Annotated in this window: 53 protein-coding genes (2 of these 53 only partly in view); 21 read left to right on the top strand and 32 right to left on the bottom strand. The window is 64.4% G+C overall.

The features are described from left to right. A protein-coding gene (locus CAF78_RS05995; protein WP_085676776.1) for a YgiQ family radical SAM protein crosses the window boundary here: on the top strand, positions 1–1,021 show its final stretch. 1,283 nt of this gene lie to the left of the window's left edge; 1,021 of the gene's 2,304 nt are visible here — the last part of the coding sequence; its start codon lies beyond the left edge, outside the window; the stop codon is at positions 1,019–1,021. Positions 1,022–1,170: 149 nt separating this feature from the next. Here the strand turns inward: CAF78_RS05995 and CAF78_RS05990 are convergent, their stop codons facing one another. Then, a complete protein-coding gene (locus tag CAF78_RS05990) occupies positions 1,171–1,758 on the bottom strand; it encodes a TIGR00730 family Rossman fold protein (protein WP_085676777.1) in 588 nt (195 codons plus the stop codon). A 348-nt stretch (positions 1,759–2,106) separates the two neighbouring features. On the opposite strand from CAF78_RS05990, the gene azu reads away from it, so the two are divergent. Beyond that, entirely contained in the window at positions 2,107–2,556 is a 450-nt protein-coding gene (azu, locus tag CAF78_RS05985) for an azurin (RefSeq protein WP_085676778.1), read from the top strand. A gap of 115 nt (positions 2,557–2,671) precedes the next feature. On the opposite strand, the gene nadE is transcribed toward azu, so the two are convergent. Beyond that, on the bottom strand, positions 2,672–3,499 hold the full coding sequence (gene nadE / locus CAF78_RS05980; RefSeq protein ID WP_085676779.1) for an ammonia-dependent NAD(+) synthetase: 828 nt from the start codon (positions 3,497–3,499) through the stop codon (positions 2,672–2,674). Between the two features lie 3 nt (positions 3,500–3,502). Continuing rightward, on the bottom strand, positions 3,503–4,708 hold the full coding sequence (gene pncB / locus CAF78_RS05975) for a nicotinate phosphoribosyltransferase (RefSeq protein WP_085676780.1): 1,206 nt from the start codon (positions 4,706–4,708) through the stop codon (positions 3,503–3,505). Positions 4,709–5,178: 470 nt separating this feature from the next. Between pncB and CAF78_RS05965 the strand changes: the two genes are divergently transcribed. The 6 genes from CAF78_RS05965 to CAF78_RS05940 all read left to right on the top strand — a co-directional run bounded on the left by CAF78_RS05965 (position 5,179) and on the right by CAF78_RS05940 (position 11,636). After that, on the top strand, positions 5,179–6,315 hold the full coding sequence (locus tag CAF78_RS05965; RefSeq protein WP_085676782.1) for a branched-chain amino acid ABC transporter substrate-binding protein: 1,137 nt from the start codon (positions 5,179–5,181) through the stop codon (positions 6,313–6,315). Positions 6,316–6,469: 154 nt separating this feature from the next. Further along, complete coding sequence (locus CAF78_RS05960; protein ID WP_054887845.1) at positions 6,470–7,384, top strand: branched-chain amino acid ABC transporter permease; 915 nt, start codon at positions 6,470–6,472, stop codon at positions 7,382–7,384. A 2-nt stretch (positions 7,385–7,386) separates the two neighbouring features. Further along, positions 7,387–8,688, top strand: a complete 1,302-nt coding sequence (gene livM / locus CAF78_RS05955) for a high-affinity branched-chain amino acid ABC transporter permease LivM (protein ID WP_085676783.1) — start codon at positions 7,387–7,389, stop codon at positions 8,686–8,688. After that, on the top strand, positions 8,685–9,560 hold the full coding sequence (locus CAF78_RS05950) for an ATP-binding cassette domain-containing protein (RefSeq protein ID WP_085676784.1): 876 nt from the start codon (positions 8,685–8,687) through the stop codon (positions 9,558–9,560). Before livM ends, CAF78_RS05950 begins: the two co-directional genes overlap by 4 nt. Continuing rightward, positions 9,557–10,273 carry an ABC transporter ATP-binding protein gene (locus CAF78_RS05945; RefSeq protein WP_085676785.1) on the top strand — a complete coding sequence of 239 codons (717 nt, stop codon included), beginning with the start codon at positions 9,557–9,559 and terminating at the stop codon, positions 10,271–10,273. Before CAF78_RS05950 ends, CAF78_RS05945 begins: the two co-directional genes overlap by 4 nt. 595 nt (positions 10,274–10,868) lie before the next feature. Then, positions 10,869–11,636 (top strand): SDR family oxidoreductase, encoded by a 768-nt coding sequence (locus CAF78_RS05940; protein WP_085676786.1) that lies wholly within the window; start codon positions 10,869–10,871, stop codon positions 11,634–11,636. Between the two features lie 80 nt (positions 11,637–11,716). On the opposite strand, the gene CAF78_RS05935 is transcribed toward CAF78_RS05940, so the two are convergent. The 3 genes from CAF78_RS05935 to CAF78_RS05925 form a co-directional block, all read right to left on the bottom strand. Then, on the bottom strand, positions 11,717–12,814 hold the full coding sequence (locus tag CAF78_RS05935; protein ID WP_085676787.1) for an AGE family epimerase/isomerase: 1,098 nt from the start codon (positions 12,812–12,814) through the stop codon (positions 11,717–11,719). A gap of 177 nt (positions 12,815–12,991) precedes the next feature. Then, positions 12,992–13,624: a TetR family transcriptional regulator gene (locus tag CAF78_RS05930; RefSeq protein WP_085676788.1), complete on the bottom strand. Its 633-nt coding sequence runs from the start codon at positions 13,622–13,624 to the stop codon at positions 12,992–12,994. A gap of 122 nt (positions 13,625–13,746) precedes the next feature. Further along, entirely contained in the window at positions 13,747–14,244 is a 498-nt protein-coding gene (locus tag CAF78_RS05925; RefSeq protein ID WP_060486109.1) for a hypothetical protein, read from the bottom strand. Between the two features lie 340 nt (positions 14,245–14,584). Between CAF78_RS05925 and CAF78_RS05920 the strand changes: the two genes are divergently transcribed. Continuing rightward, entirely contained in the window at positions 14,585–16,651 is a 2,067-nt protein-coding gene (locus CAF78_RS05920; protein WP_085676789.1) for an AsmA family protein, read from the top strand. Between the two features lie 27 nt (positions 16,652–16,678). Here CAF78_RS05920 and CAF78_RS05915 read toward each other — a convergent pair whose 3' ends face one another. Then, positions 16,679–17,209 carry a bacterioferritin gene (locus CAF78_RS05915; RefSeq protein WP_085676790.1) on the bottom strand — a complete coding sequence of 177 codons (531 nt, stop codon included), beginning with the start codon at positions 17,207–17,209 and terminating at the stop codon, positions 16,679–16,681. A gap of 48 nt (positions 17,210–17,257) precedes the next feature. Continuing rightward, positions 17,258–17,599, bottom strand: a complete 342-nt coding sequence (osmE, locus tag CAF78_RS05910; RefSeq protein ID WP_085676791.1) for an osmotically-inducible lipoprotein OsmE — start codon at positions 17,597–17,599, stop codon at positions 17,258–17,260. A gap of 124 nt (positions 17,600–17,723) precedes the next feature. Here osmE and CAF78_RS05905 point away from each other — a divergent pair, with 124 nt between their 5' ends. Next, positions 17,724–18,614 carry a triacylglycerol lipase gene (locus CAF78_RS05905; RefSeq protein ID WP_085676867.1) on the top strand — a complete coding sequence of 297 codons (891 nt, stop codon included), beginning with the start codon at positions 17,724–17,726 and terminating at the stop codon, positions 18,612–18,614. Here the strand turns inward: CAF78_RS05905 and CAF78_RS05900 are convergent. Then, positions 18,611–19,483 carry a DMT family transporter gene (locus CAF78_RS05900; protein WP_085676792.1) on the bottom strand — a complete coding sequence of 291 codons (873 nt, stop codon included), beginning with the start codon at positions 19,481–19,483 and terminating at the stop codon, positions 18,611–18,613. The two genes, CAF78_RS05905 and CAF78_RS05900, sit on opposite strands and share 4 nt — an antisense overlap. Positions 19,484–19,623: 140 nt before the next feature. On the opposite strand from CAF78_RS05900, the gene CAF78_RS05895 reads away from it, so the two are divergent. Together CAF78_RS05895 and CAF78_RS05890 are read left to right on the top strand one after the other, a co-directional pair. After that, complete coding sequence (locus CAF78_RS05895; RefSeq protein WP_085676793.1) at positions 19,624–19,911, top strand: PsiF family protein; 288 nt, start codon at positions 19,624–19,626, stop codon at positions 19,909–19,911. A 70-nt stretch (positions 19,912–19,981) separates the two neighbouring features. Then, positions 19,982–20,989, top strand: coding sequence for an AI-2E family transporter (locus tag CAF78_RS05890; protein WP_054887833.1), 1,008 nt, complete (start codon positions 19,982–19,984; stop codon positions 20,987–20,989). Positions 20,990–21,107: 118 nt separating this feature from the next. Here CAF78_RS05890 and CAF78_RS05885 read toward each other — a convergent pair whose 3' ends face one another. Further along, on the bottom strand, positions 21,108–22,379 hold the full coding sequence (locus CAF78_RS05885) for an Hsp70 family protein (protein WP_085676794.1): 1,272 nt from the start codon (positions 22,377–22,379) through the stop codon (positions 21,108–21,110). A 163-nt stretch (positions 22,380–22,542) separates the two neighbouring features. On the opposite strand from CAF78_RS05885, the gene cbpA reads away from it, so the two are divergent. Both cbpA and CAF78_RS05875 read left to right on the top strand, forming a co-directional pair. Further along, positions 22,543–23,511 carry a curved DNA-binding protein gene (cbpA, locus tag CAF78_RS05880; RefSeq protein WP_085676795.1) on the top strand — a complete coding sequence of 323 codons (969 nt, stop codon included), beginning with the start codon at positions 22,543–22,545 and terminating at the stop codon, positions 23,509–23,511. 2 nt (positions 23,512–23,513) lie between these two features. Next, positions 23,514–23,819, top strand: a complete 306-nt coding sequence (locus CAF78_RS05875; RefSeq protein WP_054887830.1) for a chaperone modulator CbpM — start codon at positions 23,514–23,516, stop codon at positions 23,817–23,819. Between the two features lie 126 nt (positions 23,820–23,945). On the opposite strand, the gene CAF78_RS05870 is transcribed toward CAF78_RS05875, so the two are convergent. The 15 genes from CAF78_RS05870 to cbiE all read right to left on the bottom strand — a co-directional run bounded on the left by CAF78_RS05870 (position 23,946) and on the right by cbiE (position 40,136). Further along, on the bottom strand, positions 23,946–24,461 hold the full coding sequence (locus CAF78_RS05870; protein WP_085676796.1) for a GNAT family N-acetyltransferase: 516 nt from the start codon (positions 24,459–24,461) through the stop codon (positions 23,946–23,948). Between the two features lie 31 nt (positions 24,462–24,492). Beyond that, the gene (gene urtE / locus CAF78_RS05865) at positions 24,493–25,191 is read right to left on the bottom strand and encodes an urea ABC transporter ATP-binding subunit UrtE (protein WP_085676797.1); all 699 of its coding nucleotides are present in this window, start codon (positions 25,189–25,191) and stop codon (positions 24,493–24,495) included. A 146-nt stretch (positions 25,192–25,337) separates the two neighbouring features. Continuing rightward, positions 25,338–26,195 carry an urea ABC transporter ATP-binding protein UrtD gene (gene urtD / locus CAF78_RS05860; protein ID WP_177408501.1) on the bottom strand — a complete coding sequence of 286 codons (858 nt, stop codon included), beginning with the start codon at positions 26,193–26,195 and terminating at the stop codon, positions 25,338–25,340. Further along, positions 26,192–27,271, bottom strand: coding sequence for an urea ABC transporter permease subunit UrtC (gene urtC / locus CAF78_RS05855; RefSeq protein WP_085676798.1), 1,080 nt, complete (start codon positions 27,269–27,271; stop codon positions 26,192–26,194). Before urtC ends, urtD begins: the two co-directional genes overlap by 4 nt. Continuing rightward, positions 27,271–28,758, bottom strand: coding sequence for an urea ABC transporter permease subunit UrtB (gene urtB / locus CAF78_RS05850; protein WP_085676799.1), 1,488 nt, complete (start codon positions 28,756–28,758; stop codon positions 27,271–27,273). The genes urtC and urtB overlap by 1 nt, the downstream gene beginning before the upstream one ends. A 140-nt stretch (positions 28,759–28,898) precedes the next feature. Next, the gene (gene urtA / locus CAF78_RS05845; RefSeq protein WP_085676800.1) at positions 28,899–30,164 is read right to left on the bottom strand and encodes an urea ABC transporter substrate-binding protein; all 1,266 of its coding nucleotides are present in this window, start codon (positions 30,162–30,164) and stop codon (positions 28,899–28,901) included. 187 nt (positions 30,165–30,351) lie between these two features. Further along, complete coding sequence (gene cycA / locus CAF78_RS05840; protein WP_085676801.1) at positions 30,352–31,758, bottom strand: D-serine/D-alanine/glycine transporter; 1,407 nt, start codon at positions 31,756–31,758, stop codon at positions 30,352–30,354. A 230-nt stretch (positions 31,759–31,988) separates the two neighbouring features. Continuing rightward, entirely contained in the window at positions 31,989–33,356 is a 1,368-nt protein-coding gene (locus CAF78_RS05835) for a PepSY domain-containing protein (RefSeq protein ID WP_085676802.1), read from the bottom strand. A 58-nt stretch (positions 33,357–33,414) separates the two neighbouring features. Continuing rightward, on the bottom strand, positions 33,415–35,472 hold the full coding sequence (locus CAF78_RS05830; RefSeq protein ID WP_085676803.1) for a TonB-dependent copper receptor: 2,058 nt from the start codon (positions 35,470–35,472) through the stop codon (positions 33,415–33,417). Positions 35,473–35,538: 66 nt separating this feature from the next. Next, the gene (locus CAF78_RS05825) at positions 35,539–35,976 is read right to left on the bottom strand and encodes a DUF2946 domain-containing protein (protein WP_085676804.1); all 438 of its coding nucleotides are present in this window, start codon (positions 35,974–35,976) and stop codon (positions 35,539–35,541) included. A gap of 25 nt (positions 35,977–36,001) precedes the next feature. Next, entirely contained in the window at positions 36,002–36,487 is a 486-nt protein-coding gene (locus CAF78_RS05820; protein WP_085676805.1) for a copper chaperone PCu(A)C, read from the bottom strand. A gap of 45 nt (positions 36,488–36,532) precedes the next feature. Further along, positions 36,533–36,922, bottom strand: a complete 390-nt coding sequence (locus CAF78_RS05815) for a DUF2946 domain-containing protein (RefSeq protein WP_085676806.1) — start codon at positions 36,920–36,922, stop codon at positions 36,533–36,535. Positions 36,923–37,106: 184 nt separating this feature from the next. Then, the gene (locus CAF78_RS05810) at positions 37,107–37,841 is read right to left on the bottom strand and encodes a cobalt-precorrin-6A reductase (RefSeq protein ID WP_085676807.1); all 735 of its coding nucleotides are present in this window, start codon (positions 37,839–37,841) and stop codon (positions 37,107–37,109) included. Beyond that, positions 37,838–38,932, bottom strand: a complete 1,095-nt coding sequence (locus CAF78_RS05805) for a cobalt-precorrin-5B (C(1))-methyltransferase (protein ID WP_085676808.1) — start codon at positions 38,930–38,932, stop codon at positions 37,838–37,840. The genes CAF78_RS05810 and CAF78_RS05805 overlap by 4 nt, the downstream gene beginning before the upstream one ends. Further along, on the bottom strand, positions 38,925–40,136 hold the full coding sequence (cbiE, locus tag CAF78_RS05800; RefSeq protein WP_085676809.1) for a precorrin-6y C5,15-methyltransferase (decarboxylating) subunit CbiE: 1,212 nt from the start codon (positions 40,134–40,136) through the stop codon (positions 38,925–38,927). The genes CAF78_RS05805 and cbiE overlap by 8 nt, the downstream gene beginning before the upstream one ends. 244 nt (positions 40,137–40,380) lie before the next feature. On the opposite strand from cbiE, the gene cobG reads away from it, so the two are divergent. The 7 genes from cobG to CAF78_RS05765 all read left to right on the top strand — a co-directional run bounded on the left by cobG (position 40,381) and on the right by CAF78_RS05765 (position 46,853). Next, positions 40,381–41,712 carry a precorrin-3B synthase gene (gene cobG, locus CAF78_RS05795; protein WP_085676810.1) on the top strand — a complete coding sequence of 444 codons (1,332 nt, stop codon included), beginning with the start codon at positions 40,381–40,383 and terminating at the stop codon, positions 41,710–41,712. Further along, complete coding sequence (locus CAF78_RS05790) at positions 41,705–42,331, top strand: precorrin-8X methylmutase (RefSeq protein WP_085676811.1); 627 nt, start codon at positions 41,705–41,707, stop codon at positions 42,329–42,331. The genes cobG and CAF78_RS05790 overlap by 8 nt, the downstream gene beginning before the upstream one ends. After that, positions 42,331–43,059 carry a precorrin-2 C(20)-methyltransferase gene (locus CAF78_RS05785; protein WP_085676812.1) on the top strand — a complete coding sequence of 243 codons (729 nt, stop codon included), beginning with the start codon at positions 42,331–42,333 and terminating at the stop codon, positions 43,057–43,059. Before CAF78_RS05790 ends, CAF78_RS05785 begins: the two co-directional genes overlap by 1 nt. Then, positions 43,047–44,753: a precorrin-3B C(17)-methyltransferase gene (gene cobJ / locus CAF78_RS05780; RefSeq protein WP_085676813.1), complete on the top strand. Its 1,707-nt coding sequence runs from the start codon at positions 43,047–43,049 to the stop codon at positions 44,751–44,753. Before CAF78_RS05785 ends, cobJ begins: the two co-directional genes overlap by 13 nt. A gap of 171 nt (positions 44,754–44,924) precedes the next feature. Beyond that, positions 44,925–45,539 carry a hypothetical protein gene (locus tag CAF78_RS05775; protein ID WP_256573875.1) on the top strand — a complete coding sequence of 205 codons (615 nt, stop codon included), beginning with the start codon at positions 44,925–44,927 and terminating at the stop codon, positions 45,537–45,539. Positions 45,540–45,601: 62 nt separating this feature from the next. Then, positions 45,602–46,243, top strand: a complete 642-nt coding sequence (locus CAF78_RS05770; protein ID WP_085676815.1) for a hypothetical protein — start codon at positions 45,602–45,604, stop codon at positions 46,241–46,243. Then, positions 46,230–46,853, top strand: a complete 624-nt coding sequence (locus CAF78_RS05765) for a hypothetical protein (protein WP_085676816.1) — start codon at positions 46,230–46,232, stop codon at positions 46,851–46,853. The genes CAF78_RS05770 and CAF78_RS05765 overlap by 14 nt, the downstream gene beginning before the upstream one ends. On the opposite strand, the gene CAF78_RS05760 is transcribed toward CAF78_RS05765, so the two are convergent. The 7 genes from CAF78_RS05760 to CAF78_RS05730 form a co-directional block, all read right to left on the bottom strand. After that, positions 46,850–47,446: a MarC family protein gene (locus tag CAF78_RS05760; protein ID WP_085676817.1), complete on the bottom strand. Its 597-nt coding sequence runs from the start codon at positions 47,444–47,446 to the stop codon at positions 46,850–46,852. The genes CAF78_RS05765 and CAF78_RS05760 overlap by 4 nt on opposite strands. A gap of 49 nt (positions 47,447–47,495) precedes the next feature. Further along, positions 47,496–50,267, bottom strand: a complete 2,772-nt coding sequence (locus CAF78_RS05755; RefSeq protein WP_085676818.1) for a hybrid sensor histidine kinase/response regulator — start codon at positions 50,265–50,267, stop codon at positions 47,496–47,498. A 144-nt stretch (positions 50,268–50,411) separates the two neighbouring features. After that, positions 50,412–51,707, bottom strand: coding sequence for a phosphoribosylamine--glycine ligase (gene purD, locus CAF78_RS05750; RefSeq protein ID WP_085676819.1), 1,296 nt, complete (start codon positions 51,705–51,707; stop codon positions 50,412–50,414). A gap of 145 nt (positions 51,708–51,852) precedes the next feature. Then, positions 51,853–53,460 (bottom strand): bifunctional phosphoribosylaminoimidazolecarboxamide formyltransferase/IMP cyclohydrolase, encoded by a 1,608-nt coding sequence (gene purH, locus CAF78_RS05745; protein WP_085676820.1) that lies wholly within the window; start codon positions 53,458–53,460, stop codon positions 51,853–51,855. A gap of 80 nt (positions 53,461–53,540) precedes the next feature. Then, on the bottom strand, positions 53,541–53,861 hold the full coding sequence (gene fis, locus CAF78_RS05740; protein WP_008093076.1) for a DNA-binding transcriptional regulator Fis: 321 nt from the start codon (positions 53,859–53,861) through the stop codon (positions 53,541–53,543). Beyond that, positions 53,858–54,871: a tRNA dihydrouridine synthase DusB gene (dusB, locus tag CAF78_RS05735; protein ID WP_085676821.1), complete on the bottom strand. Its 1,014-nt coding sequence runs from the start codon at positions 54,869–54,871 to the stop codon at positions 53,858–53,860. Before dusB ends, fis begins: the two co-directional genes overlap by 4 nt. A 176-nt stretch (positions 54,872–55,047) precedes the next feature. Then, positions 55,048–55,839, bottom strand: the 3' portion of a protein-coding gene (locus tag CAF78_RS05730; RefSeq protein WP_085676822.1) for a DUF3426 domain-containing protein. Its footprint extends 528 nt past the window's final position; only the last 792 of its 1,320 coding nucleotides appear in the window; the start codon falls outside the window, past its right edge; the stop codon is at positions 55,048–55,050.

The raw sequence follows: 55,839 nt of genomic DNA, 5'->3' as shown, positions 1-55,839 counted from the left end.
CTCCGACCTTGGCGGGCCGACCGCCAACATGTACCGCATCGCCTGCAAGAGCCACGACATCGAGAAGCATTGCCGCAAACCGTCGTGCGTGTTCCCGGGCATCTGCGAGAACCTCAACACCGACCACAGCTCGTTGATCGAGCTTTACCGCAAGGCCCGTGCCCTGCCAGGTGTGAAGAAGATCCTGATCGCCTCGGGCCTGCGTTACGACCTGGCGGTGGAATCGCCAGAGTATGTGAAGGAACTGGTCACCCACCACGTTGGTGGTTACCTGAAGATTGCCCCGGAGCACACCGAGCGTGGCCCGCTGGACAAAATGATGAAGCCGGGTATCGGCACCTATGACCGCTTCAAGCGCATGTTCGAGAAGTTCTCGAAAGAGGCGGGCAAGGAGCAGTACCTGATCCCGTACTTCATCGCCGCGCACCCGGGCACCACCGACGAAGACATGATGAACCTGGCCCTGTGGCTCAAGGGCAACGGCTTCCGCGCCGACCAGGTGCAGGCGTTCTACCCATCGCCGATGGCGTCGGCCACGGCCATGTACCACTCGGGCAAGAACCCGCTGCGCAAGGTCACGTACAAGAGCGAAGGGGTGGAGATCGTCAAGAGCGACGAGCAGCGCCGTCTGCACAAGGCGTTCCTGCGCTATCACGATCCGAAAGGCTGGCCGATGCTGCGTGAGGCGCTGCAGCGCATGGGCCGTGCCGACCTGATCGGGCCGGGCAAGCACCAGCTGATCCCACTGCACCAGCCGCAGACCGACACGTACCAGAGTGCGCGCCGCAAGAACTCGACCCCGGCTGGCAGCCACAAGGTGGGCAAGGATCAGAAGATCCTTACCCAGCACACTGGCCTACCACCGCGTGGCAGTGATGGCAGCAAACCGTGGGACAAGCGCGAGAAGGCCAAGGCCGAGGCATTTGCCCGCAACCAGCAGGCGGCCAAGGAGCGCAAGGAAGCGGCCAAGGGCGGCGGCGGCAAGGGCAAGAAGCCGCGCCAGCCGGTCATCCCGCGCTGACCTTGAAAGCTACATAGAACCCTGTGGGAGCGGCGGTGCGGCGACCCGACGTGCCCGCGAATGCGATGGTGTCACTGCCGCATTCGCGGGCACGTCGGGTCGCCGCACCGCCGCTCCCACAGATTAGGTGTTCGGCCTACTGATCGAGATCAGTCAGGCTGCTTGTCGACCCACTTCGGCAGCACTGGCGACTCGAAGCGCTCCATCCCGTCCAGCAGCTCATCCGCCTGCTGCGCCAGCAGCAACATGGCCCGATGCTGCGGCCGCACGAAGCCCTCTTCGACAATGTGGTCGAGGAACCCGCCGAGCTTCTCGTAAAAGCCATTCACATCGAGCAGCCCCAGCGGCTTGGCGTGATAGCCCAGCTGCCCCCAGGTCCACACCTCGAACAACTCCTCCAGCGTGCCCAGGCCACCCGGCAGGGCGATGAAAGCGTCGCTCAGCTCGGCCATGCGTGCCTTGCGCGCGTGCATGCCGTCGACCACCTCCAGACGGCTCAGGCCCTTGTGGCCGATTTCGGCATTCATCAGGCTTTGCGGAATGATCCCGATTACTTCGCCACCGGCTGCCATGGCCGCGTCGGCGACAGTGCCCATCAGGCCAACCGCGCCACCGCCGTAGACCAGCGTCAGGCCGCGGCGGGCAATGGCCTGGCCAAGCGCAACGGCCGCTTCACGGTAGGCAGGGTTGGCGCCTATGCTGGCGCCACAGAACACACAAACGGAACGTACAGACATCGTGCTTCTCCAGTCATATCGCTGACAGGGTAAAGCGAATTGTCTGACGTCTCCAATGCCGGTTTCACTCTGGGCGGGCGAATTCACAGCTGGCGCCGGTGGCCCCGTGAGCGTAGGCGGCGAGCAGGCTGTTCATGAAACTTGAAAGGGACATTACGATTGCTCCTAAATGAGAGGTTGTCCCATCGTCTATTAAAAGGGCATGATGTGCCCTTAGATTGGTTGTATACAATCCATTGAACAATTCTACTGGCTGGCCACTTGACACCCCCTTGACCCATATCAGCAGGGGGCTGAACGGTTTCAGGCAGTCTCGCAATTGATAAAACCCTGCCAAGGAGATTCATGATGTTTGCGAAAGCTGTAGCGGTATCCCTGCTGACCCTCGCCAGCGCCTCTGTCTTCGCCGCCGAGTGCTCGGTGACCGTCGAGTCGACCGACCAGATGTCCTTCACCAGCAAGGAATTCACCGTCGACAAGAGCTGCAAGGAATTCACCGTCAAACTGACCCATTCCGGCAACCTGCCGAAGAATGTCATGGGCCACAACCTGGTGATCAGCAAGACTGCAGACATGCAGGGCATTGCCACCGAAGGCATGAGCAAGGGCCTGGAAAACGACTATATCAACGCCGCCAACGCCGGCATCATCGCCCACACCAAGATGATCGGCGCGCCGGAGAAAGAAACCGAAGTGAAGTTCGACACTTCCAAGCTGGAAGCCGGTGGTGACTACAGCTTCTTCTGCACCTTCCCGGGCCACATCTCGATGATGAAAGGCAAGGTCGTCGTCAAGTAATGACAGCTGTATAGGCTTCTAGGGCCTATTCGCGGGCAAGCCCGCTCCCACAGGTTAAACACTGCCCTTGAGCGTAGTGCTTATCCTGTGGGAGCGGGCTTGCCCGCGAAGCTTTTTATGGGGCGAACGGCAGTTCGCGCTTGTGCTGGGTCTTGCGGTAGGTGGCGACGATGATGTCGAACGCCGCCTGGTCCACCGGCAGCCCATGCAGGAAGGCATCGATCTGCTGGTAGGTCACGCCGTGGGATGCCTCGTCCGGCTTGCCCGGCTCCAGGTCTTCAAGGTCCGCGGTCGGCACCTTCTCCACCAGCGACTCCGGCGCGCCAAAGCTGCGCGCGATCGCCCGCACCTGGTTCTTCACCAGCCCGCTCAGCGGCGCCAGGTCGCAGGCACCATCACCGAACTTGGTAAAGAAACCCATCACCGCCTCGGCGGCGTGGTCGGTGCCGATCACCAGGCCCGCGCGGGCGCCGGCGATGGTGTACTGGGCAACCATGCGGGTCCGCGCCTTGACGTTGCCGACGACGAAGTCCACCAGGGTCGGTGAACCGTTCTTCAATTCCACCACTTCTGCTGCCAGCGCTTTCACCGCCGGGGCGATGTCGACGGTGTGCACTTCATCGGCCTTGATCACCTCCAGGCAGGCCTGGGCGTCGTGCTCGTCATGCTGCACGTGGTAGGGCAGGCGCACGGCAATGAAGGTGTAGGCCTTGTCGCCGGTTTCGGCGCGCAGCTCGTTGACGGCGCGCTGGGCGAGCAGGGCGGCGGTCAGCGAATCGACGCCGCCGCTGATGCCCAGCACCAGGGTCTTGAGCCGGGCATGGGCCAGGCAGTCCTTGATGAACGCCACGCGCCGGGCGACTTCGGCCTCGAGCGCAGCGGCGTCGGCGAACGGCGGCTGTACCTTCAGCGCCTGGGCAATCTCTTGCTGAACCGCTTGCATGGGTTACTCCTTGCTGGGGACTTTGAATACGTGACGCATGTAGGCGACGAAGTTCTCGTCGCGGCACTGGGTCTTGGCGGCTTCGTCGGAGATCTTCGCCACCGGCGAGCCGTTGCAGTCGGTCATTTTAAGCACGATGTTCATCGGCGCCACACCGGGGATGTCACAGGTGAGGTTGGTGCCGATGCCGAAACTGACGTTGATGCGCCCGCGCAGGGCACGAAAGATGTCCAGCGAGCGGGTCAGGTTGAGGCCGTCGGAGAACACCAGGGTCTTGGTCATCGGGTCGATACCCAGCTGCTGGTAATGGGCGATGGCCTTTTCCGCCCAGGCTACCGGCTCGCCCGAGTCATGGCGCAGGCCGTCGAACAGCTTGGCGAAGTACAAGTCGAAATCGTTGAGGAAGGCATCCATGGTGATGCAGTCGGTCAAGGCGATGCCGAGCAGGCCGCGGTACTCGCGGACCCAGCAGTCCAGCGCGGCGATCTGGCTGTCGATCAGGCGCGGGCCGAGCTGCTGGTGGGCCATGATCCACTCGTGGGCCATGGTACCCAGCGGCTTGATATCCAGTTTCCATGCCAGGTCGACGTTGCTGGTGCCGACGAAGCGGCCGGGGAAGTCGTCGCGCAGCACGCGCACCACGTCTTCCTGCACACGGCTGGAAAAACGCCGACGGGTGCCGAAATCGGCGACCTGCAGGTCGGCCAGTTCGTCGTCGCTGGCGTGGGCGCGCAGCCAGTCGAACTTGCGGTACAGCTGGTCACGGGCCTCGGCCAGGCGCATGCGTGGGTGCAGGTGGCGGTTGCGCACTTCGCTGATGATGGCCAGCAGCGGCACTTCGAACAGGATCACATGCAGCCACGGGCCTTTCAGGCGCAGGAACAGCTGGTCGTTCTCGATGCCGATGCGCACATAGCGCAAATTGAAGCGGAACAGGCGCAGAAAGCGCAGGAAGTCGGGCTTGAGAAAGCTGATGCGTTCGAGGAAGGCCGGCTGGCCATCATCCAGGGTCAGGTCGCTGAGCAGCTCGAGTTGATGGCGGATCTCGCCAAGGTAAGGGCGCAGGTCCTCGCCGTTGCGGCAGCGAAATTCCCATTCGACGTCGGCGTCCGGGTAGTTGTGTAGCACGCCCTGCATCATGGTGAGCTTGTAGAAGTCGGTGTCGAGCAGGTTGTGCACGATGCGCTCGGCAAATGCGCTCTCGCTCATCAAGGGGGCTCCGGAAACGGCGAATGGGGGACATTGTGCCAGTCTTTTCGGTCTTGTTGTGTCTGGGCCGGCCTGTTCGCGGGCAAGCCCGCGCCCACAGAGGCCGTGTAATGGCCAATTCAGGTGATTTTTCCGTGCACCAGCTAGCCTTGAAACAGTGCTGCCTGTAGCAGTCGCGCACCAGCGGTGTGCACTTCGGTGACGTCCACTGTTACAGGGCGGTTGCACGTAAACACTTTGCCAGGGTTGCAATGATGGCACCTGACGGTTGCTCCTTGTCTGTACGTGTGGTGGCGCCTGCCGCGTGGCAGACGGTTGCACGCTCAATAAAGAAAAGGCCGTCGGTCGCCTGGGGGCGACCGTTGCAGTGAGTTTTCCCGGAAGACAAAACCGATGGCACGGCCCTTGCTCTGAGCACAGGGCTGAGAAGTTGTAGTGCCAACCAAAAAAAACTCTAGGAGCACCACCTCATGTCGCAGACGTTTTACAAGAAAGGTTTCCTGGCTCTGGCCGTAGCTACGGCACTGGGTGTTTCTTCGTATGTTCAGGCCGACGTCAAGATCGGCGTCGCGGGCCCCATGACCGGGGCCAACGCAGCGTTTGGCGAGCAGTACATGAAAGGTGCGCAGGCAGCGGCCGACAAGATCAACGCCGCAGGCGGCGTGAATGGCGAGAAGATCGTCCTGGTGAAAGGCGATGACGCTTGCGAGCCGAAGCAGGCCGTGGCCGTGGCCAACCGCCTGGTCGACCAGGACAAGGTGATCGGCGTGGTCGGGCACTTCTGCTCCTCCAACACCATTCCGGCCTCCGAGGTGTATGACGAGGCTGGCGTGATCGCCATTACCCCAGGCTCGACCAACCCGCAGGTTACCGAGCGTGGCCTTTCTGCCATGTTCCGCATGTGCGGCCGCGACGACCAGCAGGGCATCGTCGCCGGCGACTACATCGTCGACGTGCTCAAGGGCAAGAAGGTCGCGGTGCTGCACGACAAGGACACCTACGGCCAGGGCCTGGCCGATGCGACCAAGGCGCAGTTGGAGAAGCGTGGCGTCAAGCCGGTGCTGTACGAAGGCCTGACCCGTGGCGAGAAAGACTTCAGCGCCGTGGTCACCAAGATCCGCGCCGCCGGTGCCGACGTGGTCTACTTCGGTGGCCTGCACCCGGAAGCCGGCCCGCTGGTGCGCCAGCTGCGCGAGCAGGGCCTGAAGGACGTCAAGTTCATGTCCGATGACGGCATCGTCACCGACGAACTGGTGTCCACCGCCGGTGGTGCGCAGTACGTCGATGGCGTGTACATGACCTTCGGTGCCGACCCACGCCTGCTGCCAGACAGCAAGGCGGTGGTGGAGGAGTTCCGCAAGGCCGGTACCGAGCCGGAAGGCTACACCCTGTACGCCTACGCGTCGCTGCAGGCACTGGCGGCCGCGTTCAACGGCGCCAAGTCGAACAAGGGCGAAGACGCCGCCAAATGGCTCAAGGCCAACCCGGTCAAGACCGTCATGGGCGAGAAGAAGTGGGACAGCAAGGGCGACCTGACCGTCTCCGACTACGTGGTCTACCAGTGGGACAAGGACGGCAAGTACCACCAGCTGGAAAAACAAAAATAATAACGGCAGCTGGCCCGGACGCCCGTCCGGGCCATTGCCCCTGCGGTACCGGTCCTTATTCGGAGACGTGCACGGTTCTGCGCTGCCAGGCCCGCTTCATCCGTGGCTTGTGGTAGTCAGCGCTTGTGCAGTCTCGCTCAGGTGAGATTGCGTTATGGATGGTATTTTCCTGCAGCAACTGGTCAACGGCCTGACCCTCGGGTCGGTCTATGGCCTGATCGCCATCGGCTACACAATGGTCTATGGCATCATCGGCATGATCAACTTCGCGCACGGCGAGGTGTACATGATCTCCGCGTACCTCGCGGCGATCAGCCTGGCATTGCTGGCCTACTTCGGTATCGAGTCGTTCCCGCTGCTGATGCTGGGCACGCTGTTGTTCACCATCGTCGTCACGGGCGTGTATGGCTTCACCATCGAGCGCATCGCCTACAAACCCCTGCGCAACTCCACCCGCCTGGCACCGCTGATCAGTGCCATCGGCATCTCGCTGATCCTGCAGAACTACGCACAGATCAGCCAGGGCGCCCGCCAGCAAGGCGTGCCGACCCTGCTGGAAGGCGCCATGCGCATCGAAGTCGGCACCGGCTTCGTGCAACTGACCTACACCAAGATCTTCATCCTGGTAGCGGCGTTCGTCGGCATGGGCCTGCTCACCTACGTGATCAAGTACACCAAGCTCGGCCGCATGTGCCGCGCCACCCAGCAAGACCGCAAGATGGCCTCGATCCTCGGCATCAACACCGACCGGGTGATTTCCTATGTGTTCGTCATCGGTGCGGTGATGGCCGCGCTGGCCGGCGTGCTGATCACCCTGAACTACGGCACCTTCGACTTCTACGCCGGCTTCATCATCGGGATCAAGGCATTCACCGCCGCGGTACTTGGCGGCATCGGTTCGCTGCCAGGCGCCATGCTCGGCGGGATCATCCTGGGGATTTCCGAGTCGCTGTTCTCTGGCCTGATCAACTCCGACTACAAGGACGTGTTCAGCTTCTCGCTGCTGGTGATGATCCTTATCTTCCGCCCACAAGGCCTGCTGGGTCGCCCGCTCGTGGCTAAGGTGTGAACATGTCGATTGCCAAGATTGCTTCTGCCTCTGAAACCAAAGGTTTCGATCTCAAGCGCAGCTTGCTCGAGACCATCGTCGCCGGCCTGCTGGCGCTCATCGTCTTCGGCCCGATCGTCGGCGTGGTGCTCGACGGCTACACCTTCAACGCCGAACCTCGTCGGGTGGCGTGGCTGGTCGGTGGGGTGATGCTCGGGCGCTTCCTGCTCAGCCTCTACGTGCAGACCGCCGCCGGGCGGCGCATGCTCGAAGGCTTCGACAGCGGCGGGTCGGGCGTGCATGTCAATTCGCCGGACTACAAGTCGCGGTTGCGCTACATCATCCCGGCGCTGGTGGTGATCGCCATCATCTTCCCGGTGTTCGCCAACAAGTACCTGCTGACGGTGGTCATCCTCGGCCTCATCTACGTGTTGCTGGGCCTGGGCCTGAACATCGTGGTGGGCCTGGCCGGGCTGCTCGACCTGGGTTATGTGGCGTTCTACGCCATCGGTGCCTACGGCCTGGCGCTGGGTTACCAGTACCTGGGCCTGGGCTTCTGGAGCGTGCTGCCGCTGGCGGCCATCGCCGCGGCGCTGGCGGGGTGCATCCTCGGCTTCCCGGTGCTACGGATGCACGGTGACTACCTGGCGATCGTGACCCTGGGCTTCGGCGAGATCATCCGCCTGGTGCTGAACAACTGGCTGTCGTTCACTGGTGGCCCGAACGGCATGCCGGCGCCGTCGCCGACCTTCTTCGGCCTGGAGTTCGGCCGCAGGGCCAAGGACGGCGGGGTGCCGATCCACGAGTTCCTCGGCATCGACTACAACGCCAACCTCAAGTTCGTGTTCATCTACACCGTGCTGTTCATCGTCGTGCTGGCGGTGCTGTACATCAAGCACCGCCTGACCCGCATGCCCGTCGGCCGCGCCTGGGAAGCGCTGCGCGAAGACGAGATCGCCTGCCGCTCGATGGGCCTGAACCACGTGCTGGTCAAGCTCTCGGCCTTCACCCTCGGTGCTTCCACCGCAGGCCTGGCCGGGGTGTTCTTCGCCACCTACCAGGGGTTCGTCAACCCGTCGTCGTTCACCTTCTTCGAGTCGGCGCTGATCCTCGCCATCGTCGTGCTGGGCGGCATGGGCTCGACCGTTGGCGTGGTGATCGCGGCGTTCGTGCTGACCGTGGCACCGGAGCTGCTGCGCAGCTTCTCGGAATACCGCGTGCTGTTGTTCGGCGTGCTGATGGTGCTGATGATGATCTGGCGACCGCGTGGGCTGATCCGCATCAGCCGTACCGGTGTGACCCCGCGTAAAGGAGTGGCGCCATGAGCGACGAAATCATTCTCTCGGTCGACAACCTGATGATGCAGTTTGGCGGCATCAAGGCGCTCAGCGACGTCAGCCTGAAGGTCAAACGCAACCAGATCTTTGCCCTGATCGGCCCCAACGGTGCTGGCAAGACCACCGTGTTCAACTGCCTGACCGGCTTCTACAAGGCCAGTGGCGGGCGCATCGAGCTGAACGTGCGCGGCAGCCACACCAATGTCATCCAGCTGCTCGGCGAGCGCTTCCAGGCGGCGGATTTCGTGTCGCCTGCGCGCTTTGCCAACCGGCTGTACTACAAAATGTTCGGCGGTACCCACCTGGTCAACCGCGCCGGCCTGGCGCGGACCTTCCAGAACATCCGCCTGTTCAAGGAAATGTCGGTGGTGGAAAACCTGCTGGTGGCCCAGCACATGTGGGTCAACCGCAACCTGCTGGCCGGTGTGCTCAACACCAAGGCCTACCGCAAGGCTGAGAGCGATGCCCTGGACCACGCGTTCTACTGGTTGGAAGTGGTCGACCTGGTCGACTGCGCCAACCGCCTGGCCGGTGAGCTGTCGTACGGCCAGCAGCGCCGCCTGGAAATCGCCCGGGCCATGTGCACACGGCCGAAGATCATCTGCCTGGACGAGCCGGCCGCCGGCCTCAACCCGCAGGAAACCGAAGCCCTGAGCCGCATGATCCGCGTGCTGCGTGACGAGCACGACATCACCGTGGTGCTGATCGAACACGACATGGGCATGGTCATGAGCATTTCCGACCATATCGTCGTGCTCGACCACGGCAACGTGATCGCCGAAGGCGCACCACAGGAAATTCGCCACAACCCGACGGTGATCGCCGCCTACCTGGGTGCCGACGAAGAGGAACTGGTATGACTGCACCCATTCTCGAACTGAAGGAACTGGACGTCTTCTACGGGCCGATCCAGGCGCTGAAAAAAGTTTCGATGCACATCAACGAAGGCGAGACGGTGAGCCTGATCGGCGCCAACGGTGCCGGCAAGTCGACCCTGCTGATGTCGATCTTCGGCCAGCCGCGGGCGGCGTCCGGGCATATCGTTTATCGGGGCACCGATATCACCCGCAAGTCGTCGCACTACATCGCGTCCAACGGCATCGCCCAGTCGCCGGAAGGGCGCCGGGTGTTCCCCGACATGACCGTCGAGGAGAACCTGATGATGGGGACCATCCCCATTGGCGACAAACATGCCGCTGAAGACATGCAGCGCATGTTCGAGCTGTTCCCGCGCCTGAAGGAGCGGCGCAACCAGCGCGCCATGACCATGTCCGGTGGCGAGCAGCAGATGCTGGCCATTGCCCGGGCGTTGATGAGCCGGCCAAAGCTGTTGCTGCTGGACGAGCCCTCGCTGGGGCTGGCGCCGATCGTGGTCAAGCAGATCTTCGCGACCTTGCGCGAACTGGCCAAGAGCGGCATGACCATCTTCCTGGTGGAGCAGAACGCCAACCATGCGCTGAAGTTGTCGGACCGGGCTTATGTGATGGTCAACGGGCAGATCCGCATGAGCGGGACGGGGCAGGAGCTGCTGGTCAATGAAGAGGTGAGGAACGCGTACTTGGGCGGACATTGAATTGAATCTGGGGCTGCAAAGCAGCCCCGGTCTCTGTGTGGACAACTTGTCGCATATCTTTCTCGACCCACTCGACAATCCCCTCGCAAGCCCTTGTTTCCACAGGTTGAATGTTTTCCACGATTAATGTGGAACCGCCTGTGGAAAACATGGTGGCACCTCGCTCTATGCCTTTATTTGCAAGGCCTGCAAAGCGCTGGTCATAATTTGATCAGTGGCCCTTTGTGGATGATTTCATGAGCATTTTCTGCACAGGTCACACCCCGTGAAAGCCGCCTGAATGCCTGTGGATAAGTCTGTGGGAAAGCCTTGGACAGACCGCTGCAGGCGGCATGCTTGAAAGCGTTGCGCCATCACCGGAAAGATATCCACCGACCACGGTACGCTGAAAGGGTTCCGCGCAGTGGACAAGTTGCCCCCAATCCGTGGGGAAAGCCTTGTGGATAACATGCGCATAGCTGGCGGCGGGCCCTCTGCCACAAGGGTTTGACCCATATGAACAAAAAATGAACAGCGACCTGAACGGCTTGCCGCCAGCGCCTGTCGCGGGCATGCTGCAAGGCTGCCGATGACAACCTACCGTGAGGAACAGAGCATGACGTCCACCGTATTCATCACTGGCGCGACTTCCGGTTTTGGCGAGGCCACCGCCCGCCGCTTCGCCGAAGCCGGCTGGAAGCTGGTGCTCACCGGCCGTCGAAAGGACCGCCTGGATGCCCTGTGCGCCGAACTGTCGGCCAAGACCGAAGTGCACGGCCTCGTGCTCGACGTGCGTGACCGCAAGGCCATGGAACAGGCCATCGCCAACCTGCCGGCCGGTTTCGACAAGCTGCGTGGCCTGGTGAACAACGCGGGCCTGGCGCTGGGTGTGGATGCGGCGCAGAACTGCAGCCTCGACGATTGGGAAACCATGGTCGATACCAACATCAAAGGCCTGATGTACACCACCCGTCTGCTGCTGCCACGGCTGATCGCCCACGGCCGCGGTGCGTCGATCCTCAACGTAGGTTCGGTGGCGGGCAATTACCCGTACCCCGGCAGCAACGTGTATGGCGGCACCAAGGCTTTTGTCGGCCAGTTCTCTCTGAGCCTGCGCTGCGACCTTCGCGGTACTGGGGTGCGGGTGAGCAACATCGAGCCGGGGTTGTGCGAGAGCGAATTCTCGCTGGTGCGCTTCGGCGGCGACCAGGCCAAGTACGACGCCACTTACGCTGGCGCTGAGCCGATCCAGCCGCAGGACATCGCCGAGACCATTTTCTGGATTCTCAACCAGCCAGCTCACATCAACATCAACAGCCTCGAGCTGATGCCAGTGAGCCAGGACTGGGCAGGCTTCTCGATCGATCGGTCGGCCAAGGGCTGAGCTGAAGGCCTCTTCGCGGGCAAGCCCGCTCCCACAGGTTCAGTGCGGTCGCTGTGGGAGCGGGTTTACCCGCGAATGCGTCAGTTCAAGCGCTGCAGACCTTCCAGGCAGGTTGCCAGGTGATAGGGCGTAGTCGAAGGCATGTCATGCCGGCTCACCGCGCCCTCACCATCCCGGCACTCATACCAGCCACCGGCATGCAGGAACTGCTGTTCCATTGCCTTGAGCTGGACCAGTAGTTTCGCTTCGTTCCCCGGGCGCAACACCAGTGCCCGCAGGTATTCCGCCTGTGCCCAGATCCGCTGGGTCGCATCGAGCACCTTGCCATCCACATCGAGCATGGCCAGCACTGCCGCATTGTTTACCCCACACAGCTCGGCATAGCCGAAGGCCCGGTCGATGGATGCATGCAGCGCGGTCCCCCGCAGCAGCGGCGAGGTTTCCAGCAGGTAGAACCATTCGAACTGGTGCCCCGGCTCGAACCAGTTATCCACAGCGCCCCTTGGCTTTTCCAGCATCAGCCCATGCTGTGGCTCGATGAAGTGTGCTTGCAGTGATTCGCACAATTGCAGCAGCGATTGCTGCACGTGCTCGTCCTCACGCACCGCCAGCACCTGCAGGAAGGCTTCTGCCAAGTGCATCTGCGGGTTCTGCAGCGGACCGCTGCCGAGGTCGGCCCAGTCTTCGCCGAGGCTGGCTTCGTACAGGCCGTCATCCCGCGCGAACTGCTTGTCGACCACTTCAAGGGCGGCATTGAGGGTGGCTTCCACCAGCCCTTCGCCGACCTTGCCCCAGTAGTGCGCGCAAGCGAACACGATGAAGGCGTGGGTGTAGAGGTCCTTGCGCCGATCCAGCGGCTTGCCCTCGGCGTCGATGCTGTAGAACCAGCCGCCGTGCTCGGCGTCGTGGAAGTGCTTCTGCAACGAACGGAACAGTGCCGCCGCCCGTTCGGCCGCACCCGGCTGCCCGATGCGGCTGCTGAACAGGTAGAGCTGGCGAGCACAGGCCATCGCCCGGTAGCGCTGCACCGGCAAAGGGCGATGCTGGGCGTCCAGGGCCTCGTAGGGCAGGGCCATGTCGGCGTTCCAGCCCGGGCCTTGCCACAGCGGCACGATGCGGTCGGCGAAGTGCTGGTTGAAGCGGGCCAGTTCGGGCAGGGCGGGGCGGGGGTTGGGCATGTGGGCGCTCGTCGCTTTCGGGCAGGGCGCCATGGTAGCAGAACTAGGGTTGCGGGTTGGCTGTGCCGGCCTCTTCGCGGGCAAGCCCGCTCCCACAGGTATTGTGTTGCCCTCAGCCCCGGTGCGGTCCCTGTGGGAGCGGGCTTGCCCGCGAAAGGGCCAGAAGCAGGCGAGCGATCAGCTCGGGTTACCCAGCCCTTGCCAGTGCCGCGCGCCGACGAAGATGAAGCGCAACTGCTGGGTGATCTTTTCCTGTGCCGTCAGCGCCTGTGGATAACCTGGCTCCGGGCTGTCGATCAGTTCCGGCAGGGTGGCGAACACGGTCTTCACCACCAGGTCGGCCATTACCGCCAGCGCCGCACCGTCCAGGTGCTGCCAACGCTTCATCCGCGCAAGGTCGGTGGCCAGGTCGTCGCTGATGTCCTGGCGCAGGCGGGCAATGGCCTGGCGCACGGCTTGCGAGCCGCCGTACTGCTCGCGGGCGAGGAACAGGAACTGGGCGCGGTGGGCGGCGACCACGTCGAGGAAGATGCGCACGGAAGCATCGGTGATGCCGCCGAGCTCGAATTCGTTATGCCGCACCAGGCGGATGGTCTGGCGGAACGTGGCGTCGACTTCGGCAACCAGCGCCAGGCCCAGGGCGTCCATGTCGGAAAAGTGTCGGTAGAAACCGGTGGGCACGATACCGGCCGCCTTGGCCACTTCACGCAGGCTGATACTGCCAAAGCCACGGCCGCTCTCCATGAGCTGGCAGGCGGCGTCCAGCAGGGCCTGGCGGGTCTGTAGCTTCTGTTCGGCGCGCGGCAGCATGGGGCGGGCTTCTGTGACGGTGAGGCTGGGCACTCTAGATAAAAAAACGAAGCCCGGTCAATGGACCGGGCTGGGAGGGGAGCAAGCGGTGTGACAGAGATTGTTCTTTTCGGCCATGGCAATCAGCTCACATGACTGATTTCAACCAGGCGATCCGAACCACCTTCGGCAACACGGCCACTGCGTTCGATCAGGCGGTCAGAGCCACCTTCGGCAACACGGCCACTGCGTTCGATCAGGCGGTCCGAGCCACCTTCGGCAACACGGCCACTGCGTTCGATCAAGCGGTCCGAGCCACCTTCGGCAACACGGCCACTGCGTTCGATCAAGCGGTCCGAGCCACCTTCGGCAACACGGCCACTGCGTTCGATCAGGCGGTCCGAGCCACCTTCGGCAACACGGCCACTGCGTTCGATCAGGCGGTCCGAGCCACCTTCGGCAACACGGCCACTACGTTCGATCAGGCGGTCCGAACCACCTTCGGCAACGGTGTTCAGCGGTTGGGCGATTTCAGCTGCGCTGGAGCGCGATTCGGCGGTCAGGTGCTGGTCGGCCGCTGGCAGGGCGAAGGCGTTGGCAGCCAGGATGGACAGGGTCAGGGACAGCAGAGTGCGTTTCATGGTTCGGTGCTCCTCTCGGGGGCTGGAAAGTGGGTACGAAGCCAATGCTACGCCCGGTGACGCCAGAGAGAAGTTCATACGGGTAATGGTAACAATCGACGGTATTGATAGCGTTGCTCGATGGCTCTATTTCGGTGGTTGTGTCGCGCTGTATGGCTTTTTGCCGGTAATCGATAGAGGTAACACCTGCTGCGGGGCAAGGGCCAAAACCAAGCAGGAAGGCAGAAAAAACTCGCTATCATGGCCGTCTCCGATAAAACCCAGCGGGTTTTCGTCAGTCCGAGATATTGAGTGCCATCGTTGCGCCCGCTTCATGCCATGCCGTCAGGAGAATCACGCAATGACGCGTCCCGCCAGAATCCTCGTCTGGACCTTAACCACCTTGTTGACCCTCCTGGCGATCCTGGTCGTGATAATCGCCACCTTCGACTGGAACCGCGTCAAGCCGTTGCTCAACGAGAAGGTGTCCGAGGCCTTGCACCGGCCGTTCGCGATCAATGGCAACCTCGCCGTGCACTGGCGCACCGAGCCGGAAGAAGGCGGCTGGCGCGCCTGGGTGCCGTGGCCGCACTTCATTGCCGAAGACCTGACCCTGGGCAACCCCGACTGGCTGAAGGAGCCGAAGATGGTCGGCCTTGAGCGTGTGGAGTTCCGCCTGGCGCCGCTGCCGCTGGTATTCCAGCAGATCAGCATCCCGCGCATCGACCTGACCAGGCCCACCGCAAGCCTGACGCGGCTGGCCGATGGCCGTGCCAACTGGACCTTCGACTTCGGCCCGAAGGATGAGAACGAGGAACCGTCCAAGTGGCAGCTGGACATCGGGGCCATCGGCTTCGACCAAGGCAATGTCAGCTTCGACGACCAGACCTTGAAAACCAGCATGAAGGTGCAGATCGACCCGCTCGGCAAACCGATCCCTTTCAGCGACATCGTCGGCAAGGCCAGCGCCGACAAAGCTGGGGGCGCCCAGGATTATGCGTTCGGGCTCAAGGCCCAGGGCCGCTACAAAGGCCAGCCGGTATCCGGCACCGGCAAGATCGGCGGCCTGCTGGCGCTGCAGGACGCCAGCCAGCCGTTCCCGTTGCAGGCTGACGTGCGCATCGCCGATACCCATGTGGTGCTCGCCGGCACCCTGACCGACCCGCGCAACCTCGGCGCGCTGGACCTGCGCTTGCGCCTGTCCGGTGCCAGCCTGGGCAACCTCTACCCGCTGACCGGTGTGACGCTGCCCGACACCCCGGCCTATTCCACCGACGGCCGGCTCAGCGCCAACCTGCATGCGGCCGAAGGCGCGACCTTCAATTACCAGGGCTTCAACGGCAAGATCGGAGACAGCGATATCCATGGCGACCTGGCCTTCGTCGCCAGCCAGCCACGGCCCAAGCTGTCCGGCAACCTGGTATCCAACCAGCTGCTGTTCAAGGACCTGGCGCCGCTGATCGGCGCCGACTCCAATGCCGAGCAGAAAGCCCGCGGCGGTGCCAGCAAGCAGCCGGCCGACAAGGTGCTGCCGGTGGAGGAGTTCCGCACCGAACGCTGGCGCGCCATGGACGCCGACGTCAGCTTTACCGGCAAGCGCATCGTGCACAGTGAAAAGCTGCCATTCAACGACCTGTCCGCCCACGTGATCCTCGATGACGGCCTGCTGCGCCTGGAGCCGCTGCGCTTTGGCGTGGCAGGTGGCAGCCTGGACTCCAATATCCGCCTGGACGGTCGCAACGTACCGCTGCAGGGGCGCGCCCAGCTGACCGCGCGTGGCTTCAAGCTCAAGCAGCTGTTCCCCGGTTTTGCGCCGATGCAGACCAGTTTCGGCGAGCTCAACGGCGATGCCGACATCAGTGGCCGTGGCAACTCGGTGGCGGCGTTGCTGGGCACGGCCAACGGCAACCTGCGTTTACTGATCAATGACGGCGCCATCAGCCGCAGCCTGATGGAGATTGCCGGGCTCAATGTGGGCAACTATGTGGTTGGCAAACTGTTCGGCGATGAAGACGTGAAGATCAACTGCGCGGCGGCGGACGTGGGGATCAAGGACGGGCTGGCAACCACGCGGCTGTTCATCTTCGACACCGAGAACGCGATCATCTACATCAACGGCACGGCCAACTTTGCCAGTGAACAGCTGGATTTGAAGATCACCCCGGAATCCAAGGGGCTGCGGTTGTTCTCGTTGCGTTCACCGCTGTATGTGCGTGGGCCGTTCGTCAAGCCGAGTGCGGGGGTGCAGGCGGTGCCGCTGGCCTTGCGCGGGGCGGGGATGGTGGCGTTGGGGGTGGTGGCCGGGCCGGCTGCCGGGTTGCTGGCGCTGGTGGCGCCCAGCAGCGGTGATGAGCCCAACCAGTGCACGCCGTTGCTGCAGCAGATGAAAGCCGGCAAGGCGCCGGCTGCGGTGAAAAAGCAGAAATAGCAGGGGGCCGCAAAGCGGCCCCTGCGATTAAAGCCCTTGAAGCAGATCGGACATGTCGTCCGCGTGCTCTTCTTCCTGGGCCAGGATATCTTCGAAGATCCGTCGCGTGGTCGGGTCTTTATCGCCAATGTACTGAATGATCTCGCGATAGCTGTCGATGGCAATCCGCTCGGCCACCAGGTCCTCCAGCACCATCTCCTTCAGCGAGCTGCCGGCTACATACTGCGCATGGGAGTTCTTGGTCAGGTTGTCCGGGTTGAAGTCCGGCTCGCCGCCCAGCTGCACGATGCGCTCGGCCAGTTTGTCGGCGTGCTCGGCTTCCTGATTCGCGTGTTCGAGGAATTCGCTGGCTGCCACACTGGCCTTGATGCCGCTGGCCATAAAGTAATGGCGTTTGTAGCGCAGCACGCAGACCAGCTCGGTGGCCAGCGATTCGTTGAGCAGGCGCAGGATTTCCTGGCGGTCGGCGTGGTAGCCCTCGGTCACCGCGCCTTGCTCGACATGCTGACGGGCACGCTCGCGCAGGGTTTGCACATCGGTCAGTTCAACGTTGCTCATGATTGTCTCCACACAGATCAGGACGGGTGTTCACGGTAGGTAGGGGGCTCAAGCGCCGTGGGCGGCTTTGCTGTCCTCTTCTCGTTGCTTGCAGGTCTTGAAGCCCTTGGCATCGACATGGCCGGTGGCGTCGAAGCGCACGTAGTACGGTTGCTGGTGGCCGTCGCGGTTGAGGATGTAGTCGTTGCAGGTGCCGCCGTGGGGCAGGTCGATCGCGTTCGACGGGCTGCCGCCGATGGCGATGACTTTCTGCATGGTCATGCCGTTTTCCACCTGCTTGACCAGCGGCTCGTCACGGTAGGTGACATAGTCCACCGGGTTCTCTGGGCGGTTGCTGCAACCGGCCAGGGCCACACCTGCCAGAAGGATTGCCAGGGTCTGCTTGTACATGGTCCCGCTCCTTGCAAAGGGTCTGTTCTGGTTTGGAACCGCACGGTGCATCAGGAGTTCGATTGCGATGGTCACCGAAGCGGCGCTAGTGTTGGCCGATCGTCCATGGAAAGGGGCTCAAACCATGCAGCAGGAATTGGCCACGCGATACCCGTTGGTGCTGGTGCCAGGCATGCTCGGCTTTGTCCGGGTGCTGCTCTACCCGTACTGGTTCGGCATCGTGCCGGCGTTGCGCAAGGGTGGCGCGCAGGTCTTCCCGGTACAGGTCTCGCCACTGCATTCCAACGAGGTGCGCGGTGAGCAGTTGCTGGCAATCATCGAAGACATCTGCCAGCGTACCGGCGCGGCAAAGGTCAACCTCATCGGCCATAGCCAGGGGGCGCTGAACGCGCGTTATGCGGCGGCCAGGCGGCCGGATCGGGTGGCCTCGGTCACTTCGGTGGCGGGGCCGAATCATGGTTCGGAGCTGGCCGATCACCTGGCGCGCACGGCGCCGGGTGATTCACCCCAGGGGCGCATCCTGAAGGCCATCCTGCATGGCCTCGCGGTGTTGCTGGTATGGCTGGAAACCGGCTGGCGGCGCGACCCGCTGCCGGTCGACGTGCATGCTTCGCACAAGGCCCTGACCAGCGCCGGCGTGGCCCTGTTCAACCAGGTTTATCCACAGGGCCTGCCGGATACCTGGGGCGGGGAGGGGGCGTATGAGGTCAACGGCGTGCGCTACTACTCCTGGTCCGGCACCTTGCAGCCGGGGCTGACCGACCAGGGGCGCAACCGCTTCGACGGCAGCAACCGCTTCTGCCGGCTGTTCGCGCGCAGTTTCGTCAGGGAAAAGGGCCATTGCGATGGCATGGTCGGGCGTTTCAGTTCGCACCTGGGGCAGGTGATCGGTGATGATTTTCCGCTCGATCACCTGGATATTGTCAACCAGTCGTTAGGCGCCGTGGGCAAGGGCGCCGAGCCGCTGCGGCTGTTCACCGAACATGCGGCGCGGCTCAAGGCAGCCGGGCTCTAGCGGCGTACCGGGGTGGTCCAGCGCTCGGCCAGGATGACCCCGGCCAAGGTCAGCAGGCCACCGATCAGGTGATAGCTGGCCAGTCGTTCGTCGAGGACCACTGCGGCAATCAAAGCGGTCACCACCGGCAGCAGGTTGAAGAACAACGTGGTACGGCTTGGCCCCAGGCGATGCACGGCCTGCATCCACACCAGCGGCGCAATCATCGAGGCGAGCACGCAGGCGTACAGCACCAGGCCGATGTTGTGGCCGTTCAGGCCGGTCTTGTCCGAGAGCAGGAACAGCGGCAGCAACACCAAGATGGCCACCAGCACTTGCAGGTACAGCAGCTGCAACGGCGGCAGGCGTAGCTGCCATTTCTTCAACAGGAAGCTGTACAGCGCGTAGGCCAGGGTCGCTACCAGCATCAGCAGGTCGCCGCTGTTCAAGCCGTGTTCCAGCAAGATGCCCGGCTGGCCGGCGGAAACCACTTCGAGCACGCCGACGAACGACACCACGGCACCTGCCAGGGCGCCGTAGCTCAAGCGCTGGCCCAGCCAGGCGATGGACAGGGCCAGCGACATCAGCGGCATCAGCGAGAGGATGATGCCCATGTTGGTGGCGCTGGTGATGCCGGCGGCGAAGTACGCCAGGCTCTGGTACACGGCCATGCCCAGCACGCCAAGGATGGCCACCTTGCCCAGGTGCGGGCGGATGGCCGCACGATTGCGCCACACGGCGGGCAGCAGGAACGGGGTGAACAGTGCGCCGGCCAGCAGCCAGCGGTAGAAGCCGATTTCGGCAGGGTAGATGGCGCCGGCCGACATCTTGGTGACCACGGTGTTACCGGCCCAGATGAGGATGGCGAAAAGGGGAAACGCGTAATTCATGCAGCAACAGACTCTTTCGTTTCGGCAGTGACGCCTTGGCTGGCCATTATGAAGGCCCATGCCCGGGCAAAATGTAAAAAATCTTGTCTACACTCAGGCGCATGTCCGTGCATCGGGCACGGAGTCAAGGAGACCACTCCATGAAAATGCTGCACATGCCGCTGCTGGCGCTGGCCCTGTTGTTCAGCGCGCAAGGGTTTGCCGCCAACACGGCGCAACAGGAAAAGATGAAAACCTGCAACGCTGACGCCACCACCAAGGCCCTCAAGGGCGATGAACGCAAGGCGTTCATGAGCACCTGCCTGAAGAAGGATGTGCCGCAGTCGCAGCAGGACAAGATGAAGACCTGCAACGCCGACGCCAGCACCAAGGCGCTCAAGGGTGACGAACGCAAGGCGTTCATGAGCGACTGCCTGAAGAAGAAGTGACCTGCGCCTATGCCTGTGTCCTGAAGGCTGGCAGACTGCGGGCATTCCCGCTGTCTGCCGTCGAGGCTGTATGACTTTCACCCCCCGTCAGATTACCCTGGCCAGCCTGATCATCGTCATGGCAGGCCTGCTGCTGGCCTTGCCCCTGAAATTGCTGCCCAGCCTGCTGGCCGGGCTGCTGGTGTTCGAGCTGGTGAACATGCTCACCCCGCGCCTGCAGCCGCTGATTGCCGGGCAGCGTGCGCGCTGGCTGGCGGTGGCATTGCTGGGTGTGCTGGTGGTCAGCGTCCTGACCCTGCTGATTGCCGGTGCCTTCAGTTTCCTGCTGCACGAGGCCGAGAACCCCGGCGCCTCGCTGGACAAGTTCATGACCCTGGTCGAACGCGCCCGTAGCCAGCTGCCGCCGTTCATCGAGGCCTACCTGCCGGCCAGTGCGGCGGAGTTCAAGGTGGCCATCGGTGACTGGATCAAGAGCCACCTGAGCGACCTGCAGCTGGTGGGCAAGGGCATGGCACACATGTTCGTGACGCTGCTGATCGGCATGATCCTCGGCGCCATCATCGCGCTGCAGCGCATCCCCGACATTTCGCGGCGCAAGCCCCTGGCTGCGGCCCTGTTCGAGCGGCTGAACCTGCTGGTGCAGGCGTTTCGCAACATCGTCTTCGCGCAGATCAAGATCTCGATGCTCAACACCGCGTTCACCGGCATTTTCCTCGCCGTGGTGATGCCATTGTTCGGTGTGCACCTGCCGCTGACCAAGACGCTGATCGTGCTGACCTTCCTGCTTGGGCTGCTGCCGGTGATCGGCAACCTGATGTCCAACACCCTGATCACCATCGTTGGCATGTCGTTGTCGATCTGGGTGGCGGCGGCGGCGTTGGGTTACCTGATCGTGATCCACAAGGTCGAGTACTTCCTCAACGCCAAGATCGTCGGCGGGCAGATCAGTGCCAAGGCCTGGGAGCTGTTGCTGGCGATGCTGGTGTTCGAGGCGGCGTTCGGCTTGCCGGGGGTGGTGGCGGGGCCGGTGTATTACGCCTACCTGAAGAGTGAGCTGAAGCGGGCCGAGCTGGTCTGATCTACCTGTGCCGGCCTCTTCGCGGGCAAGCCCGCTCCCACAGGTACTGCACAGGCTTCAGGCCTTGTGAGATACCTGTGGGAGCGGGCTTGCCCGCGAAGAAGCTGACACCGATCTGTCAGGCTGCGCCGTAGCGCTTGCGAGCTTCGATGGCCAAACCACTACCGATGCTGCCAAAGATGTTGCCTTCCACATGCCGCGCATTCGGCAGCATTGCCGAAACACTGTTGCGCAATGCCGGAATCCCGCTCGAACCGCCGGTGAAGAACACCGTGTCGACCTGGCCCGCGCTCACGCCAGCCTTGGCCAGCAACTCGGTCACGCTGCCGCGCACCCGCTCCAGCAGCCCTTCGATGGCCTCTTCGAACAACACCCGGGTCAGGTCCACACCCAGCTCGCGCTCGATGCGGCCGAGGTCGACGCGGCGGCTGACCTGCTCGGTCAGCTCGATCTTGCTGGCCTCCACTTCCATCGCCAGCCAGTGACCGGCGCGTTCTTCGATCAGCTTGAACAGGCGATCGATGCCCAGCGTGTCCTCGATGTCGTAGCGCATGCTGCCCAGGGCCAGCTGCGACTTCTGCGAGTACAGGGCGTTGATGGTGTGCCAGGTCGCCAGGTTCAGGTGGTAGCTGGTGGGCATCAGCGCGCCGCTCTTCATCCGGCTACCGTAACCGAACAGCGGCATCACGCCCTGCAGGCTCAACTGCTTGTCGAAGTCGGTACCGCCGATGTGCACGCCGCCAGTGGCGAGGATGTCGTCCTGGCGCTCGGCCACCTGGTGGCGCTCGGGCGACAGGCGGATCAAGGTAAAGTCCGAAGTACCACCGCCGATATCGACGATGAGCACCAGCTCTTCACGGCTGATGCCCGACTCGTAGTCGAACGCCGCTGCAATCGGCTCGTACTGGAACGACACGTCCTTGAAGCCGATCTTGCGTGCCACCTCGGCCAGGGTGTCTTCGGCCTCCTGGTCGGCTGCCGGGTCTTCGTCGACGAAGAACACCGGGCGGCCCAGCACCACATGCTCGAATTCACGACCGGCGGCAGCCTCGGCGCGTTTTTTCAGCTCGCCGATGAACATGCCCAGCAGGTCCTTGAACGGCAGGGCGCTGCCCAGCACGCTGGTGTCGTGCTTGATCAGCTTGGAGCCCAGCAGGCTCTTGAGCGAGCGCATCAGGCGGCCTTCGTAGCCTTCCAGGTACTCGTGCAGCGCCAGGCGGCCATACACCGGGCGACGCTCCTCGATGTTGAAGAACACCACCGACGGCAGGGTGATCTTGCCGTCTTCCAGGGCGATCAGCGATTCGACACCCGGGCGGTGCCAGCCGACCGTGGAGTTGGAGGTGCCGAAGTCGATGCCCAGGGCGCGGGCCGGCGATACGTCAGACATGGGAAAAGGCTTCCGGAGGCAAAACGGCCGCGCAGTTTATGCCAGTTGGCTACAGAATCAAGACCGATCGTCTGCCTTGAGGCAACCCCAAGCGCACCTTGAAAGGCTATGCTTGACCCCTATCTTCAGTTGCAACTCGTAAATTCACACTGGTGATCCATAGATGGACTTCAAAGACTATTACAAGATACTCGGCGTAGAGCCCACGGCGGACGACAAGGCGATCAAGGCCGCGTACCGCAAGCTGGCGCGCAAGTATCACCCTGACGTCAGCAAGGAGCGCGACGCCGAGGACAAGTTCAAGGAGGCCAACGAGGCCTACGAGGTGCTGGGTGACGCGCAGAAGCGCGCCGAATTCGACGAAATCCGCAAGTATGGCGGCCAGCATGGTCGGCCATTCCAGGCACCACCGGGCTGGCAGAGCCGTGGCGGCGCAGGTGGCGCTGGCGGTGGCTTCGAGGGCGGCGACTTCTCCGACTTCTTCAGCTCGATCTTCGGTGCCCGCGGCGGCAACCCGTTCGGCGGTGGCGCCCGGCAACAACAACGTAGCGCCGGCAGGCGAGGGCAGGATGTGGAACTGGAACTGGCGATCTTCCTGGAAGAAACCCTGAGCAAGGAATCCAAGCAGATCAGCTTCCAGGTGCCGCAGACCAACGCGGCCGGCCAGCGCACCGGGTTCACCACCAAGACCCTGAACGTGAAGATCCCCGCCGGGGTCACCGATGGCGAGCGTATCCGCCTCAAGGGCCAGGGCGCCCCAGGCGTTGGCGGTGGTGCCAATGGCGACCTGTTCCTGACCGTGCGCATGGCACCGCACCCGCTGTTCGATGTCGAAGGTCATGACCTGATCATCACCGTGCCGCTGGCGCCGTGGGAGGCCGCCCTGGGCACCAAGGTGGCGGTGCCGACCCTGACCGGCAAGATCAACCTGACCATCCGCCCCGACAGCCAAAGCGGCCAGCGCCTGCGTGTACCGGGCATGGGCCTGGCCAACAAGAACGGCGAGCGCGGCAACCTCTATGCGCAGCTGAAAGTGGTGATGCCGCCGGCGTCCGACGCTGCTACCCGTGAACTGTGGACCCAGCTTTCCGAGAAGTCGGCGTTCGACCCGAGGACACAATGGAGTAAGTGATCATGAGCAGCACCCTGATCGTTCAACTGGACATGCGTACCCTGTGTCAGGAAGCCGATATCACGGCTGACTGCGTGATCGAAATCGTCGAGCACGGCATTGTCGAACCTTCCGGGCGAACGCCGGAGGACTGGTTGTTCGACGATCAGGCGCCGTTGCTGGCCAAGCGCGCGGCGAAGCTGCATCAGGAGCTGGAACTGGAGTGGGAAGGGGTGGCGCTGGCGCTGGAGCTGTTGCAGGAGGTGCAGCAGCTGCGCAGCGAGAACAGCATGCTCAGGCAGCGGCTGGGCAGATTCACCCAGATGTGATGTTTGCAGGCCCGGCCTCTTCGCGGGCATGCCCGCTCCCACAGGTAATGCACCGCTTTCAGGTCTTGTGCGATCCCTGTGGGAGCGGGCGAGCCCGCGAAGATGCCAGCACAGCCAACATCAACTTCAGCTGGGTTCCGCCCCCGGATTCAGCACCAGCTGCATGAAGGTCAGGTCCAGCCAGCGGCCAAACTTCACTCCCACCTGCGGCATCTGCCCGGTCACCACGAAGCCCAGTCGCTCATGCAGGCGCACCGACGCGGCATTGCCACTTTCGATGGCCGCGACCATCACATGCTTGCCGCACCCACGCGCCCGCTCGATCAGCGCCGCCATCAGCAGCGGGCCCAGGCCCTTGCCACGCTGGTCATTGCGCACATACACCGAGTGTTCCACGGTCAGGCGAAAACCTTCGAACGGCCGCCAGTCGCCGAACGACGCATAACCCAGCACGCCGGTGTCATCCACGGCTACCAGGATCGGGTAACCCTGCTGCGCCCGTGCTTCGAACCAGGCCTGGCGGTTGGCCAGGTCCACCGGTGTTTCGTTCCAGATCGCCGTGGTGTTGCGCACGGCGTCGTTGTAGATGTCGAGAATGCCCGGTACGTCGGTGGGCAGGGCATCGCGGATGTGGTAACTCATGACAGCGTCTCGCAGGGTCGTTGATTGCAGATTAAATGGTTACCAGCCCGCGCACACCTTCGGCCTGCATGTTTTCACCGCGGCCACGCTGGATGATCTCGCCACGGGCCATGACCAGGTACTGGTCGGCCAGTTCTTCGGCGAAGTCGTAGAACTGTTCGACCAGCAGGATCGCCATGTCGCCCCGCTCGGCCAGGCGCCGGATCACCGCACCGATTTCCTTGATCACCGAGGGCTGGATGCCTTCGGTCGGTTCGTCGAGGATCAGCAACCGCGGGCGGCTGGCCAGGGCCCGGCCGATGGCTAGCTGTTGCTGCTGGCCACCGGACAGGTCACCGCCACGGCGTTGCTTCATTTGCTCCAGCACGGGGAACAGCTCGTAGATGAACGCGGGCACTTCCCGCGCTTCGCGAGCCGGAAAACGTGACAGGCCCATCAGCAGGTTTTCCTCGACAGTCAGGCGCGGGAAGATCTCGCGGCCCTGGGGCACGTAGGCGATGCCGGCGTGGACCCGCTGCTGGGGCTTGAGTGCGGTGATCGGTTTGCCTTCCCACTCGATAGTGCCCTCGCGGGCCGACACCAGGCCCATCAGGCAGCGCAGCAGGGTGGTCTTGCCCACACCGTTGCGGCCCAACAGGCAGGTGACTTCGCCGACCTTGGCTTCGAAGGACAGGCCCCGGAGGATGTGGCTGCCGCCGTAGTACTGGTGCAGGGTGTCGATTTTCAGCATGTGGAAATTCCTGGGAAGTCTGCGTTGCCTGTACCGGCCCTTTCGCGGGCAAGCCCGCTCCCACAAGGACCGCGCAGTTCTGAAGCCCTGCACCGTACCTGTGGGAGCGGGCTTGCCCGCGAAAAGGCCGGTGCAGGTTTGCTTGTCTAGCGGCCCAGGTAAACCTCGACCACCCGCTCATCCGCCTGCACCTGTTCCAGCGAACCTTCCGCCAGCACGCTGCCCTGGTGCAGCACGGTCACATGGTCGGCAATGCTGCCGACGAAACCCATGTCATGCTCCACCACCATCAGCGAGTGCTTGCCAGCCAGACCCTTGAACAGCTCGGCAGTGAACTCGGTCTCGGCATCGGTCATGCCCGCCACCGGTTCGTCGAGCAACAACAGTTGTGGCTCCTGCACCAGCAGCATGCCGATCTCAAGGAACTGCTTCTGCCCGTGCGACAGCAGGCCGGCCTGGCGCTGGGCCAGGGGCAGCAGGCGCAAGGTGGTCAGCACGTCCTCGATGCGCTGGCGCTGTTCGCCGCCCAGGCGCGCGGCCAGGCTGGCCCACACCGACTTGTCGGTCTTCAGCGCCAGCTCCAGGTTCTCGAACACCGTCAACGCCTCGAACACCGTGGGCTTCTGGAATTTGCGACCGATGCCGGCCTGGGCGATCTGGTATTCGCTCATGCGGGTCAGGTCGAGGGTGTCGCCGAAGAAGGCGCTGCCCGTGTCGGGGCGGGTCTTGCCGGTGATCACGTCCATCATCGTGGTCTTGCCGGCGCCGTTGGGGCCGATGATGCAGCGCAGTTCGCCGACGCCGATGTACAGGTTCAGCGCGTTGAGGGCCTTGAAGCCATCGAAGCTGACGCTGATGTCCTCGAGGCTCAGCACCGTGCCATGGCGGGTGTCGAGGCCGGCCTTGCGGCTCTGGCCCAGGCCAATGGCGTCGCGGCCGGCGCCGAGGGTGTCGAACACCGGTTCGAGCATGAACTCCGGGTGTACCGGGGGCACGCCTCTCATGACTGGCTCCTTTTCTTCAACAGGCCGACCACGCCCTTGGGCAGGTACAGGGTGACGAGGATGAACAGCGCGCCAAGGAAGAACAGCCAGAACTCCGGGAAGGCCACGGTGAACCAGCTCTTCATGCCATTGACCAGGCCGGCACCGAGCAGCGGGCCGATCAGCGTGCCGCGCCCGCCCAGCGCCACCCACACGGCGGCTTCGATGGAGTTGGTCGGCGACATCTCGCTGGGGTTGATGATGCCCACCTGCGGCACGTACAGCGCGCCGGCCAGGCCGCACAGCACGGCGCTGAGCACCCACACCAGCAATTTGAACCCGCGTGGGTCGTAGCCGCAGAACATCAGGCGGTTTTCGGCGTCGCGCACGGCAGTGAGCAGGCGGCCGAACTTGCTCTGGGTCAGGCGCCAGCACAGGTACAGGCTGGCCAGCAGCAGGCCGACGGTGAGCAGGAACAGCACCGCGCGGGTGCCCTGCGCGGCGATGTCGAAGCCGAGGATGGTGCGGAAGCTGGTGAAACCGTTGTTGCCGCCGAAGCCCGTTTCGTTACGGAAGAACAGCAGCATGCCGGCGAAGGTCAGGGCCTGGGTCATGATCGAGAAGTACACGCCCTTGATCCGCGAGCGGAAGGCGAACCAGCCGAACACCAGCGCCAGCAGCCCAGGCGCCAGCACCACCAGGCACAGGGCCCAGGCGAAGTGCTGGGTACCGGCCCAGTACCAGGGCAGTTCGCTCCACGACAGGAAGGTCATGAACCCCGGCAGGCCGTCACCGGCTGCCTGGCGCATCAGGTACATGCCCATGGCGTAGCCGCCGAGGGCGAAGAACAGGCCGTGGCCCAGCGACAGCAACCCGGCATAGCCCCAGACCAGGTCCAGCGCCAGGGCGACGATGGCGTAGCAGAGGATCTTGCCGACCAGGGTCAGGGTGTAGGCCGAAACCTGCAGCGAGTGATCGGCCGGCAGCAGCGACAGCAGCGGCAGGGCCACCAGCAGCAGGACGACGACCGCGCCGATGGCCAGCGACAGCCGTGGCCCGGCCTTTTGCGTAGCGGTGACAAGCAGTGGCTGGTTCATCAGTCGATTACCCGTCCCTTGAGGGCGAACAGGCCTTGCGGGCGCTTCTGGATGAACAGAATGATCAACGCAAGGATGAGGATCTTGCCGAGTACCGCCCCGATCTGCGGTTCCAGCAGCTTGTTGGCGATGCCAAGGCCGAACGCTGCCCAGAGGCTGCCGGCCAGCTGCCCGACACCGCCGAGCACCACCACCAGGAACGAGTCGATGATGTAGCTCTGGCCCAGGTCCGGGCCGACGTTGCCGACCTGGCTCAGGGCCACGCCGCCAAGGCCGGCGATGCCGGAGCCGAGGCCGAAGGCGAGCATGTCGACACGCCCGGTGGAGACGCCGCAGCAGGCGGCCATGTTGCGGTTCTGCGTGACGGCGCGCACGTTCAGGCCCAGCCGCGTGCGGTTGAGCAGCAGCCAGGTGAGCAGCACCACCGCCAACGCGAAACCGATGATCACCAGGCGGTTGTACGGCAGCACCAGGTTCGGCAGCAGCTGGATGCCGCCGGACAGCCAGGACGGGTTGCTGACCTCGACGTTCTGCGCGCCGAACAGCAGGCGGATGGCCTGGATCAGGATCAGGCTGATGCCCCAGGTCGCCAGCAGGGTTTCCAGCGGGCGCCCGTAGAGGTGGCGGATCACCGTGCGTTCCAGGGCCATGCCGACCCCGGCGCTGACCATGAAGGCCACCGGCAGGGCGATCAGCGGGTAGAACTCGATGGCGCTGGGGGCGTAACGCTGCAGCAGCACCTGGACCATGTAGGTGCTGTAGGCGCCGAGCATGAGCATCTCGCCATGGGCCATGTTGATCACCCCGAGCAGGCCGAAGGTGATCGCCAGGCCGAGCGCGGCCAGCAGCAGGATCGAGCCCAGCGACAGGCCGCTGAAGGCCTGGCCGAGCAGCTCGCCGACCAGCAGCTTGCGCTTGACCTGGGCCAGGCTGGTTTCGGCGGCGGTGCGCACGCCGGGGTCGCTCTCGGCGCCTGGTTGCAGCAAGGCTTCGAGGCGGGTGCGGGCCAGCGGGTCACCGGTTTCACCGAGCAGGCGCACGGCGGCCAGGCGCACTGGCGGCTCGCTGGCGCCCAGTTGCAGGTTGGCCAGGGCCAGGCCGAGGGCGGCGTGCACGGCGGCGTCCTGCTCGCTGCTGAAGCGCCGGTCGAGGAAGGCCATCTGTGCCGGTTGCGCGCTCTTTTGCAGCTGTTGGGCAGCGGCCAGGCGGGTGGTGCTGTTGTCGCTGAGCAACTGGTGGCTGGCCAGGGCGTTGTCGATCAGGCCACGCAGGCGGTTGTTCAGGCGCACCTTGCGCGAGTCGTCGGCGGCGATGCGGCCCTGGCGCAGGTTGTCCAGCAGTGGCAGGCGCGCGGCATCGGGTTGCGCCGCCCAGCTTTCGAGCAGGCGGGCCTGCTCGGCGGGCTTGGCGGTGAGGAAGAATTCGCCCTCGCTGGCCTGGCTGGCCAGGGGTAGGAGCAGCAGGAGGGTGAGCAGGATTCTGAGCATTCGGGCAGTCCTGGAATACAGTGGTGGATTCTTCGCGGGCAAGCCCGCTCCCACAGGTACGGTGAAAGGTCTGAAACCTGCGCGGTCCCTGTGGGAGCGGGGCTTGCCCGCGAATGGGCCGCAAAGCGGCCCCAATGCACTCAGTTACCTTTCACCGCGTAATCAGGGCGCTTGTCATTGCCCGGAATGAACGGGCTCCACGGCTGTGCCCGCAGTGGCTGCTCGGTTTCCCAGACGACGCTGAACTGCCCGTCATCCTGGATCTCGCCGATCATCACCGGCTTGTGCAGGTGGTGGTTGGTCTTGTCCATGGTCAGGGTGAAGCCCGACGGTGCCTTGAAGGTCTGCCCGGCCAAGGCTTCGCGGACCTTGTCGACATCGGTGGACTTGGCCTTCTCGGCAGCCTGGGCCCACATGTGGATGCCGACGTAGGTGGCTTCCATCGGGTCGTTCGTCACTGCCTTGTCGGCACCCGGCAGGCCCTTGGCCTTGGCGTAGGCCTTCCAGTCGGCAACGAACTTCTGGTTGACCGGGTTATCCACCGACTCGAAGTAGTTCCACGCCGCCAGGTGGCCCACCAGCGGTTTGGTGTCGATGCCGCGCAGTTCTTCTTCGCCTACCGAGAACGCCACCACCGGCACGTCGGTGGCCTTCAGGCCCTGGTTGGCCAGTTCCTTGTAGAACGGCACGTTGGAGTCGCCGTTGACGGTGGAGATGACGGCGGTCTTGCCGCCGGCGGAGAACTTCTTGATGTTGGCGACGATGGTCTGGTAATCGGCGTGGCCGAACGGGGTGTAGACCTCTTCGATGTCCTTGTCGGCCACACCCTTGCTGTGCAGGAAGGCGCGCAGGATCTTGTTGGTGGTGCGCGGGTAGACGTAGTCGGTGCCCAGCAGGAAGAAGCGCTTGGCGCTGCCGCCATCTTCGCTCATCAGGTATTCCACGGCCGGGATGGCCTGCTGGTTGGGCGCGGCGCCGGTGTAGAACACGTTCGGCGACATCTCTTCACCCTCATACTGCACCGGGTAGAACAGCAGGCCGTTGAGTTCCTCGAACACCGGCAGCACCGATTTGCGCGATACCGAGGTCCAGCAGCCGAACACCACCGCGATCTTGTCCTGGGTCAGCAGCTGGCGGCTCTTTTCGGCGAACAGCGGCCAGTTGGAGGCCGGGTCGACCACCACCGGCTCGAGCAGCTTGCCGTTCACACCGCCCTTGGCGTTGATCTCGTCGATGGTCATCAGCGCCATGTCCTTGAGCGACGTCTCGGAAATCGCCATGGTCCCCGACAGCGAATGCAGGATGCCGACCTTGATGGTCTCGGCGGCCTGGATGCTCCAGCTCAGGCCCATTGCGGCAATCGATGCGCTAAGGGTAAAGGCCTTGATCAGACTGCGTCGCTTCATGTGCTCTCTCCGCTGAGTTTTTATGGTGTTGGCCAAGCGGGGAGGGGCGTTGCAAGGGGTGTGCCTAACGGCGGAAGGTGCGCAATAGAGGGGTTGTGCGAGGTGTTGGGGCGTTTGCGAGGTCCAGCTTGGTGCTCGTTGGATTTGCGTGCACAGGATTGGGGCTGCAGAGCAGCCCCCTGGGCCGTCAGCCGTTACGCACAGCCGAACGGGGATGACGACGGCTACGCACGCCCTGATAGGTCAGTGCCAGCAGCACGAACCAGACTGGCGTTACCAGCAAGGCCGAGCGGGTATCCGCCTCAAGGCTCAGCAGCACCAGGATGAAGGCAAAGAACGCCAGGCACACGTAGCACATGAAGCGCCCGCCCGGCATCTTGTAGTGCGACGCCTGGTGCAGCGCGGCGCGGTGCTTGCGGTACTTCAGGTACGACAGCAGGATCAGCGTCCAGACGAACATGAACAGCACCGCCGACACCGTGGTCACCAGGGTGAATGCCTCGACCACGTTCGGCACCAGGTAGATCAGCACCGCCCCCAGCAGCAGGCAGGCGCAGGAGAAGAACAGGCCGTTGGCCGGCACCGATCGGCTCGACAGCTTCTCGAACGCCCGTGGTGCGTCACCTTCCTGGGACAGGCCGTAGAGCATGCGGCTGGTGGAGAACACGCCACTGTTGGCCGACGAGGCTGCCGAAGTCAGCACCACGAAGTTGATGATGCTCGCCGCCGCCGGCAGGCCGGCCAGCACGAACAGTTCCACGAACGGGCTCTTGCCCGGTACCACGTCGCGCCATGGGGTCACCGCCATGATCGCGATCAGTGCCAGCACGTAGAACACGATGATCCGCACCGGGATCGAGTTGATCGCCCGCGGCAGGGTGCGCTCGGGATTCTTGGCTTCAGCAGCGGTCGTGCCCACCAGCTCGATGCCGACAAAGGCGAACACGGCGATCTGGAAGCCGGCGAAGAAGCCCATCAGGCCATTGGGGAACATGCCGCCATCGTTCCACAGGTTGGCCAGCTGCGCGGTACGCCCGCTTGGCGAGGTGAAGCCGGTAATGACCATGTACAGGCCGGTGGCGACCAGGCCGAGGATGGCGACGATCTTGATCAGGGCGAACCAGAACTCCATCTCCCCGAACATTTTTACGGTCACCAGGTTCAGGGACAGCAGCAGGCCCACGCAGGTCAGCGCCGGTATCCACTGCGGCAGGTCGGGGAACCAGAACTGCGTGTAGGCGGCGATGGCGACCACGTCGGCGATGCCAGTGACCACCCAGCAGAACCAGTAGGTCCAGCCGGTGAAATAGCCGGCCCAGGGGCCGAGCAGGTCGGCGGAGAAGTCGATGAACGACTTGTAGTTGAGGTTCGACAGCAGCAGTTCGCCCATGGCGCGCATGACGAAGAACAGCATGAAGCCGATGATCATGTAGACGAAGATGATCGATGGCCCCGCCAGGCTGATGGTCTTGCCCGAGCCCATGAACAGGCCGGTGCCGATGGCGCCGCCGATGGCGATCAGCTGGATGTGGCGGTTGGTCAGGTTGCGCTGCAGATGTTGCTCATCTGGCGCGTTGGGAGAAATTTGCGTCATCAAGCTGCATTCCCTTGGAAGGTCGGTCTTCTTGTCAGAGGTAGCCGGTTAGGCTAACACGCTCGTGCCAGATAGGGGCGCGACAGATCGACTCGACTTTTGGGTCGCAGTACTACGCCTGTGACGGCCCTTTCGCGGGCAAGCCCGCTCCCACAGGTATTCCACAGAATTCAAGGCCTGTGCCATCTCTGTGGGAGCGGGCTTGCCCGCGAAGAGGCCAGTGCAGGGTATCAGGCGTTGGCCAGCACCCGGCGCCGCCGCACCACCAGGCTATCGACCACCCACATCACCACCATCGACACCCCCACCAGCGGGAACATCACGCCCAGCACCAGCATCACCCCTACCGCCGCCTTCCAGCGCGGCAGGTCATGGCGCAGCGGCGGCACGCCCAGGCCACCCTCGGGCCGGCGTTTCCACCACATCACCAGGCCGCTGACCGAGCCCAGCAGGATCATCAGGCACACCAGCAGAATGATGAGCTGGTTCAACGGCCCGAACATCTTGCCCTCGTGCAGCATCACGCCCAGTTCGGTAGCGCGGGCCACCGGGCTGTAGTCCTGCCAGCGCACATCGGCCAGTACCTTGCCGGTGTACTGGTCGACATGCAGGGTGGCGTCGTTGCGCGGGTCGTCGGCAAACACGGCGATGGTGTATACGCCTTCTGCAGTGGTCGGCGCGGTGATGCTGTAACCCGGTTGCACCTGGCGTGCAGTGGCGATGTCTTCCACCTGTTGCAGGCTCACCTGGGGCGCAGCCGGTGCGCTGTCCAGGGTGTGATGCCCGGCATGCTCGGCATGTGCACCGGACTGCGGCATCGGCGTGTTCTCCATCGCCCACGGCACGGTCTGGCGGTGCGCGCTGTTCAGCTCGCGGGCTTCCTGGTCCGACTTGGGCACGTCATTCCACATGGCCGCCGGGAAGCGGTTCCACAGATCGGCGTACTGCTTGCCCCACATACCGGTCCAGGTCATGCCGCTGACCAGCATCAGCAACAGCAGGGCAGAACCCCAGAACCCGGTCACCGCATGCAGGTCGCGCCAGAACAGCCGCCCGCGTGCCGACAGCCGCGGCCACAACACACCGGCGCCATTGCGCCCGCGTGGCCACCACAGGTACAGGCCGGACACCACCAGCACGATGCCCCAGCCTGCGGCCAGCTCCACCAGGCGGTCACCCACCGTGCCGACCATCAGTTCGCCGTGCAGGGCGCGGGCGATGGCCTGCAGGTTCTGCTTGCCGTCCTGCTGGCCAAGGACCTTGCCGCTGTACGGGTCGACGAACACATTCAGCTCGCGGCCGCCGTCATGCACCACGAACTGCGCGCTGCGCTCGGCGTCGATCGGCGGCAGGTACTGGCCGACATGGCCCTTCGGGTAGGCCTGGCGCACTTCGGCCAGCAGGGTGTCGGCGCTCTGTCGATGGTGGCCGGCCTCGACCACCATCAGGTCACGGTACAGCAGCGGGTCGAGTTGCGGCTTGAACAGGTAGATGATCCCGGTGATCGCCAGCAGGATCATGAACGGGGCCACGAACAGCCCCGCATAGAAGTGCCAACGCCAGGCCAGGTTGTAGAATGAGATGCGCGTTCCGCTCATGGGAACCTCCTGTTTGACCAGCTGATGGGCGCAGCCCAAGCCGCGCCCGTTGTTGTTGTCAGAAGCTGAAATCGACCTTGGTCCAGAAGGTCCTGCCTGGCTCGTTCACCGGCTGTGGATCTGTGGCCGGGTAGCCGAACCCGGCATTCCCGGCCAGGTTCAGGTGCTCGGCGTAGGTCTTGTCGAACAGGTTGTCGACCCCCGCGCTGAGCTTGAGGTTGTGGTTCACCTTGTAGGCGCCGTTGAGCGAGAACACGCCGAAACCGGCGCTCTTGTCGAAGTCCTTGCCGACCACGTTGCCCTGGTTCTCGGCAATGCGGTTCTGCGCCGCCACCAAGCGCCACAGGGCGCCGGCGCTCCAGCTGTCGCGGCTGTAGGTCAGGCCCAGGCGGCTTTCCAGCGGCGGCATCTGCGGCAGTGCCTTGCCATCGCTGCTGTTCTTGCCCCAGGCGTAGGCCAGGGTGGCATCGGCCTTCCAGCGTTCGCTGAGCTTGTAGGCCGCGCCCAGTTCGCCGCCCATGATGCGGGCATCGATGTTCTGTGCCTGGGTGGCGCTCATGCCCATCATCCCGGAGCGGTAGTCGAACAGGATGTAGTCACGAATCTGGCCGACGTAGCCCGAGGCCCAGGCTTCCAGGCGCTCGTCGCGGTACTGGATACCGAAGTCGAGCTGGGTGGTCTTCTCGGGCTTGATGCTGTCGAAGGCATTGACCGAACCGGCCGGGCCCTGGTCCGGGGAGAACAGCTCCCAGTAGTCCGGGAAGCGCTGGGCATGGCCGAGGCCGATGTAGGTGGTGGCGGGGAGCGCTGCCAGGTCGTGCTCGTAGCGGATGAAACCGCTGGGCAGCGTGTCGGCGCGGGTGTTGCCGTTGGTGGCGCTGTCGTCGCGAAAATCCCGGGCCGAGGCGCGGTCCAGGCGGGCGCCGGTGATCAGGCGATCTTCAGCGGTGGCGTACCAGGTCAGTTCGCCGAATGCGCCGTAGTTGTGGAAATCGGCATCCTTTTCCCAGGGTTTGTCCTTGTAGGTGTCGATGCCCATGGCGCTGCGTGCGCGGTGCTCGTTGGTCTGCGCGTCGATGCCGCTGATCAGTTGCACGTCGGCCCAGCGCCAGGTGGCCTTGATGCGTGCACCCAAGGTGCGGCGGTCGACGGCGGCAGCCATGGGGCCTGCCATCATGCCGGTGCCCGAGGGGGTACGCAGGCTGTAGTTGTCCATCACGTGGTCGGCGTAGTTGTAGTAGACCTGCGCCTCGACCTTGTCGAGCACTTCGCCGAGGTTGGATTTTTCAAAGCGCAGGCCCAGGCTTTCGCGCTTGAACTGCGCCCCGTCCATGCCACGGCCGGCATAACGTGCCTCGCCGTCACCCTTGCCAGCGGTGAGTTCGAGCAGCGTGTCCTGGTCGGGCGTCCAGCCCAGGGCCACGTCGCCATTCCATTTCTCCCAGCGCGAAGGCACGGTGTCGCCGTTGCCATCGTCGTAATCGTCCGAGTGTGACTGGTTGCCGACGAAGCGTGCATAGCCCTGGCTGTTGCCGGCGGCCGCATCGAGCACCTTGTCGAAGCGACCGTTGGAGCCGGCCAGCACGCTGGCGTTGACCCGGCTGCCGAGGGTGCCGAACTTTTCCGGCTCACGCTCGAAGAGGATGGTGCCCGCCGAGCCGCCTGGCCCCCAGATCACGCTTTGCGGGCCTTTGATCACGGTCAGGCGGTCGTAGGTTTCCGGGGCGATGTAGGAGGTCGGGGCGTCCATGCGGTTGGGGCAGGCGCCGAGCATCACGCCGCCGTTGGTGAGGATGTTCAGGCGTGAGCCGAACATGCCGCGCAACACCGGGTCGCCATTGGTGCCGCCGGCGCGGATCGCCGAAAAGCCGGGGATGGTCTTCAGGTAGTCGGCCCCATCGCTGGCCGGCACCGGCTGGCGCGGGTCCTTGGGGTTGGTGACCACGGTCAGCGGCGAGCTTGGCGCCAGCGCAGTGATCACCGTCGGGCTCAGCTCGGCCTCAGGGCCTTCATGGCCAGGGTCGGCGGCCAGGGCCATGGGCGCGAGCAGCGAGCCGCACAGCGCGGCGAATGTCCCTCGCAGGGACGGGGCTAAAACAGGGGTGCAGCCGGACATAGTGATTCCAGTCGATCAGTCATGAGTGTGCGCGAAGCCTCCTGGCTCCGGGCGATAACGGTGGTGTCAGACGCTGATCGAAAGGGGCGGCGCGCGGCTGCGCGCACCGGGGAACACGGCCTGCCGGGCATGGCCCTGGTGCGTGGCTGCCGGGATGAGGGTGGGGGGAGCTGCGCTGGCGACGCTCAGCGGGCTGAGGGTTTGTGGCAAGGCGGGGCAGTTGAACAGCAGGCTGCAGTAGCCACACTTTTCCCACATCACATGCAGCTGGCCATCGTTGCCGTGGCCGTGATGGGCATCGCTGCCATGGGCGTGAGCCGCAGGCATGGACATCGACATGTCCATCGGCATGCTCATGCCGGCGTGGTGGTCCATCGGCATCGACTGGGAAACCAGCGGTCCGATGAAAATCATCCACATGGCGAACAGGCTCAGCCAGCCGCCACCGACGCGCCTGCGTTCAGGGCGGGTGGTACGGCTGAGGCTGTTGCGCGGCTGGCTCATGTTGGCGAGCGCCTGTCAGCGGGTGTCAGTGCGCGTGTTCGTGAGCCTGTGGCTGGTCCGCCGGCGCCTGCTTCTGTACGGCCACGTCGACGGTGATGTCGCCGGCCTTCTCGAAGTGCAGGGTCAACGGGAAGCGCTTGCCGTCGCTCAGCAGGCTGCGGTCCTTGGGCTGCATCAGCATCACGTGGTAGGCGCTGGGGGCGAAGGTCAGGTCCTTGCCGGCGGGCACCACCACGCTTTGCACCTGCTGCATTTTCATGGCGCCGCTGGCGCTCATGGCATGCTCGTGCAATTGCGCGTCATCGCTGATCGGGCTGTCGACACTGAGCAGGCGGTCATCGGCCTTGCCGTTGTTGTGCACGACGAAATAGGCGGCGACGTTGGGGGCGTTGGGCGGCAGTTGCAGTGACCACGGGTGGGCGATGTGCAGGTCGCCCACGGTGTATTCATGGGCATTGGCGTAGGCGCCGGGCAGCAGCAGGGCAGCCAGTACAAGGGCTTGCTTGAGCATGGTGAGTCTCCATCGGTTCAGGTTCAGGCAGACAGCGTGATGAACTCAGACCAGGGGAGAGGCACGGGGATTGAGCGCAGGCCATAGCTGGCGCGGCGTGGGCTGGTAGTCGATTAACGGCGGGGCATGCCCGGCCAGCAGCGTGGGCGGGTTGTGCAGCTGCGGCGGATAGCCCGGCAGGGCCAGTAGCGGTGCGGCACCCGAACAGCACCAGCAGTGCTGCATGTTGGAGTGCTGATCGCTTTGCGTACCCAGGTCGATCTTGGCCAGGGCCTGGACATCGGCCTTGGCCTTGCCGGCCAGGCTGGAACAGAAAGCCCCCCACAGCAGCTGCTCGGCCGGGCCCTTGGGCGCGGCAGAAGACAGCGGCATGGCCAGCAGGTTGAACAGCACTGCAAGGCAGGCTATCCAGGCAATGTGCCGACGTGGGGGCATGGAGAGATCCGGTCAGGAATCGTGGGCGGTATTGTAAGGCGGAGTATAGGTAAAAATGACGGGGTGCGGTGAAGTGACGCAGGTGGGCTGCAGCGCTCAGTTCGTGCGGTGTGGTTTTTGTTCGCGGGCAAGTCGGATCGCCGCCCGCTTGGCGCCTTCGGTGCGGGTCACGTCGACTTTGCGTTCACGCTCGGCGGCCGCCTTCTTCAAGCGTCGCGACCAGTGCTTTTGCAGTTTCGAATTCACGATCTACGTCAGGCAAAACCGGACGTTTCAAAACCAGTACCGGAAGCCCAAGCTCTCGCGCCACTTCCAGCTTCGGTTCGGTTGCCACGCTACCGCTGTTCTTGCTGATCAGCACATCGATACCCCGCTCTGCAAAAAGCCTGCGTTCACCGTCGACGCAAAATGGTCCGCGTGCTCCGATGATCTCGCATCGTGAGTTACCAGGGTAAGACTCCAGCGCGCGCAAGGTCCAGAACTGCTCCGGCGGAATCTCCCCAAGATGTTGCAGCGGCTCGCGCCCCAGGGTGAACAGCGGCCGCCGGAACGGCTTGAGCGCTTCGATCAGCCCAGCCCAGTCTTCCACCTCGCGCCAGTCGTCCCCCGGCTGCGCCTGCCAGGCCGGGCGGCGCAGCGCCCAGCAAGGAATGCCAGCTGCCTGTGCGGCGCTGGCAGCGTTGCGGCTGATCTGCGCGGCGTAGGGGTGGGTGGCGTCGATCAGCAGGGTGATGCCGGCTTCGCGCAGGTAAGCGGCCAGGCCGTGTGCGCCGCCATAGCCACCGACCCGCACCTGGCATGCCAGGTCCTGCGGCACACGGCCGATGCCGGCCAGGCTGTAGACGTGCTCGGGGCCGAGCTGGCGGGCGATGGCCAGCGCTTCGGTGACGCCGCCGAGCAGCAGGATGCGGCGGCTCATTGCACACCGGCCTGGCCGACGACGCCGCCCTGGCGGTCGATGGCGAACACTTCGACGTGCACCTGAGCCGGCACCACGCTGCGGGCAAAGGCCAGGGCATGAGCGCACACTGCGTCGCCCAGGGCAATGCCGGCGGCATGTGCCAGCGCCAGGGCTTGCTGGCTGGTGTTGGCGGCAATGATGGCCGCTTGCAGCTCGTCACTGGCGCCGATGTCTGCTGCCCAGCCGGCCAGCTGTGGCAGGTCGATGCTCGAGTGGCGGCTGTGCAGGTCCATGTGCCCGGCAGCCAGCTTGCTGATCTTGCCGAAACCACCGCACAGGGTCAGGCGTGGCACTGGCACTTTGCGCACGTGCTTGAGCACTGCCCCGACGAAATCGCCCATCTCGATCAGGGCGATCTCGGGCAGGTTGTAGACCCGGCGCATGGTGTCTTCGCTGGCGTTGCCGGTGCAGGCGGCAATGTGGGTGTAGCCGTTGGTGTGGGCGACGTCGATGCCCTGGTGGATCGAGGCGATATAGGCCGAGCAAGAGAAGGGCCGGACGATGCCGCTGGTGCCGAGGATCGACAACCCGCCGAGGATGCCCAGGCGCGGGTTCATGGTCTTCAGCGCCAGTTCCTCACCCCCTTGCACATTGACCGTGACCTCGAAGCCGCCTGGATAGCTGCAGTCGTCGGCCAGCTGCTGCAAATGTTCGCTGATCATCCGTCGTGGCACGGGATTGATGGCCGGCTCACCCACTGCCAGCACCAGCCCGGGCCGGGTGACGGTACCGACACCCTGGCCGGCGACGAAGCGTATGCCAGGTTGTACCTGCAAGCGGATCTGGCTGTAGAGCAGGGCACCGTGGGTGACGTCCGGGTCGTCGCCGGCATCCTTGAGCGTGCCCGCTTCGGCGCGCTCGCCGACCAGGCGGCAGAACTCCAGGCGCATTTGCACCGCCTTGCCCTTGGGCAGGGTGATGCTCACTGCATCGTCGCACTGGCCGGTCAGCAGCAGCCGGGCAGCCGCGAGGCTGGTGGCGGTGGCGCAGCTGCCGGTGGTCAGGCCGCTGCGCAGGGGCGCGGGCTGCTCGTGGGTTTCTTCACGCATCGAGGGGTTTCACCACGTCGAGCAAGGTGATCGGCAACGCCTGGCGCCAGGTGTCGAAGGCGCCCAATGGCTGGGCTTGGGCGACATGAATACGGGTCAGCTCGCCGCCGTGCTGTTCACGGAAAAGCGCCAAGGCCAGCTCGCTCTGCAAGGTCACCGCATTGGCCACCAGCCGCCCGCCGGGGCGCAAGCGTTCCCAGCACAGGGGCAGCACGCCTTCGCGGGTGACGCCGCCGCCAATGAAAATGGCGTCCGGGCGTTCCAGTTCGGCCAACGCGTCGGGTGCCTTGCCGCGAACCAGCTGAAGGCCCGGCACGCCGAGGGCATCGCGGTTGTATTCGATGAAACCCTGGCGGCTTTCGTCGGCTTCGATGGCCAGGGTGCGGCAGGCCGGGTGGGCGCGCATCCATTCGATGCCGATCGAGCCGCATCCGGCGCCGACGTCCCAGAGCAACTCGCCGGGCTGCGGCGCCAGGCGGGCCAGGGTAATGGCGCGCACGTCGCGCTTGGTCAGCTGGCCGTCATGGCGGAAGGCACTGTCCGCCAGCCCGGGCACGCGTGACAGGCGCGGGGCATCCGGACTGGCCAGGCATTCGATGGCGACCAGGTTGAGGGCGGCGGTTTCGTTGTGGGGCCAGTCATCGGCGGTTCCGCGCTGATGTCGCTCGGCCGCACCGCCGAGGTGCTCCAGTACGTGCAGGCGGCTGGGCCCGAAACCGCGCTCGCGCAGCAGTGCAGCGATGGCCGCAGGGCTATCGCCATCGTTGCTCAGCACCAGCAGGCGCTGGCCGCTGTACAGGTGGGCATTGAGCGCCGCCAGGGGGCGTGCGACTACCGATACCACCTGCACGTCCTGCAGCGGCCAGCCCAGGCGGGCGGCAGCCAGGGCGCAGGAAGAGGGCATCGACAGCACCTGCATTTCTGCGGCCGGTACCTGCCGCGCCAGGCTGGCGCCGACGCCGTAAAACATCGGGTCACCGCTGGCCAGCACGCACACCGGCTCACCGCGCAGGGCCAGCACCGGGGCGAGGGAGAACGGGCTCGGCCAGTCTTGCCGCTGTGCGCCGATGCAGCGCGGCAGCAGGGCCAGCTGGCGCGGGCTGCCGACGATCCGAGAGGCGCCCAGCAGGGCGCGCCGGGCTTGCTTGCCCAGGCCGCTGAAGCCGTCTTCGCCGATGCCTACTACTGTCAGCCAGGGGGTCATGTGATTCGTTCCGCCGTTTTTTGGGGCTGCTTCGCACCCCTTCGCGGGCAAGCCCGCTCCCACAGGATTGCCACAGTCCTTGAAGCCTGTGCAGCACCTGTGGGAGCGGGCTTGCCCGCGAAGAAGGCGACGCGGTGCTGAATTTATGCTCGATCGCTGTTGATGCTCGACCACCGGCTTTTCATGCCGCCGGACAAAGCAGGCATAATACCGCGCCTTCTACACTCAAGCGCATTTTCAGCGATTGCCGGACACCCCTTTGACGCCAGCCAACACGCCCGCTGTAACACCTCGTCCCTCGGCCTGCCCGGGGTTGTGGCGCATCGTCAGCGCCCGTGACGGCGGCATCTGCCGGATCAAGTTGCCCGGCGGCCTGCTGCTGGCCGACCAGGCTGACGCGGTGGCGGCAGCGGCCGAGCGCTATGCCGGTGGGGTGATCGAGGCCACCAACCGCGGCAACCTGCAGATCCGTGGCATCGGCAGCGATCATGCCGGGCTGGTCGAAAGCCTGTTGGCAGCGGGCCTCGGCCCGCGCGACGCCGCCAGTGACGATGTGCGCAACCTGATGCTCAGCCCCTTGGCCGGGCATGACCCGCAGATGTTACTGGACGTGCGCCCCCTGGCCGGGCAGATCCTCGACCTGCTGCAAGGCACCTCGCGCTTTCATGAACTGTCGGCCAAGTTCGCCCTGCAACTGGACGGCGGTGAAGGCGTGGCAATGCTCGAACACCCCCACGACCTGTGGCTTTCGGCACTGCGCCTGGAGCAGCGTGACTGGCTGGCATTCGGCCTGGCCAGTTGCCCGGCTGACGGCCAGGTACTGGGCGCGGTGCCGCTGGAGCAGGCGCTGGCGCTGGTGCGCGCGGTGCTTGATCGCTTCCTTGACCTGGCCAGCCCTGAACAGTCGCGCCTGCGCCAGCTGCTCGAAGGCTGCCCGGTCGATGTCTTCATCAACGGCCTCGGCCTGCAGGTGCGCCGCGATGCGGCCGTGCTTGAGTGGCGGCGCGAAATCAGCCAAAGCCCATGGCTGGGTGCTGTGACACAGCAGCGGGGCATGGCGCTGGGCGTCGCACCGCCGCTGGGCCGGTTGTCACCCGCCATGTTGCGCGGGGCTGCTGCGGTGGCCCGCCATTGGGGTGATGGCAGCCTGCGCCTGAGCCCGTGGCAAAGCCTGATGTTGACCAATATCGCTGCTGCCGGCCTCGAACAGGCCCGAGCCGAGCTATCGGCGCTGGGCCTGCTCTGCCAGGCCGATGCGCCCTTGGCGCGGATGATCGCCTGCACCGGTAGCAGTGGCTGCGCCAGGGGCCAGGCCGATACCAAGGCCGATGCCGTCGAGCTGGCGGCACGGCTGGGCAGTGGCCCGCCCGGCAGCGTGCACCTGTCCGGCTGCCCGCGTTCCTGTGCCGTGGCCCATGTCGCCCCGGCTACCTTGCTGGCCCGTTCAGCGGGCCGCTATGACCTGTATCTGCGTGACGCGCACCTGCCGGGCCTGGGTGCCCTGCGCGCCACCGACCTTACCTTGAACGAAGCAGGCGCCATGCTCGCCCTGCCGACGGAGCACCTTGATGATTGACTACATCCGCGATGGTCAGGAGATCTATCGCAATTCCTTCCGGATCATCCGCGAGGAAGCCCGGCTCGAGCGGATTCCCGCAGACCTGGAAAAGCTCGCCGTGCGCGTGATCCATGCCTGCGGCATGGTCGAGGCCATCGACGGCCTGCAGTTCTCCGAAGGTGCCGGCCGCGCCGGTCGCGAAGCCTTGGCCAATGGCGCGCCGATCCTCTGCGATGCGCACATGGTGGCCGAAGGCATTACCCGCGCCCGCCTGCCCGCCAACAACCCGGTGATCTGCACCCTGCGTGACCCGAGCGTGCCAGGCCTGGCCAAGGAGGCCGGCAACACCCGCTCCGCCGTGGCCCTGGAGCTGTGGCGCCCGCACCTGGAAGGCAGCGTGGTGGTGATCGGCAATGCCCCGACCGCGCTGTTCTACCTGCTGGAGATGATCGATGCCGGTGCACCCAAACCTGCGCTGATCCTCGGCTTCCCGGTCGGCTTCGTCGGCGCTGCCGAGTCCAAGGCGATGCTGGCCGCCGACAGCCGCGGTGTGCCGTTCGTGATCATGCAAGGCCGCCTGGGCGGCAGCGCGATGGCCGCGGCCGCAGTCAACGCCCTGGCCACGGAGGTGGAGTGATGGCGCGCGGACGACTGCTGGGCCTGGGCGTAGGCCCCGGCGACCCTGAACTTATCACCGTCAAGGCCCTGCGCCTGCTGCGCGAAGCGCCAGTGGTGGCGTATTTCGTGGCCAAGGGCAAGCGCGGCAACGCCTTCGGCATCATCGAGGCGCACCTGCAAGCCGAGCAGACCTTGTTGCCGCTGGTGTACCCGGTGACCACCGAGGCCCTGCCTGCGCCGCTGTCCTACGAGCAGGTGATCAGCGATTTCTACGATGAAGCGGCCGTACAGGTGGCCGAGCACCTGGATGCCGGCCGCGATGTGGCCGTGATATGCGAGGGTGACCCGTTCTTCTACGGCTCGTACATGTACCTGCACGACCGCCTCGCCCGGCAGCATGAGGCCGAAGTGGTCCCGGGCGTGTGTTCGATGCTCGGGGGGGCCTCGGTACTGGGCGCGCCGCTGGTGTATCGCAACCAGAGCCTGTCGGTACTGTCGGGCGTGCTGCCCGCCGAAGAGCTCAAGCGCCGGCTGGCAGACGCCGATGCGGCGGTGATCATGAAGCTTGGCCGCAACTTCCCCAAGGTGCGTCAGGTGCTCGGCGAGCTGGGCCTGGACGGGCGCGCGCTGTATGTCGAGCGGGCGACCATGGCCAACCAGAAAATCGTGGCGCTGGACGCGGTCGACCCGCAGTCCTCGCCGTACTTCTCGCTGATCATCGTGCCGGGTGAAAAATGGCAGGGCTGAACAGGCAACAGGCGCCGGCCATCGTCATCCTTGGTGGCGGCAGCCTGGCAACGGCGCAGCGTATCCAGCAGCGTTATCCACAGGCGACCATCCACGGCCTGCGTGGACGGGTCGAGGGCGCCGATCAGTATTACGACGGGTTTGGCTACACCCTGCGCGTGCTGTACCAGCAGAACACCCCGATCATCGCGCTGTGCGCCGCCGGCATCGTCATCCGTAGCCTGGCCAGCCTGCTCGATGAGAAAGGTGCGGAACCGCCGGTACTGGCCGTGGCCGAGGACGGTAGCGCGGTGGTGCCGCTGTTGGGTGGCCTGAGCGGGGTCAACGTCATGGCTCGCGAGCTCGGCGAGGCGCTGGGTGTGTCGGCGGCGATCACCACCAGTGGTGAACTGCGTTTCGGCACTTGCCTGCTCAACCCGCCCGAGGGCTATGCCCTGGCAGACCTTGAGCAAGGCAAGCGCTTTGTCTCCGACCTGCTGGCCGGCGAAAGCGTGCGTGTCGAGGGTGATGCACCCTGGCTTGCGCAGGGGCAACTGCCGGCCAGCGATAACGCCCGTCGTACCATTCATGTCGGCTGTGACGCCCGTGTGGCCAGCCGTGACGAGCTGCTGATCCACCCGCGTTCGGTGGTGGTGGCGCTCGCTGCAGGTGGGCCTGGTCTGGCCGAGAAGGTGCGTGGTGCCTTGCGTGAGGCCGGCATTGCCGAGCCCTCGTTGGCATGCCTGTTGGTCGCCGAGCAGGCGATGGCCGAGCCATCCTTGCAGGAGGCCGCCACTGAACTGGGCGCCGTGCTGCGCTTCGCGGCCATGAACGGCACCTTGACCGACATGGCGGCAGAGGCCTTGCCTGAGGCTCGACTGATCGAGCAGTCGGGCCTGGTGATCGCGCAGGCCCTGGTGCCGGTCGATGCTGCACGGCTGGGCCGCAAGCGCGGTCGCCTGGCGGTAATTGGCTTGGGCCCTGGTGCCGCCGAGCTGATGGTGCCTGCCGTGAAGGCGGAGCTGGCGCGTGCCGAGGACATTCTCGGCTACGAGACCTACGTGCGCATGGCCGGGCCGTTCCGTGACGATCAGGTGCAGCACTGCACCGATAATCGTGAAGAGATGCAGCGTGCCCGGCATGCCTTCGAACTGGCGGCCCAGGGGCGTTCGGTGGTGGTGGTGTCGTCGGGCGACCCGGGTGTATTCGCCATGGCAGCGGCGGTGCTCGAAGCCCTGCATCAGTCCAGCGACCCCGCCTGGCACCGCGTCGACCTTGAGATCCTGCCGGGGGTGTCGGCTTCGCTGGCCACCGCCGCGCAAGCCGGTGCGCCGTTGGGGCATGACTTCTGCGTGATGTCGCTATCGGACAACCTCAAGCCTTGGTCGGTCATCGAGCAACGCCTGGACCTGGCGGCCCAGGCCGACCTGGTGCTGGCGTTCTACAACCCGATTTCCCGGTCGCGCCCGTGGCAGTTGGGGCGTGCCCTGGAAATCGTGCGCCAGCACCGCGGCGCGGATACCCCTGTAGTCCTTGGCCGTGATATCGGTAGGCCCGGGCAGACGCTCAAGGTCGTCTCCCTGGCCGAGCTGGTACCGGACATGGTCGACATGCGCACCATGGTCTTGCTGGGCTCTTCCACGACATGCCAGTTCCCTAGGGCCGACGGCTCGCAGTGGGTGTACACGCCGCGATGGTACCCCACTGCCGGTTGAAGCACCGGGGAACCGGTTCATGCCTGCTATCCGGTCGTCTGCAGCCTAGGGTGAAGGCCCCTCGACATTACCCGTCGGGGCCTTCCTGGAGCTTTGCAGATGACCGATCAAACCATCACAGGCGATAGCATCGCCGTTGTCGAACAATCCCTTCTGGCAATGAGTGCGGGCATGTCCGCCCAAGCCCGGCGCGATGCCAAGACCACCTTCCAGTTCGCCTCCCGCGTGGCATCGAAGCAGCATGATCGCGATGGCGAGTCCGAGGCCTGGTTCAACCAGTTTCTGGACGTCATGCGCACCTGCGGTTGGGTGGTGGGCAAGCGCTCCTACGAGCGTGACTACGACCAGAGCCGATCGCTGACCCTGGGCCCGGTCGCCTTCAAGATCGCCAGTGCTGCAGGCAAGGCTTTGCTCGGGGGCCCGATTGGTGAGGCCCTGTCGCAGCTGATCGGCAACGGCATGGAAGCACTGGGCAACATCGCCGAGGCCCAGGATATCTACAAGCAGAACATCAAGGGTCACCCTGTTTCGACCACCGGCCTGGGCGCCTGCATCGAAACGCCCGAGGGCGAAGTGTTCATGCTGGTGAACGCCTTCAGCGCTACGCCAGGGGAAAACGACCTGGAAACCACCGTGTTCGAATGGAAGAGCGCCAGTAAAGACCGTTACAGCGGCTCGGCCGTGCTGAGCTTCAACCCCATCGTCTACACCGATGAGGTGCGCGCGTCTATCGAAGGCAAGCTCATCGCAAAGGCCGTCAAGGCAGCCAGTGAATTCGAGATTTGACACGGGAATGGGACCTCAGGGTCCCGTTTTTCTATTTCGGTATTCGTAATCGAGGTATTCCGATGACCAAGGAAACCTATTCCTTGTGGCTTGTTGGCGGCACGGCATTATTGGTCGCCGACACGGCATTGCCAGGCCAGCAGTATGTGCTGGACTCGTTGCTGTTCGCCCAACTGCGCGCCGACAAACTCAACGGTTCACGTTTTTCACACTACGCCCGCTGGTATAGCGGATACCGCAGCGTCATGGAGGCGCGTGGCTGGGTCTTCACCCGCAGCGGCAGTGATTACCAGCGCCTGGCCGAAGGGGCCCAGCTGACCCCGACTCTACTGCTCAAAGAGAAACTGCAGGCCCGTCACCCCAGGCTCTGCGGTTACCTGCAGGCGGCCATTGCCAAGCTGTCGCAGGACCAGGTCCAGCAACACTTGAGGCCCTTCACCGTTGCCGAAAACGAGAAAGCCTGCGCGCTCGTTCTCGAGTTGGGCGTGCTGCTTCCCGACGCGTCGATGACGCTGTGCGGGCTGGCTGTCGACAGTGAGCAAGCCGACGGGGTGGACCTGCGTGAGAGTGTCGTGGTGCTGGGTGATTCAGTGACGCAGGACGTTCGGCAGCATCTGCATGCCTTGCTTGAGAAAAAGGATAAGGCCAGGCACATCAGGAACCTGGGCCCGCTGATAGCGGAGGCTGACCATGGACATGCATGAAGCGACAGTGGTGGGCGCCAGCCTGGTATCGTTCATCCCGGGCACCAGCAAGGCGCAGCGCGAGGCGGTGAAGCTTGCCGCGTTGTGGGCCGAGACCGCGACCTTGAGGGACCTCGCGGATGCACCTGCCCAGGCGCAGTACAACTATTACCTGAACCGGTTGAAGTACCTGGGCTGGGATGCCAAGACGGCAGAACAGGTGCACTGGCCCTCACCCCAGCGGGTAGCCGTGGTCGAGCAGGTGCTGAGCAAGATCGACGCTGTCGCAGGGGAGGCCCACTCCACGCACATGGGCCTGGCCATGAACGCGCTGAAAAAGAATGGCCCGCCATTGCTGCATTTCGAAAAACGGAGCCGGGAGCGGGCACAGTTTCAGCTGATGTCATGCGCCCCGGTAAGCCGCAATTACGTGGACATCGTCCTGTATCACGAGGCGGGCGACAGCGCTGGGTTCACGGCCGGTTTCCTGTTCCGCGAGCGGCGCGACATGCGGGTTACCGCCGAGCTTGTGCACTTCAACACCCGGATGTTCGACCAGGAGCGGCGCAGTGCGGTCGAGCGCGCGCTGGTGAACATTGCCCTCAAGGAAATCCACGAGATGGATGTCTAGAGCACCAGGTAGCCTTTGATCCCGGTAAAGATGATCTGCGCCGCCAGGGCGCAGACGAACAGCCCCATCAAGCGGCTGACGATCTGCAAGCCTTGGTCTCCAAGAATCCGCTCGATCCCATGGGAAAGGTAAAGCACCAGGCCTACGGTGAAGCTGGCCAGCGCGATGCTGACGATGGCCAGCAACTTGTCGTCCCAGTGTGGTTGGCCCACGCCCATCACCAGCAATGCACCGATGGTGCCGGGGCCCACGGTGAGCGGAATGGTCAGCGGCACGATGGTTACATCCTGCTGCACGTTGTCGGCCTGCACCGCCGGCTTGCCCTGGGCCATGCCCAGCGCCGAAATGAACAGCACGCTGCCGGCCCCGATGCGGAAGGCGTCGGCGGTGATGCCGAAAATGCCGAAGATCACCCGGCCGAACAGATAGAGCAGCACGCTGGCCACCAGTGCGGCGAAGGCGACCTTCCAGGCCAGTTGCTTGCGCTCCTTGCTGGAGTGGCCGCGGGTCAGGCTGATGAAGCACGAAAGCACGAAGAACGGGCTATAGAGCACCAGCATCTTCAGGTAGACACTGAACAACTCATGGAGCATGGGATGATCCTTGAGGGATAAGGGTGGTGTGCAGGAGCGACCGGTTTGGTTACGAGCTGTGCGCAGGGTCAGCCTTGGCTTCGCGCTGGTTGGCCCAATACTGGATCAACTCGCGCAACTGCGACAGCTCCACCGGCTTGGCCATGTGCCCGTCCATGCCGGCCAACCGCGCGCGTTCCTTGTGCTCTGCCAGTATATGCGCAGTGAGCGCCACCACCGGGGTGCGCTGGCGCTGGTGGGTGGTTTCCCAGGCACGCAACTGCTGGGTCGCGGAGAAACCGTCCAGCACCGGCATTTCGCAGTCCATCAGCACCAGGTCGTAACGCTGTGCCTTCATCGCCTGCAAGGCCTCTTCACCGTTGCTGGCGGTATCGGGCTCCAGGTTGAGCTTGCCGAGCATGCCGCGAATGACCTTGGTCGAGATGCTGTTGTCTTCGGCCACCAGCACGCGGAAGTCGTTCGGCAGCTCAAGCACAGCCGGCGCGCCGGGCAGCGGCGCCGGGACCGTCTGCTCGTGGCCGCGCTGGGCCAGTTCTTCAGCCAGGGTGGTCTTGAGCGTATAGCCGGCAACCGGCTTGGCGAGGATGCGCTTGACCCCGGCATTGCGCGCGATGACCTTGCTGGGCGCGTTGCTGATGCCGGTGAGCATCACCACCAGGATGTCGTGGTTCAGGCTCGGGTCTTCCTTGATCTTGGCCGCCAGCTGCATGCCGGTCATGCCCGGCATGTTCTGGTCCAGCAACACCGCGTCGAAGTAGTCGCGCAGGTGCGCCTTGGTCCGCAGCAGGGCCAGCGCTTCCTTGCCGGAGGGCACCGCGCTGACATTCATGCCCCAGGCGCTGCACTGCTGCACCAGCACCTTGCGGCAGGTGTCGTTGTCGTCCACCACCAGCACCCGGGCGTCGCGCAATGGGCCGTCCAGGTCTGCCGGTGGCTGCTCCAGGCGTGACGGGTCGAGCGGCAAGGTCAGCCACAGGGTGTTGCCCATGCTGGTGCTGCTCTTGATGCCGAATTCGCCTTGCATCAGGCCGATCAGCTGCTTGGCGATGACCAGCCCGAGGTGGCCGCCGAGCTTGTTGCTGGAGAGGAAGTGGTGGCTGTGCAGTTCGGCCTGCAGCAAGGCTTCGCGTTCGGCAGCTGGCAGCGGCTCGCCACTGTCCTGCACGGCAATGCGCAGGCGCGGGATTTCGCCGCGCTGGTCCAGTGCCACCACCAGCAGGATCTCGCCCTGGGAGGTGTTCTTCAGGGCATTTTCCAGCAGGCTCGACAGCGCCTGGCGCAGGCGCGTCGGGTCACCGCTGATGACCCGCGGCACCTGCGGCTGGGTGAAGCTGATCAGCTCGATGTTCTGCTGCTCGGCCTTGGCGCGGAAAATGTTCAGGCAGTCTTCGATCAGGGCGTTGAGGTCGAACTGCACGTCATCCAGTTCGATCTGTCGCGACTCCAGCTTGGAAATGTCGAGAATCTCGTTGATCAGTGTCAGCAGCTCGTTGCCGGCGCTGTGGATGGTCTGCACATAGTCGCGCTGCTTGACCGACAGCGGCGTGCCAAGCAGCAACTCGGTCATGCCCAGCACCCCGTTCATGGGGGTGCGGATTTCGTGGCTGATCTTGGCCAGGAACTCTGCCTTGGCGTTGATCTCGGCATCGCTGGCAGCCAGTGCACGGCTGGCGCTGAAGCGTTCCTCGCTGATGCGCCGCAGGCGCTCGCTGACGGCCAGGTTGAGCAGCAAGCCGCTGGCGACCGTCATGCCCAGGAGGATGCACAGCAGCCAAGGCGTCGAAGTGCGGGTCAGGCCGAGCAGGGCGGGCAGCAACACCAGGCCGCCAAGGTTGAACACCAGCATGGCGATGCTGAACAGCCGTGCTGGTGCATAGCCCTTGTACCAGTGGTAGCTGCTGACCAGCAGCATGGTCACGCTGCCGACTGCCAGCAGGGCATAGGTCATCAGGTTCAGCGGCAAGGTATCGACGAACAGCAGGATCAGCCCGCTGACCGCGGCGACCAGCATTTCGCCGTGCAGCAGGCGGTTTAGCCGCGGCGAATTGCAGGGCGAGAAGAAATGCTGGGTGAAATACAGCCCCGACAGCCCGGCCAGTACCAGGGTCAGGTAGGCGGCCGGAGTTTGCGCGCTGTGCCACAGGTGCCACCACGGGCCGCTGAGGTTGAGCAGGATCAGGCCGCTGAGCATCATCAGCCCGTGGTAAAGGGCCAGATACAGGGTGGTGCTGGAGCGGGTATAGAGGAAGCGGATCAGGTTGTGCAGGATGAGCATCACCAGGCCGCCGAACAGCATGCCGAACAGCAGCGGCTGGCTATGGTCGGAGGCCGCTAGCGCTGCAGGCTCCAGGCTGATCGCCGGGCGCAGTTGGTGCTCCGAGACCAGGCGCAGATAGATGTCCAGCGCGTGCTGGCTGTTGGGCAAGGATAATACATGGTCGCTGCCGCGCAGCGTGGGGCTGGCGTTGCCGGCCTGGCGTCCATGGTGCAGTTGGCGCAGCAGCCTGTCGCCATCCAGGGCATAGAGGTCGAGACGGGACAGGTCAGGGGCGAAGATGCGCAGCAGCTGCTCCTGGTCACCCGGCTCCAGGCGATAGTGCAACCACAGGGCCTGTTCGGGCGGTGCTGCATCGAGCTGGCCAAGGGTGATCGGGCTGAATTGGCTGCGGTAGCGATCGGAACGCACGTCGCTCAACTGCAGGTTGGCCTGTTCATCGAGCAGAACGGACCAGCCTCCGCCCTGTTCGGCCGAAGCCGGCAACAGGCAGAGCAGAGTCAGCAAGCTGACGATCAGAGCTGTGGCAATCCGAAGCCGACGCACTACGAGATCCCTTCCTAGCCGATGTGCCAGATACTAACTATGCGCGGCGCGCCAAGTCGAAGGCAAGGCCCCTGGGGGCCCTGTCGACCAGCCGGGTACCGCAGACGCGAAGTGCCTTGGCGTGCTGCGGCAACCCGGTACAACTTACTGCTGGTGCTCACCGCGCTCGCGGGCGATGGCCCGGTAGCCGATGTCGGTACGGTAGAAGCTGCCGTTCCAGTTCACTTCCTTGGCCAGGCGGTAGGCTTGTTGCTGGGCATCGGCAACGCTGGCACCCATGGCGGTGGCGCAGAGCACGCGGCCGCCGTTGGTGACGACCTGGCCGTCTTTCAGCGAAGTACCGGCATGGAACACCTTGCCTTCGATCTTGGCCGCAGCCTCCAGGCCGTTGATCACGTCGCCCTTGGCGTAGTCGCCCGGGTAACCGCCGGCAGCCAGCACCACGCCCAGGCTCGGGCGCGGGTCCCACTGTGCTTCGACCTTGTCCAGGGCCTTGGCGAAGGCGGCTTCGACCAGCAGCACCAGGCTCGACTCCAGGCGCAGCATGACCGGCTGGGTTTCAGGGTCGCCGAAGCGGCAGTTGAACTCGATGACCTTGGGGTTGCCCGCCTTGTCGATCATCAGGCCGGCATACAGGAAGCCGGTGTAGACGTTGCCTTCCTCGGCCATGCCACGCACGGTCGGCCAGATCACCTGGTCCATCACACGCTGGTGAACGTCCGGGGTAACCACCGGGGCAGGGGAGTAGGCGCCCATGCCGCCGGTGTTCGGGCCGGTGTCCTGGTCGCCGACGCGCTTGTGGTCCTGGCTGGTGGCCATTGGCAGCACGTTGTGGCCGTCGACCATGACGATGAAGCTGGCTTCCTCGCCGTCGAGGAACTCTTCGATGACCACACGCGAACCAGCCTCGCCGAAGGCGTTGCCGGCCAGCATGTCACGCACGGCGGCTTCGGCTTCTTCCAGGGTCATGGCGACGATCACGCCCTTGCCCGCCGCCAGGCCGTCGGCCTTGATCACGATCGGTGCGCCTTTTTCCTGCAGGTAGGCCAGAGCAGGCTCGATCTCGGTGAAGTTCTGGTAGTCGGCGGTCGGGATCTTGTGGCGCGCCAGGAAGTCCTTGGTGAACGCCTTGGAACCTTCCAGCTGGGCCGCGCCCTTGGTCGGGCCGAAGCAGTCCAGGCCGCGGCTGCGGAACAGGTCGACCACGCCGATCACCAGCGGCGCTTCCGGGCCGACGATGGTCAGGTCGACGTTCTTCTCGGCGAAGTCGGCCAGCTGCTCCAGGGCGCAGACGTCGATGGCGACGTTCTCGCACTTGGCTTCAATGGCGGTGCCGGCGTTGCCGGGTGCGACGAAGACTTTCTCGACGCGTGGGTCCTGGGCGACTTTCCAGGCCAGGGCGTGCTCACGGCCGCCGCTGCCGATGATCAAAACTTTCATGTCAAAACCTCGATTCAGGTGATCCAGGGGCTCGCGCCGAACCTTGTGGGAGCGGGCTTGCCAGCGAATGCGGCGGTGCATGCACCATCGTATTCGCGGGCAAGCCCGCTCCCACAGGATCGCCGTTTGCCCGGGATCCGCGTAATTAGTGGCGGAAGTGGCGCATGCCGGTGAATACCATGGCGATGCCGGCTTCATCAGCGGCAGCAATCACCTCGGCATCACGCATCGAGCCACCCGGCTGGATCACGGCGCTGATACCCACTTTAGCCGCATTGTCGATGCCGTCACGGAACGGGAAGAACGCGTCCGAGGCCATGACCGCACCCTGTACCTGCAGGCCGGCATGCTCGGCCTTGATGGCGGCGATGCGGGCGGAGTTGACGCGGCTCATCTGGCCGGCGCCGACGCCGATGGTCTGGCGCTGCTTGGCGTAGACGATGGCGTTGGACTTGACGAACTTGGCGACTTTCCAGGCAAACACCAGGTCGTGGATCTCTTGCTCGGTCGGGGCACGCTTGGTGACGATCTTCAGGTCATCGGCGGTGATCATGCCGATATCGCGGCTCTGCACCAGCAGGCCACCGTTGACGCGCTTGAAGTCCCAACCGGCAGCGCGCTCGGCTGGCCACTCGCCGCATTCCAGCAGACGCACGTTCTGCTTGGCCGCCACCACGTCGCGGGCAGCCTGGGAGATTTTCGGCGCGATGATCACTTCGACGAACTGACGGTCGACGATGGCCTGGGCGGTTTCGCCGTCCAGTTCGCGGTTGAAGGCGATGATGCCGCCGAACGCCGACTCGGTGTCGGTGGCGTAGGCCAGGTCGTAGGCCTTGCGGATGCCGCCTTCGTCTTCAGGCACAACGGCCACTCCGCACGGGTTGGCGTGCTTGACGATGACGCAGGCCGGCTTGACGAAGCTCTTCACGCACTCCAGCGCGGCGTCGGTGTCGGCCACGTTGTTGAACGACAGCTCCTTGCCTTGCAGCTGGACGGCGGTGGAGATGCTGGCCTCGCCTTTCTTCGCTTCAACGTAGAACGCCGCGCTCTGGTGCGGGTTCTCGCCGTAGCGCATTTCCTGGGCCTTGACGAACTGGCTGTTGAAGGTACGCGGGAATTCGCTGCGTGCTTCGGTGGTCAGGGTCTCTTTGGCCTGGTCGATGGTGCCCATGTAGTTGGCGATCATGCCGTCGTAGGCGGCAGTGTGCTCGAACGCCTTGAGCATCAGGTCGAAGCGCTGGGCGTAGGTCAGGCCACCGGCCTTCAGGCCTTCCAGCACGCCGGCGTAGTCGCTGGCGTTGACCACGATGGCGACGTCCTTGTGGTTCTTGGCAGCCGAACGGACCATGGTCGGGCCGCCGATGTCGATGTTCTCGATGGCGGTCGGCAGGTCACAGCCTGGCTTGGAAATGGTGGCTTCGAACGGGTACAGATTGACTGCAACCAGGTCGATCGGCTTGATGCCGTGCTCGTTCATGATGGCGTCGTCGGTGCCGCGGCGGCCGAGGATGCCACCGTGGATCTTCGGGTGCAGGGTCTTGACCCGGCCATCCATCATTTCGGCGAAGCCAGTGTAGTCGGCCACTTCCACCGCGTTCACACCGTTGTCCTTGAGCAGCTTGTAGGTGCCGCCGGTGGACAGGATCTCGACACCGAGCTGCTGCAGCTCACGGGCGAATTCGAGGATACCGGTCTTGTCGGAGACGCTGATCAGGGCGCGGCGGACTGGCAGGCGGGTAGTCTGGTCGGTCATTTCGGGTTCCAATAACGCGGTGGAGTCAGCAAAAAAGGCGTCTCTTCGCAGAGGCCGCCTTTTCTGATTGGGATTCTGGCTTACAACAAGTCGTACTGCTTGAGCTTCTTGCGCAGGGTGCCACGGTTGAGCCCGAGCATCTCGCTGGCCTTGGTCTGGTTGCCCTTCACGTAGTTCATCACGCTTTCGAGCAGGGGCGCCTCGACTTCGGAGAGCACCAGGTTGTACACGTCGGTGACGGTCGCGCCTTCCAGGTGTGCGAAGTAGTTGTGCAGCGCCTTCTCGACGCTGTCGCGAAGGGTCTGGCCCTCTTCGCTCGGCGTGTTGAGGTGCTGTTTGAGGTTGGCGTTGTCGCTCACGGGCGTTGTTCCACTCACTAATGTCTCGGTCATCATCGTCATGCGGCCACCCCTTGTCCGTCCTCTGTCTCAAGGCTCTGTCGACGCTCGCTGAAAAACGCGCGAACGTTGGCGCACTGCGCTTGTGTGTCTTCCAAAGCGTTGAACCGGGAGCGAAACTCCTTGCCGCCGGGTCGTGTTGCCAGGTACCAGCCCACGTGCTTGCGGGCGATACGCACGCCCATCACATCGCCATAGAAGGCGTGCAGCGCGGCCAGGTGCTCCAGCAGGATGCGTTCCACTTCGTCCAACTGCGGGGCCGGCAAATGTTGGCCGGTCCCCAAAAAATGTTCGATCTCGCGAAAGATCCATGGCCGCCCCTGGGCAGCCCGGCCGATCAGCAAGCCGTCGACCCCGGTGGCATCCAGCACCGCCCGGGCCTTTTCTGGCGAAGTGATATCGCCATTGGCGAAAACCGGGATCGACACCGCCTGCTTGATGGCAGCGATGGTGTCGTATTCGGCTTCGCCGGTGTAAAGGTCGGCACGTGTGCGGCCATGCACCGCCAGCGCCTGAATGCCGGCCTGTTCGGCGATCTTCGCCACGGTCAGGCCGTTCTTGTTCGCCCGGTCCCAACCGGTGCGGATTTTCAGCGTCACCGGCACGTCCACTGCGCCGACCACGGCGTGGAGGATTTCGGCGACCAGAGCTTCATCTCTCAATAAAGCAGAGCCTGCAGCTTTGTTGCAGACTTTTTTTGCCGGGCAGCCCATGTTGATATCGATGATCTGGGCGCCTGCCTCGACGTTGGCCCGCGCCGCCGCCGCCATCATCTGCGCATCACCGCCGGCGATCTGCACCGAGCGCGGCTCGGGATCACCTTCATGGATGCGGCGCAGGCTGGACTTGCGGCTGTTCCACAGGCTCATGTCGCTGCTGACCATCTCCGACACCACCATGCCGGCGCCCAGGCGCTTGCAAAGTGTACGGAAAGGCTGGTCCGTGACCCCGGCCATGGGCGCGAGGATCAGGTTGTTGCGTAGTGTGTATGGGCCGATGCGTACCGCCGACATAGGTGTTCCCTGTTGTGGGGCCGAATCATGGGAGTCCGAAAAAGGGTTGGCATGATACCCGCTCTCGGTGACCGGATAAAGAAGGATTTGGATAAATTCTGAACAGCTCCGGCCTTATGCCCGAGGGTTTGCGACAGCAGGCTGGCGCCGATAATCCGGCTGCCAGCCCTGGGTCGTCATTCCGGCGAGCGGAAGCTGAGGCTGTAGTTCACGGCCTTGGGGCCCGGGTCGAGAATATCCAGGGCGATATGGATCGGCGTCTGGCTGGGCATTTCGCCGCGCCCGGCCAGTTCGCCCGACAGGTACTCGCTGGGCTTGAACCGACGGCTGGCGATCAGTTGGCCATTGAGGTCGGCAAAACGCAGCTCCAGCAGCGGGAATGGCTGGGCGAACGGGGCGCGGTTGTAGATGATCGCGTCGACGATCAGGGCGCCCTTGAAGTCCGGGTGGCTACGTACCACCAGGTTGCTGCTCTTGATCCGGCCGATATCGACGCGGGTCGGCACTTCGCAGCCGAGCATCGGGCACAGCTGCAGGAACACCGGCCGGTACTGGTCCTGGCGGGCCATTTCGTCGAAGTGGAACCACACATACTGGAATGCCAGCAAGCCAGCGGCCAGCAGGCACAGGAAGCCCCACAGCAGGCGCTTGCCCCAGTTGGCTTGGGGTTTTTCCCAGCCCAGTTGCAGCGGGTCGTCGACCACGTCGACCAGCGGCTCCTTGCGTGACGGGCGCTCAGCCTTGGCGGCGAAGCCGGGCTCCAGGCGTTCCCCAGGCAGCGGCTCGAGCGGGTCGTCGTCGCGGGCCGACAACTGGAGGTCAGTGTCGTCGTCATCACGGGCGCTCAGGCCTTTTTCGTGAATCACATCGTCATCGTGCTCGTCGAACCGTTGCTGGGGCTCCGGCTCGGCAGCGTGTTGCGCAGGGGGTTCGTCGTCGAGGTCGAGGTCCAGGTTGCCGCCGAGGGT

The sequence above is a fragment of the Pseudomonas sp. R28(2017) genome, assembly GCF_002112505.1.
Classification (GTDB): domain Bacteria; phylum Pseudomonadota; class Gammaproteobacteria; order Pseudomonadales; family Pseudomonadaceae; genus Aquipseudomonas.
This window is presented reverse-complemented; position numbering and strand designations above follow the sequence as displayed.

Excerpts from the sequence above, each read along its gene's own strand:
- CAF78_RS05990 (WP_085676777.1), bottom strand. The coding sequence starts at position 1,758 with ATGTCTGTACGTTCCGTTTGTGTGTTCTGTGGCGCCAGCATAGGCGCC.
- azu (WP_085676778.1), top strand. The coding sequence starts at position 2,107 with ATGTTTGCGAAAGCTGTAGCGGTATCCCTGCTGACCCTCGCCAGCGCC.
- nadE (WP_085676779.1), bottom strand. The coding sequence starts at position 3,499 with ATGCAAGCGGTTCAGCAAGAGATTGCCCAGGCGCTGAAGGTACAGCCG.
- pncB (WP_085676780.1), bottom strand. The coding sequence starts at position 4,708 with ATGAGCGAGAGCGCATTTGCCGAGCGCATCGTGCACAACCTGCTCGAC.
- CAF78_RS05965 (WP_085676782.1), top strand. The coding sequence starts at position 5,179 with ATGTCGCAGACGTTTTACAAGAAAGGTTTCCTGGCTCTGGCCGTAGCT.
- CAF78_RS05960 (WP_054887845.1), top strand. The coding sequence starts at position 6,470 with ATGGATGGTATTTTCCTGCAGCAACTGGTCAACGGCCTGACCCTCGGG.
- livM (WP_085676783.1), top strand. The coding sequence starts at position 7,387 with ATGTCGATTGCCAAGATTGCTTCTGCCTCTGAAACCAAAGGTTTCGAT.
- CAF78_RS05950 (WP_085676784.1), top strand. The coding sequence starts at position 8,685 with ATGAGCGACGAAATCATTCTCTCGGTCGACAACCTGATGATGCAGTTT.
- CAF78_RS05945 (WP_085676785.1), top strand. The coding sequence starts at position 9,557 with ATGACTGCACCCATTCTCGAACTGAAGGAACTGGACGTCTTCTACGGG.
- CAF78_RS05940 (WP_085676786.1), top strand. The coding sequence starts at position 10,869 with ATGACGTCCACCGTATTCATCACTGGCGCGACTTCCGGTTTTGGCGAG.
- CAF78_RS05935 (WP_085676787.1), bottom strand. The coding sequence starts at position 12,814 with ATGCCCAACCCCCGCCCCGCCCTGCCCGAACTGGCCCGCTTCAACCAG.
- CAF78_RS05930 (WP_085676788.1), bottom strand. The coding sequence starts at position 13,624 with ATGCTGCCGCGCGCCGAACAGAAGCTACAGACCCGCCAGGCCCTGCTG.
- CAF78_RS05925 (WP_060486109.1), bottom strand. The coding sequence starts at position 14,244 with ATGAAACGCACTCTGCTGTCCCTGACCCTGTCCATCCTGGCTGCCAAC.
- CAF78_RS05920 (WP_085676789.1), top strand. The coding sequence starts at position 14,585 with ATGACGCGTCCCGCCAGAATCCTCGTCTGGACCTTAACCACCTTGTTG.
- CAF78_RS05915 (WP_085676790.1), bottom strand. The coding sequence starts at position 17,209 with ATGAGCAACGTTGAACTGACCGATGTGCAAACCCTGCGCGAGCGTGCC.
- osmE (WP_085676791.1), bottom strand. The coding sequence starts at position 17,599 with ATGTACAAGCAGACCCTGGCAATCCTTCTGGCAGGTGTGGCCCTGGCC.
- CAF78_RS05905 (WP_085676867.1), top strand. The coding sequence starts at position 17,724 with ATGCAGCAGGAATTGGCCACGCGATACCCGTTGGTGCTGGTGCCAGGC.
- CAF78_RS05900 (WP_085676792.1), bottom strand. The coding sequence starts at position 19,483 with ATGAATTACGCGTTTCCCCTTTTCGCCATCCTCATCTGGGCCGGTAAC.
- CAF78_RS05895 (WP_085676793.1), top strand. The coding sequence starts at position 19,624 with ATGAAAATGCTGCACATGCCGCTGCTGGCGCTGGCCCTGTTGTTCAGC.
- CAF78_RS05890 (WP_054887833.1), top strand. The coding sequence starts at position 19,982 with ATGACTTTCACCCCCCGTCAGATTACCCTGGCCAGCCTGATCATCGTC.
- CAF78_RS05885 (WP_085676794.1), bottom strand. The coding sequence starts at position 22,379 with ATGTCTGACGTATCGCCGGCCCGCGCCCTGGGCATCGACTTCGGCACC.
- cbpA (WP_085676795.1), top strand. The coding sequence starts at position 22,543 with ATGGACTTCAAAGACTATTACAAGATACTCGGCGTAGAGCCCACGGCG.
- CAF78_RS05875 (WP_054887830.1), top strand. The coding sequence starts at position 23,514 with ATGAGCAGCACCCTGATCGTTCAACTGGACATGCGTACCCTGTGTCAG.
- CAF78_RS05870 (WP_085676796.1), bottom strand. The coding sequence starts at position 24,461 with ATGAGTTACCACATCCGCGATGCCCTGCCCACCGACGTACCGGGCATT.
- urtE (WP_085676797.1), bottom strand. The coding sequence starts at position 25,191 with ATGCTGAAAATCGACACCCTGCACCAGTACTACGGCGGCAGCCACATC.
- urtD (WP_177408501.1), bottom strand. The coding sequence starts at position 26,195 with ATGAGAGGCGTGCCCCCGGTACACCCGGAGTTCATGCTCGAACCGGTG.
- urtC (WP_085676798.1), bottom strand. The coding sequence starts at position 27,271 with ATGAACCAGCCACTGCTTGTCACCGCTACGCAAAAGGCCGGGCCACGG.
- urtB (WP_085676799.1), bottom strand. The coding sequence starts at position 28,758 with ATGCTCAGAATCCTGCTCACCCTCCTGCTGCTCCTACCCCTGGCCAGC.
- urtA (WP_085676800.1), bottom strand. The coding sequence starts at position 30,164 with ATGAAGCGACGCAGTCTGATCAAGGCCTTTACCCTTAGCGCATCGATT.
- cycA (WP_085676801.1), bottom strand. The coding sequence starts at position 31,758 with ATGACGCAAATTTCTCCCAACGCGCCAGATGAGCAACATCTGCAGCGC.
- CAF78_RS05835 (WP_085676802.1), bottom strand. The coding sequence starts at position 33,356 with ATGAGCGGAACGCGCATCTCATTCTACAACCTGGCCTGGCGTTGGCAC.
- CAF78_RS05830 (WP_085676803.1), bottom strand. The coding sequence starts at position 35,472 with ATGTCCGGCTGCACCCCTGTTTTAGCCCCGTCCCTGCGAGGGACATTC.
- CAF78_RS05825 (WP_085676804.1), bottom strand. The coding sequence starts at position 35,976 with ATGAGCCAGCCGCGCAACAGCCTCAGCCGTACCACCCGCCCTGAACGC.
- CAF78_RS05820 (WP_085676805.1), bottom strand. The coding sequence starts at position 36,487 with ATGCTCAAGCAAGCCCTTGTACTGGCTGCCCTGCTGCTGCCCGGCGCC.
- CAF78_RS05815 (WP_085676806.1), bottom strand. The coding sequence starts at position 36,922 with ATGCCCCCACGTCGGCACATTGCCTGGATAGCCTGCCTTGCAGTGCTG.
- CAF78_RS05810 (WP_085676807.1), bottom strand. The coding sequence starts at position 37,841 with ATGAGCCGCCGCATCCTGCTGCTCGGCGGCGTCACCGAAGCGCTGGCC.
- CAF78_RS05805 (WP_085676808.1), bottom strand. The coding sequence starts at position 38,932 with ATGCGTGAAGAAACCCACGAGCAGCCCGCGCCCCTGCGCAGCGGCCTG.
- cbiE (WP_085676809.1), bottom strand. The coding sequence starts at position 40,136 with ATGACCCCCTGGCTGACAGTAGTAGGCATCGGCGAAGACGGCTTCAGC.
- CAF78_RS05790 (WP_085676811.1), top strand. The coding sequence starts at position 41,705 with ATGATTGACTACATCCGCGATGGTCAGGAGATCTATCGCAATTCCTTC.
- CAF78_RS05785 (WP_085676812.1), top strand. The coding sequence starts at position 42,331 with ATGGCGCGCGGACGACTGCTGGGCCTGGGCGTAGGCCCCGGCGACCCT.
- cobJ (WP_085676813.1), top strand. The coding sequence starts at position 43,047 with ATGGCAGGGCTGAACAGGCAACAGGCGCCGGCCATCGTCATCCTTGGT.
- CAF78_RS05775 (WP_256573875.1), top strand. The coding sequence starts at position 44,925 with ATGTCCGCCCAAGCCCGGCGCGATGCCAAGACCACCTTCCAGTTCGCC.
- CAF78_RS05770 (WP_085676815.1), top strand. The coding sequence starts at position 45,602 with ATGACCAAGGAAACCTATTCCTTGTGGCTTGTTGGCGGCACGGCATTA.
- CAF78_RS05765 (WP_085676816.1), top strand. The coding sequence starts at position 46,230 with ATGGACATGCATGAAGCGACAGTGGTGGGCGCCAGCCTGGTATCGTTC.
- CAF78_RS05760 (WP_085676817.1), bottom strand. The coding sequence starts at position 47,446 with ATGCTCCATGAGTTGTTCAGTGTCTACCTGAAGATGCTGGTGCTCTAT.
- purD (WP_085676819.1), bottom strand. The coding sequence starts at position 51,707 with ATGAAAGTTTTGATCATCGGCAGCGGCGGCCGTGAGCACGCCCTGGCC.
- purH (WP_085676820.1), bottom strand. The coding sequence starts at position 53,460 with ATGACCGACCAGACTACCCGCCTGCCAGTCCGCCGCGCCCTGATCAGC.
- fis (WP_008093076.1), bottom strand. The coding sequence starts at position 53,861 with ATGACGATGATGACCGAGACATTAGTGAGTGGAACAACGCCCGTGAGC.
- dusB (WP_085676821.1), bottom strand. The coding sequence starts at position 54,871 with ATGTCGGCGGTACGCATCGGCCCATACACACTACGCAACAACCTGATC.